Annotated in this window: 60 protein-coding genes (2 of these 60 cut by a window edge); 21 read left to right on the top strand and 39 right to left on the bottom strand. The window is 53.6% G+C overall.

Annotated features, from left to right (window positions below):
* The 19 genes from NTX59_08430 to NTX59_08340 all read right to left on the bottom strand — a co-directional run.
* Positions 1–8,108: the 5' portion of a right-handed parallel beta-helix repeat-containing protein gene (locus tag NTX59_08430; protein ID MCX5785703.1), read on the bottom strand. Its footprint begins 4,354 nt before the window's first position; only the first 8,108 of its 12,462 coding nucleotides appear in the window; its start codon is at positions 8,106–8,108; its stop codon lies off the left edge, out of view.
* A gap of 492 nt (positions 8,109–8,600) precedes the next feature.
* Entirely contained in the window at positions 8,601–8,780 is a 180-nt protein-coding gene (locus NTX59_08425; protein ID MCX5785702.1) for an SEC-C metal-binding domain-containing protein, read from the bottom strand.
* 69 nt (positions 8,781–8,849) lie between these two features.
* Entirely contained in the window at positions 8,850–9,047 is a 198-nt protein-coding gene (locus NTX59_08420) for a hypothetical protein (GenBank protein MCX5785701.1), read from the bottom strand.
* 9 nt (positions 9,048–9,056) lie between these two features.
* Positions 9,057–9,401 carry a hypothetical protein gene (locus NTX59_08415; GenBank protein MCX5785700.1) on the bottom strand — a complete coding sequence of 115 codons (345 nt, stop codon included), beginning with the start codon at positions 9,399–9,401 and terminating at the stop codon, positions 9,057–9,059.
* Positions 9,385–9,603, bottom strand: coding sequence for a hypothetical protein (locus NTX59_08410; GenBank protein MCX5785699.1), 219 nt, complete (start codon positions 9,601–9,603; stop codon positions 9,385–9,387). Before NTX59_08410 ends, NTX59_08415 begins: the two co-directional genes overlap by 17 nt.
* A gap of 3 nt (positions 9,604–9,606) precedes the next feature.
* Positions 9,607–10,125, bottom strand: a complete 519-nt coding sequence (locus tag NTX59_08405; GenBank protein ID MCX5785698.1) for a hypothetical protein — start codon at positions 10,123–10,125, stop codon at positions 9,607–9,609.
* Positions 10,122–10,295, bottom strand: a complete 174-nt coding sequence (locus NTX59_08400) for a hypothetical protein (protein ID MCX5785697.1) — start codon at positions 10,293–10,295, stop codon at positions 10,122–10,124. The genes NTX59_08405 and NTX59_08400 overlap by 4 nt, the downstream gene beginning before the upstream one ends.
* Positions 10,292–10,567, bottom strand: a complete 276-nt coding sequence (locus NTX59_08395; GenBank protein ID MCX5785696.1) for a hypothetical protein — start codon at positions 10,565–10,567, stop codon at positions 10,292–10,294. Before NTX59_08395 ends, NTX59_08400 begins: the two co-directional genes overlap by 4 nt.
* The gene (locus tag NTX59_08390; GenBank protein ID MCX5785695.1) at positions 10,564–11,121 is read right to left on the bottom strand and encodes a hypothetical protein; all 558 of its coding nucleotides are present in this window, start codon (positions 11,119–11,121) and stop codon (positions 10,564–10,566) included. The genes NTX59_08395 and NTX59_08390 overlap by 4 nt, the downstream gene beginning before the upstream one ends.
* Positions 11,122–11,148: 27 nt before the next feature.
* Positions 11,149–11,544 carry a hypothetical protein gene (locus tag NTX59_08385; protein ID MCX5785694.1) on the bottom strand — a complete coding sequence of 132 codons (396 nt, stop codon included), beginning with the start codon at positions 11,542–11,544 and terminating at the stop codon, positions 11,149–11,151.
* A gap of 22 nt (positions 11,545–11,566) precedes the next feature.
* A complete protein-coding gene (locus NTX59_08380; protein MCX5785693.1) occupies positions 11,567–11,914 on the bottom strand; it encodes a hypothetical protein in 348 nt (115 codons plus the stop codon).
* 222 nt (positions 11,915–12,136) lie between these two features.
* On the bottom strand, positions 12,137–12,310 hold the full coding sequence (locus NTX59_08375; GenBank protein MCX5785692.1) for a hypothetical protein: 174 nt from the start codon (positions 12,308–12,310) through the stop codon (positions 12,137–12,139).
* A gap of 1 nt (position 12,311) precedes the next feature.
* Positions 12,312–12,752, bottom strand: a complete 441-nt coding sequence (locus NTX59_08370; protein MCX5785691.1) for a regulatory protein GemA — start codon at positions 12,750–12,752, stop codon at positions 12,312–12,314.
* A 229-nt stretch (positions 12,753–12,981) separates the two neighbouring features.
* Positions 12,982–13,248 carry a hypothetical protein gene (locus NTX59_08365; protein ID MCX5785690.1) on the bottom strand — a complete coding sequence of 89 codons (267 nt, stop codon included), beginning with the start codon at positions 13,246–13,248 and terminating at the stop codon, positions 12,982–12,984.
* Positions 13,245–13,928: an AAA family ATPase gene (locus tag NTX59_08360; GenBank protein ID MCX5785689.1), complete on the bottom strand. Its 684-nt coding sequence runs from the start codon at positions 13,926–13,928 to the stop codon at positions 13,245–13,247. The genes NTX59_08365 and NTX59_08360 overlap by 4 nt, the downstream gene beginning before the upstream one ends.
* Before the next feature lie 26 nt (positions 13,929–13,954).
* Positions 13,955–15,901: a transposase gene (locus NTX59_08355; GenBank protein ID MCX5785688.1), complete on the bottom strand. Its 1,947-nt coding sequence runs from the start codon at positions 15,899–15,901 to the stop codon at positions 13,955–13,957.
* Positions 15,902–15,947: 46 nt separating this feature from the next.
* Complete coding sequence (locus tag NTX59_08350) at positions 15,948–16,142, bottom strand: hypothetical protein (protein MCX5785687.1); 195 nt, start codon at positions 16,140–16,142, stop codon at positions 15,948–15,950.
* A 2-nt stretch (positions 16,143–16,144) separates the two neighbouring features.
* On the bottom strand, positions 16,145–16,336 hold the full coding sequence (locus NTX59_08345; protein ID MCX5785686.1) for a hypothetical protein: 192 nt from the start codon (positions 16,334–16,336) through the stop codon (positions 16,145–16,147).
* Positions 16,337–16,343: 7 nt separating this feature from the next.
* The gene (locus tag NTX59_08340; protein MCX5785685.1) at positions 16,344–16,505 is read right to left on the bottom strand and encodes a hypothetical protein; all 162 of its coding nucleotides are present in this window, start codon (positions 16,503–16,505) and stop codon (positions 16,344–16,346) included.
* A gap of 579 nt (positions 16,506–17,084) precedes the next feature.
* On the opposite strand from NTX59_08340, the gene NTX59_08335 reads away from it, so the two are divergent.
* Both NTX59_08335 and NTX59_08330 read left to right on the top strand, forming a co-directional pair.
* Positions 17,085–17,480: a helix-turn-helix transcriptional regulator gene (locus NTX59_08335; protein ID MCX5785684.1), complete on the top strand. Its 396-nt coding sequence runs from the start codon at positions 17,085–17,087 to the stop codon at positions 17,478–17,480.
* A gap of 44 nt (positions 17,481–17,524) precedes the next feature.
* The gene (locus NTX59_08330) at positions 17,525–18,259 is read left to right on the top strand and encodes a hypothetical protein (GenBank protein MCX5785683.1); all 735 of its coding nucleotides are present in this window, start codon (positions 17,525–17,527) and stop codon (positions 18,257–18,259) included.
* Positions 18,260–18,316: 57 nt separating this feature from the next.
* On the opposite strand, the gene NTX59_08325 is transcribed toward NTX59_08330, so the two are convergent.
* From NTX59_08325 to NTX59_08285, 9 genes are all read right to left on the bottom strand, one after another.
* Positions 18,317–18,484: a hypothetical protein gene (locus tag NTX59_08325; GenBank protein MCX5785682.1), complete on the bottom strand. Its 168-nt coding sequence runs from the start codon at positions 18,482–18,484 to the stop codon at positions 18,317–18,319.
* 305 nt (positions 18,485–18,789) lie between these two features.
* A complete protein-coding gene (locus NTX59_08320; GenBank protein ID MCX5785681.1) occupies positions 18,790–19,059 on the bottom strand; it encodes a hypothetical protein in 270 nt (89 codons plus the stop codon).
* A complete protein-coding gene (locus tag NTX59_08315; protein MCX5785680.1) occupies positions 19,056–19,538 on the bottom strand; it encodes a phage virion morphogenesis protein in 483 nt (160 codons plus the stop codon). The genes NTX59_08320 and NTX59_08315 overlap by 4 nt, the downstream gene beginning before the upstream one ends.
* 178 nt (positions 19,539–19,716) lie before the next feature.
* A complete protein-coding gene (locus NTX59_08310) occupies positions 19,717–21,027 on the bottom strand; it encodes a phage minor head protein (protein ID MCX5785679.1) in 1,311 nt (436 codons plus the stop codon).
* Between the two features lies 1 nt (position 21,028).
* Positions 21,029–22,576 (bottom strand): DUF935 family protein, encoded by a 1,548-nt coding sequence (locus NTX59_08305; GenBank protein MCX5785678.1) that lies wholly within the window; start codon positions 22,574–22,576, stop codon positions 21,029–21,031.
* A 223-nt stretch (positions 22,577–22,799) separates the two neighbouring features.
* On the bottom strand, positions 22,800–24,227 hold the full coding sequence (locus tag NTX59_08300) for a terminase family protein (GenBank protein ID MCX5785677.1): 1,428 nt from the start codon (positions 24,225–24,227) through the stop codon (positions 22,800–22,802).
* Positions 24,224–24,712: a hypothetical protein gene (locus NTX59_08295; GenBank protein ID MCX5785676.1), complete on the bottom strand. Its 489-nt coding sequence runs from the start codon at positions 24,710–24,712 to the stop codon at positions 24,224–24,226. The genes NTX59_08300 and NTX59_08295 overlap by 4 nt, the downstream gene beginning before the upstream one ends.
* The gene (locus tag NTX59_08290) at positions 24,705–24,962 is read right to left on the bottom strand and encodes a hypothetical protein (protein ID MCX5785675.1); all 258 of its coding nucleotides are present in this window, start codon (positions 24,960–24,962) and stop codon (positions 24,705–24,707) included. The genes NTX59_08295 and NTX59_08290 overlap by 8 nt, the downstream gene beginning before the upstream one ends.
* Positions 24,959–25,321 (bottom strand): hypothetical protein, encoded by a 363-nt coding sequence (locus NTX59_08285; GenBank protein MCX5785674.1) that lies wholly within the window; start codon positions 25,319–25,321, stop codon positions 24,959–24,961. Before NTX59_08285 ends, NTX59_08290 begins: the two co-directional genes overlap by 4 nt.
* Positions 25,322–25,471: 150 nt before the next feature.
* Here NTX59_08285 and NTX59_08280 point away from each other — a divergent pair, with 150 nt between their 5' ends.
* From NTX59_08280 to NTX59_08190, 19 genes are all read left to right on the top strand, one after another.
* Positions 25,472–26,509, top strand: a complete 1,038-nt coding sequence (locus NTX59_08280; protein ID MCX5785673.1) for a phage protease — start codon at positions 25,472–25,474, stop codon at positions 26,507–26,509.
* A 63-nt stretch (positions 26,510–26,572) separates the two neighbouring features.
* Positions 26,573–27,286: a collagen-like protein gene (locus NTX59_08275; GenBank protein MCX5785672.1), complete on the top strand. Its 714-nt coding sequence runs from the start codon at positions 26,573–26,575 to the stop codon at positions 27,284–27,286.
* A 30-nt stretch (positions 27,287–27,316) separates the two neighbouring features.
* Positions 27,317–28,201, top strand: a complete 885-nt coding sequence (locus tag NTX59_08270) for a Mu-like prophage major head subunit gpT family protein (GenBank protein MCX5785671.1) — start codon at positions 27,317–27,319, stop codon at positions 28,199–28,201.
* 11 nt (positions 28,202–28,212) lie between these two features.
* Entirely contained in the window at positions 28,213–28,647 is a 435-nt protein-coding gene (locus tag NTX59_08265; GenBank protein MCX5785670.1) for a DUF1320 domain-containing protein, read from the top strand.
* A 2-nt stretch (positions 28,648–28,649) separates the two neighbouring features.
* On the top strand, positions 28,650–29,114 hold the full coding sequence (locus tag NTX59_08260; protein ID MCX5785669.1) for a DUF5675 family protein: 465 nt from the start codon (positions 28,650–28,652) through the stop codon (positions 29,112–29,114).
* Positions 29,115–29,118: 4 nt separating this feature from the next.
* Positions 29,119–29,640, top strand: coding sequence for a DUF1834 family protein (locus tag NTX59_08255; GenBank protein ID MCX5785668.1), 522 nt, complete (start codon positions 29,119–29,121; stop codon positions 29,638–29,640).
* A 5-nt stretch (positions 29,641–29,645) separates the two neighbouring features.
* Positions 29,646–31,064: a phage tail protein gene (locus NTX59_08250; GenBank protein ID MCX5785667.1), complete on the top strand. Its 1,419-nt coding sequence runs from the start codon at positions 29,646–29,648 to the stop codon at positions 31,062–31,064.
* A 61-nt stretch (positions 31,065–31,125) separates the two neighbouring features.
* Positions 31,126–31,485 carry a hypothetical protein gene (locus NTX59_08245; GenBank protein MCX5785666.1) on the top strand — a complete coding sequence of 120 codons (360 nt, stop codon included), beginning with the start codon at positions 31,126–31,128 and terminating at the stop codon, positions 31,483–31,485.
* Positions 31,482–31,775, top strand: a complete 294-nt coding sequence (locus tag NTX59_08240) for a hypothetical protein (GenBank protein ID MCX5785665.1) — start codon at positions 31,482–31,484, stop codon at positions 31,773–31,775. Before NTX59_08245 ends, NTX59_08240 begins: the two co-directional genes overlap by 4 nt.
* 176 nt (positions 31,776–31,951) lie before the next feature.
* Entirely contained in the window at positions 31,952–33,625 is a 1,674-nt protein-coding gene (locus NTX59_08235; GenBank protein MCX5785664.1) for a phage tail tape measure protein, read from the top strand.
* Positions 33,622–34,809 carry a DNA circularization N-terminal domain-containing protein gene (locus NTX59_08230; protein ID MCX5785663.1) on the top strand — a complete coding sequence of 396 codons (1,188 nt, stop codon included), beginning with the start codon at positions 33,622–33,624 and terminating at the stop codon, positions 34,807–34,809. The genes NTX59_08235 and NTX59_08230 overlap by 4 nt, the downstream gene beginning before the upstream one ends.
* A complete protein-coding gene (locus NTX59_08225; protein ID MCX5785662.1) occupies positions 34,802–35,812 on the top strand; it encodes a hypothetical protein in 1,011 nt (336 codons plus the stop codon). The genes NTX59_08230 and NTX59_08225 overlap by 8 nt, the downstream gene beginning before the upstream one ends.
* Positions 35,809–36,273, top strand: coding sequence for a phage baseplate assembly protein (locus NTX59_08220; protein ID MCX5785661.1), 465 nt, complete (start codon positions 35,809–35,811; stop codon positions 36,271–36,273). Before NTX59_08225 ends, NTX59_08220 begins: the two co-directional genes overlap by 4 nt.
* On the top strand, positions 36,273–36,629 hold the full coding sequence (locus tag NTX59_08215) for a phage GP46 family protein (GenBank protein ID MCX5785660.1): 357 nt from the start codon (positions 36,273–36,275) through the stop codon (positions 36,627–36,629). The genes NTX59_08220 and NTX59_08215 overlap by 1 nt, the downstream gene beginning before the upstream one ends.
* Before the next feature lie 3 nt (positions 36,630–36,632).
* Positions 36,633–37,412: a baseplate J/gp47 family protein gene (locus tag NTX59_08210; protein ID MCX5785659.1), complete on the top strand. Its 780-nt coding sequence runs from the start codon at positions 36,633–36,635 to the stop codon at positions 37,410–37,412.
* Complete coding sequence (locus tag NTX59_08205) at positions 37,409–37,903, top strand: DUF2313 domain-containing protein (protein MCX5785658.1); 495 nt, start codon at positions 37,409–37,411, stop codon at positions 37,901–37,903. Before NTX59_08210 ends, NTX59_08205 begins: the two co-directional genes overlap by 4 nt.
* A 50-nt stretch (positions 37,904–37,953) precedes the next feature.
* Positions 37,954–38,439, top strand: a complete 486-nt coding sequence (locus tag NTX59_08200) for a hypothetical protein (GenBank protein MCX5785657.1) — start codon at positions 37,954–37,956, stop codon at positions 38,437–38,439.
* Positions 38,440–38,449: 10 nt separating this feature from the next.
* A complete protein-coding gene (locus NTX59_08195) occupies positions 38,450–38,944 on the top strand; it encodes a hypothetical protein (GenBank protein ID MCX5785656.1) in 495 nt (164 codons plus the stop codon).
* A gap of 25 nt (positions 38,945–38,969) precedes the next feature.
* Positions 38,970–40,541 carry a hypothetical protein gene (locus NTX59_08190; protein MCX5785655.1) on the top strand — a complete coding sequence of 524 codons (1,572 nt, stop codon included), beginning with the start codon at positions 38,970–38,972 and terminating at the stop codon, positions 40,539–40,541.
* Positions 40,542–40,624: 83 nt separating this feature from the next.
* Here NTX59_08190 and NTX59_08185 read toward each other — a convergent pair whose 3' ends face one another.
* From NTX59_08185 to NTX59_08135, 11 genes are all read right to left on the bottom strand, one after another.
* Positions 40,625–42,889 (bottom strand): right-handed parallel beta-helix repeat-containing protein, encoded by a 2,265-nt coding sequence (locus NTX59_08185; protein MCX5785654.1) that lies wholly within the window; start codon positions 42,887–42,889, stop codon positions 40,625–40,627.
* 185 nt (positions 42,890–43,074) lie between these two features.
* Entirely contained in the window at positions 43,075–43,470 is a 396-nt protein-coding gene (locus NTX59_08180) for a hypothetical protein (GenBank protein MCX5785653.1), read from the bottom strand.
* A gap of 269 nt (positions 43,471–43,739) precedes the next feature.
* Entirely contained in the window at positions 43,740–44,750 is a 1,011-nt protein-coding gene (locus tag NTX59_08175; protein MCX5785652.1) for a hypothetical protein, read from the bottom strand.
* Between the two features lie 271 nt (positions 44,751–45,021).
* Complete coding sequence (locus tag NTX59_08170; GenBank protein ID MCX5785651.1) at positions 45,022–46,260, bottom strand: threonine synthase; 1,239 nt, start codon at positions 46,258–46,260, stop codon at positions 45,022–45,024.
* Between the two features lie 120 nt (positions 46,261–46,380).
* A complete protein-coding gene (locus NTX59_08165; protein ID MCX5785650.1) occupies positions 46,381–47,487 on the bottom strand; it encodes a carbamate kinase in 1,107 nt (368 codons plus the stop codon).
* Entirely contained in the window at positions 47,484–48,158 is a 675-nt protein-coding gene (locus NTX59_08160; protein MCX5785649.1) for a poly-gamma-glutamate hydrolase family protein, read from the bottom strand. The genes NTX59_08165 and NTX59_08160 overlap by 4 nt, the downstream gene beginning before the upstream one ends.
* A 29-nt stretch (positions 48,159–48,187) precedes the next feature.
* Entirely contained in the window at positions 48,188–50,446 is a 2,259-nt protein-coding gene (locus tag NTX59_08155; GenBank protein ID MCX5785648.1) for a hypothetical protein, read from the bottom strand.
* Between the two features lie 264 nt (positions 50,447–50,710).
* A complete protein-coding gene (locus NTX59_08150; protein MCX5785647.1) occupies positions 50,711–52,882 on the bottom strand; it encodes a tetratricopeptide repeat protein in 2,172 nt (723 codons plus the stop codon).
* A 140-nt stretch (positions 52,883–53,022) separates the two neighbouring features.
* Positions 53,023–54,213 (bottom strand): knotted carbamoyltransferase YgeW, encoded by a 1,191-nt coding sequence (gene ygeW / locus NTX59_08145; protein MCX5785646.1) that lies wholly within the window; start codon positions 54,211–54,213, stop codon positions 53,023–53,025.
* 388 nt (positions 54,214–54,601) lie between these two features.
* Entirely contained in the window at positions 54,602–55,795 is a 1,194-nt protein-coding gene (locus NTX59_08140; GenBank protein MCX5785645.1) for a YgeY family selenium metabolism-linked hydrolase, read from the bottom strand.
* Positions 55,796–56,092: 297 nt separating this feature from the next.
* Positions 56,093–56,996, bottom strand: partial view of a hypothetical protein gene (locus tag NTX59_08135; protein ID MCX5785644.1) — the 3' portion only. Its footprint extends 116 nt past the window's final position; 904 of the gene's 1,020 nt are visible here — the last part of the coding sequence; its start codon lies off the right edge, out of view; it ends in the stop codon at positions 56,093–56,095.

The raw sequence follows: 56,996 nt of genomic DNA, 5'->3' as shown, positions 1-56,996 counted from the left end.
GCGTTGGTAATGGTAACAGAGGAAAGAGTGATGGTTACCGGGGTTTCCTGTACATACTGCGGATTATAGTCTTTATTGTCGAGCCATATGCCCATGCCGGCGCCGCCGCCGGCTACCGAGCTCAAGGACACGGTCAGAGCATGGTTGCCGTTGGCGTCAAGGCCGATGCCGGCCTCATAATCGGACGCGGTCAGGACGCAGCGGGTGACCGCGGCGGCACGCGCGCCTTCAATGGAGACGGCATCCGAACCCCTGATATAGCTGTCGGTGATGAAGGTATCGCCTCCGCCATAGGAGATCAGGCCGGCGTCTCCCTCGGACAGGTTCACGAGGGGTTGGCTGTAGGACCAGACTCCCATGCTGTAATCCCCGTTCCCGGCGATCACAGTGCTGCCGGCCACGCTGTTGTTGCCAAAAGAGTAAACAAATCCTATCCCCGCATTTAAGATCATGCCGCCGTTATCAATGATGGTAACGCTGGAAACGATAATGTTGCCGACATCACCCCATATGCCGGCCGCCAAGATTCCATATCCAACCGGGCCGCTGGGGATGATGTTGATGTGTTGAATAGTGACGCTGCTGTCAAAAATAGCAAAAGCGGCCCATTTCGAATTAATACCGTTGATGTCGCTGTCCTTGAGATCATCCCCGCTGTCGTGGGCGGGATCTATCACTGGCGCGGAACTCACAAAGGTCGGGTCGGCCATTATCGTAAGGCGGGAGCCGGCATTGTAACCTTCGATCCAAACCGATTCGTGATAGGTCTGGGTATCGCGTATGACGATGCAGGTGTTGCCGGGCCGCATGCCGTTATAGTCATCGTAGAAAGTGTAGAGCGCGTCGTTGATGCCGGAGTAATAGCCCGTCTCGCCGGAGTCCGGAGAAACGACGCCTTGTTTTCCGGGGCTCGGCGCCGGGGGAGGCAGGTCTTCGGGAGCCCATTTGACATTGTAAACCAGGTCGCAGCCGGCAGGGTCAGGCGGCATGGGCGGTATATTGACAGTGTTCCATTGAATATAGCCGGGGGCCGGGTCCGGCACAATGTCATTTTCAAAGGCCGGTCCGCTGGAGAGGCCCACGGAATTGACCATGTAGACGGTGGAGCCGTCCAAAAGCCCGGCGCCGTTCACATTGACCGCGATATTGCCGTTGAAAATGACATCGGTGAATGTGGAAATAAAGATCTCGCCGCCCTCAAAATTTATTGCGGTAGCGCCCGGCAGCAGGTCCGTGAAAGTGAGGCCCAGTATGGGGAGCCCGGGGTTAGAATAGCCATCGTCTGCATTGGCGTTCCGGGCGATGTGGAGCCCCACGGCCGCGCCTGAAATAGTGCTGTCGTACACGACATCCGGGTAATCCACCCGGCTGGCGCCGAAGTAAGCCGCCGTTCCCGGCGCCGTGATGTAATTCCTGCCGAAGCTGTTGGCGCCTTCACCGTCATCGTTGATGCCGATATTAAGCGAATTGATTATGTTTTGCTCAATGAAATTGAACCCGCCGTCAAGGGTCACGCCCTCGCCGGTGGCGGAAATGCGGCTCGTATTTACATCCGTATATTCAGCGTCGGAATAGACTCCATATCCGTATCCGCCCATGGCGGAAATGACGCTTGCGCTGACGGTGTTATCGCCATAGCTTTCATCATAGATCCCGTATCCGTCGTACACGCCCGTGGCGGCAATGGTGCTTCCGCTTATGGTATTGCCGCCGTCACTTTCATCGTAGATCCCGTATCCTTCGTCCCCGCCCGTGGCGGTAATGGAGCTTCCGCTTATGCTGTTCTCTCCGTAGCCGTCATCATAGACCCCAAATGCCACGTATTCGCCGCCCGCGGCGGTAATGGAGCTTTCGCTGATGGTATCGCCGCCGTAGCTGTAATCCAGGACTCCGAATCCAACCATGCCAGAGGCGGAGATGACGCTTGCGCTTATGGTGTTTTGGCCGGCATCTTCGTCGGAGACGACTCCGTATCCTTCATAATGACCCGTGGCGGTAATGGTGCTTCCGCTGATGCTGTTCTCGCCGCCGCTGTACCCATAATGTAATCCGATCCCGGACCCGTATTCATATTCGTCCCCGCTCGCGGCGGAGATGACACTTGCGCTTATGGTGTTTTGGCCGGCGTCTTCTTCGTAATAAACTCCATATCCTTCTTCGTACCCCGCGGCGGCAATGGTGCTTCCGCTGATGCTGTTGCCGCCGCCGGTGGCATAATAATAGACTCCGTATCCCTCAGAACCGCTCGCGGCGGAGATAACGCTCCCGCTGATGGTATTGCCGCCGTAGTTATAATAATTGCAGCCTTTCACGTTCTTAGCGGCAAGAGCTTGCGCGCAGAGGTTGGCATTATCGTTGCCGCCCTCAAAGTAAACTCCGTAATCCCGGGCGGAGATTATACTGCCGGTGATGATATTGGAGCCCGAACTTGCATCGTGGATTCCGGACCAGCCCCGGGTGGCGATGGTACTGCCGGTAATTATATTAGAGCCCTCGCCATATAAACTTACCCCGTCGCTGTCCCCCCAAACCGAGATAGAGGCCCCGCTGACAAGGTTTCCGGCCCCTTCAAAAATCGCTCCGCCGCCTGCGACACTGATGGCGCCGCCGATTATGCTGTTGGCCGCGCCGTAGGAATAAACTCCCTGAACATAGGAGTCGGGTATCCCTTCAATAAGGCAGGAGTTCACACTGTTGCTGCTGCTGTTGTAGTCTAAATATACACCGCTTCCTTGGCCGTCGGGTATGATGACGCTCCGGCTGATATTATTGTTGGCCCCGTCGGAGTAGAAGCCGTAGCCGCCGGCCTCAATAGTGCTGTCAATAACGCTGTTGTTGGCGCTGGCGGCCTGTTCGGGCCCTGGTTGTGAAACCGTCTCGCCGCCGCCGGGGGCCGTGAAGTAAACAGCGTGGCCATAGTTCGAGTTGATGCGGCTGCGGCTGACGCGGTTGCCGCCCAGGCTGTCATCATAGACACCGTCAGAATATAGTGAGAGTTGACTGTCCTCCACAACGGTGTTTGCTGCCTCTCCGGTTAAATAGAGGGCAGCGTAGTCAATGTCCTGATAGGCGTCGCGGATGGTAACGCTGGAAAGTTTCATGTCAGGCGAGGAAATTTCCACGCCATAAAGGGTCTCCACTTCGGGGATGACGGCGAGGTTATTAAGCGTCACTGAAGCGGCCGTGATCTGGAAAACAGCGTCCAGATTCTCCGCATATCCCTCCTCACGGGCGTGAGATAAGAATTCCTCTCCGTAATGCCCGGAGACCACGGGTATAGCCGGACCCAAAGCCGGGTCGCCCATGACGGTAAGCCGGTAGCCGTTGGTGGCGACACTGTCAATTAATACGGATTCCCGGTAAACTTTGCTGTCTCTGATAACGATGCAGGTGTTCGCGCTCAGGCTGGTTAAAGACGCTACCGCGCCGCCAATTGAGGTAAAGGCGCCGCTGGCCCCGTTCTGCGCCACATTGACGCTGGCGTCGCCGCAGCCGGCCGGAATGGGCCCGCCGGACCACGGCGTGAGCGTTTCAGGCCCCCATTTAACCTGGCCCAGCAGATCAAAAGCGTAGGCCGGGCCGGTCTTCGGCCCCGAATGGTTTACCATGTAAATAGTGGACCCGTCGCTGAGGGTCGGGTAGGCGTTTACATTTACATCTATATTCGGGCTGTTGAAAGAAACGCCTGTGAAAGTAGATACGATGAACTGATACCCTATAAAATCTATAGCCGTGCTCATGAGACCGGCCGGCATGTCCCTGAATACTATGTCGGACACGGCAAACGCCCCGGGGTTAGAGGAGTAACCCTGCAAAACAAGCCCTTCCATAGAGCCGGCAATGGTGACGCTTGAAAGAACAACCGCGCTCGGGTTATCGTAGTAGAGCCAGACTCCGGCCCCGTTGGCGCCGCCGGTCACCGTGCTGGAAACCAGGCTGAAGTCTCCGGAAACATAGGCATCCAGTCCATAGCCCGCGTCAAAATTGGAAACAAGAACGCTCGTGCTTATAGATATTTTACCGCCGTAATCAATGGAGACGGCATTAGCGCCCTGTATATAACTGTCGGTTATGCTGTCTCTCCCTTCAGCGCCATAGAACCCGACGCCCTCCCCATTGGCCCCGCCCGTCACCGTGCTGGAAACCAGGCTGAAGTCTCCGGAAACATAGGCATTGAAGCCGTTGCCCGTGTCAGACTTGGAAATAAGGACGCTCCCACTTATGGCGGTGTTGGCTGTTTGACTAAAATAAACGGCGTCACCGCCCTGAATATGACTGTCGGCTATGCTGACAGCTCCCGCGGAGCCATCGACCCGAACGCCGGCCCCGCTGGCCCCTCCCGTCACTGTGCTGGAAACCAGGCTGAAGCCGCCGGGAATGCCGTAAGAATAGAAGCCGTAGCCCGCGGCGGAATTGGAAACAAGGACGCTCCCGCTTATGGCGGCTTTCTCGGCATTATAGACATAAACTGCGCCGGAGCCATGAATATAGCTGTCAGTAATGCTGAGTCTCCCTGTTCCATTATCATTGGTACGGACGCCCCAAATCGAGTCGCCGTTCCCGACCGCAACTGTGCTGCCGGTGATCGTGAGGTCGCCGTCACTCTTGTAGATTCCATACGAGCTGAACATCCCGCCGGTATCCCTTATGGAAACGCCGGAAACTATCAGGGAATCGGCTTGGCCGGCATAAATACCGTAGTCCACCTGGGCAGTGGGAATTATGTTAATGTGCGAAATAGTGACGCTGCCGGCTTCAATGTCAAAAGCGGTCCAGTTCCCACCCAGGGCGGGGTCCACTACGGGCGCGGAACTGACAAAAGTCGGGTCCGCCATGATAGTCAGGCGATAGAAGCTGCTGCGGGGGCCCAGTACGCTTGCGCCGGCGTAGGTTTCGGTATCGCGCACGATAACGCATACATTGCCGGGACGCATGCCGAAATAAGCGGCATGGAACGCATCCAGCGCCTCCTGGATGCCCGGATAATAGCCGGGGGAAGGCGCAGCCGTATCTTTCAGGACATTGTAGAGCAGGTCGCAGCCGGGCGAGGAAGGCGGCGGAACAACGGTATTCCATTGCACATAGCCGGGTTCCGGGTCCAGTACAATGTCATTTTCATGGGCCGGACCGCTTGAAATGCCCACGGAATTGACCATGCTGACGGCCGAGCCGTCCAAAAGGTTGACGGCATTGACATTGAATTGGGTATTGGCGCTGTTGAAGACAACACTGGTGAAGGTGGAAACGAAAACTTCACTCCCCTCAAAGTTAATGGCGGTTGAGTTTGCCGGCAAGGGGTCCTGGAAGGTGAGGCCAAGTATGCCGACGCCGGGGTCTGGGTTGACGGCGGGGTTCCGGGCGATGTCCAGGCCCACCAGTGCGCCCGATATTGTGTTCCAGTACATGAGGTCGGGAGAGCTCCTGTGGCTGCCCATTCTTACAGCGGTTGCGGCGGTTATACCGCTCCAGCCTATGCTGTTGTAGCCATAGCTTTCATCGTCTATGCCCACATCAGCGGCGCTCACGGTGTTGCCGATCATGGTGCTGTAACGTTCACTGCCGTTGCTTAGATAAATACCGATTGAGGCGGCGGATATATAGTTCTCATAAATAAAATCGTTCAGCCCCGTGTCTTTAACCCCTGCAAAAAGCTCGTCAACAGCCGTGATAGTGCTGCCCGAAACGATATTGCCGCCGCTGCCAAGGTAAAGGACGCCGTTGCCATTTTGCGGATAGAGAAAGCTTTCGTCAATAATATTGCCGCCATAATAATCCTGGGTAATTACTGCGTCCGCCGCCGCGCTTATTGTGCTAAGGCTCACGCTGCAGTTTTGCGCGAACCCGTCCATCAGCACGCCGAAGCCTCTGGCGTAGCGCCCGTCATATAAACTCTTTCCGCTCACATCGATGTAATTGGGCCAGCCGGTGTTTTGCGGGTATAATAAGCCCAGGCCGTCGGCTGAGATATAGCTGTCGCTGATATCGGTATCGCGCCCATTTAGCTTGACTCCGAACCAGCCCCCGGAAATATAGGATTGTGAGATGATATTTCCGGCTTGACTATAGTCCTGGATACCATAGCTGTTCGGCGCTGTAATAGTGCTCTCGCTGATATCGTCGGCAACCGCGCTGTTCCCCAGATACAAAGCGGGATAATTCCAGGATTTCGTGGTGAAGGTGCTTTGGGTAATGTTATTGCCGCCGTTGCTTTGGTCGTAAAGAGCGCTGCCCGAATAGTAATTATAGCCATCATAATTCGCTCTAACGATACTTCCGCTGATGGCATTGCCGCCCTGCCCCTCCAGATACACCCCATGGAAATAATCGGAGGTAATTGAGCAATCGGTTATGGTATTATTTCCTTCGCCTCCAACACGCAGTCCGGCAGTATTTCCCCCCCAATAACTCGCGGAAATAGTGCTTAAACTTATCTGATCGCGGCCACTGCCTTCTAAATCTATGCCGGAATAACCGCCGGAAACGAGGCATTGGCTGACCTTATTACTGCCGGCGCCTTCGTCAATAAGTCCATCCCTGTAATAAGCGGAAGTTATAGTGCTGAAAGTAATGGTGTCCCCGCCGCCGCTTACACTTTCAAAATACACGCCGTTATGGTAATAACTGTTAATAGCGCATTGAGTAATAGTATTGCCGCCGGGGCTTGCCTCGCTCAACCCGGCATCATAGTAGGAAGTGACTACACAGATATTGTCCGCGCTCGGGCCCAATGCGTTATAGCCGCCCTCCTCAAATACGACCCCTGAGCCGGAGTAGCCTGTAATATTGTTGCCTGCGAACAGGCTTGCGGAAGAGTAAACGACCAGCGCATCATCCTGCTCGGATTGTATTTGGGGGTTGTCTGTTACTAGTTGATAGATGCCGGAAACCGCCAGCGCCGTTCCATATGAGTAGATATTATTTAAACGGACGGTGACGCTGCTGCCGTCTATCTCCACGCCCTTATTATCGCCGTCGTAACTTGTGTTGTTAACGGTGCAGCCGCTTATCGTGCCGCTGGAACTGGCCGGGCCGTATTCAATGGCAAGGCGGCCGGTATTGGAGAAGTCGCTGGTCACGCTGTTGTTCAGGCCGTTGGAGTAGAGGCCGACGCCGTCAAAGGTGTAATAGTCCTTTCCGTCAAAAGTGCAGCCAGTGACGCTGTTGTTGCTTGAGCCCGCGTCAAAATACACGCCGTATGCGGAGTTGATAAGGACGCGGGTCCCGGAGATAGTGTTCCAGTCGCCGTTGGAGTATACGCCGCGCCCCGTTCCGCCGCCAGGCCCGCCCGAACCGATGGTACTGTTGGTGACCGAGTTATTGTCGCCGGCAAATGAGACTGCGTCGGAGTCAAGTGAATAGACGATGCTGTTGTTGACATTGTTCCCGCCCGCGCTCTCATCAAGTATGCCATAGCCGCCCGCTGAAATATAGGTTTGCTCCACCGTGCCATGGGCCGCGGCGCCTTTAAAATAAATTCCGGCTGATTCAATAAATCCCAGGTCCGGAAATCCCATATTCTGGTCCACATCGTGGATGGTCAAACCGGAGATATTAACATCGGGGGAGGAAACTACAATACCGTAAGGCAGCGACGAGGCGGCGATCACTCCAATATGGGTAAGCGTCACTGAGGCGACCTTGATTTCCAGCGCTGAATTTGAAAGGGCCGGAGGTTCTATCACCGGGTTGGCCCCCCCGGCAAATGCCGGGTCGGCCATGATGATAAGGCGGTGGTCATTGGCCTCGATACCGTCGATCAATACGGATTCCGCGTAAACTTTATTATCCCTGATAACAATGCAGGTGTCCTCGCTCAGGCCTGTTCCGGCCAAAGACGCTTTCAAAGACGCTACCGCGCCGCTGATAGTGGTGAAGGTGCTTACGTCAGGCACCACGCCCTGCATCACATTAAGGCTGTTTGCTGTGCCGCAGCCGGCCGGCCAGTCGGCAGACGGCGCCGCGCTGGGCGAAGGCCATTTAACATAGCCGGACGGGTCTAAAGAGTAATCCGGCCCCGAAGCGGTCCCGCTCGGACTGTCCATGGTAATAAGGGACCCGGCCTGAAGGGCGGGATAGGTAGATATTATCTGGTAATTTGAGAATAGCATTTTGGGGCGATTTTGGATAGGTTTTCATTGGGGAAATGGGGTCTAGAAGGGGGCGGCGAGAGGTTTGAGAAATTTACCGGATTCTTACCGGAAAGTATCAGGTGGTTTGAGAAATCGGGGCGGCGGGGAGGATGGTTTTAGGGGCGGTTCTCATTGGGGAAAGTGGGGGTTTGTAAGAAAGTGGTAATTTTGGGTTTGTCCTAGGGGTGTGTCCTAGGGGTCGGGCATAGGTCCTTATAGGTCCTTTTTTGAGGGTTATTAACAGGTTTTAGCATAGTTATCCACAGGTTTTTTTGGGGTCAAAAAAGGAGCCCGCCGGGTGAGGGTTCTAGGTCGCTTTGTGCGGCCTTTTTTTTGAGCCAGGAAGCGGCCTCCTGGCGCGTTATGGGGCGGGTCAGGCAACGCTTGGGGCAAAGGTATTTTCGGCCTTCAACATGAACCATGGCGCGGCCGCAGTAGGGGCATTCAACCCGTTCGTTTTTGATGGCCATATTACTCCAATTTTTTATTACCGCAGCATCTTTTAAATTTAAGATTTGAGCCACATGGACAGAGTTGATTTCTGCCGACTTTTGGAGAGGTTTTTTTATATTGAATAACCGGACTCCATAAAGGAGGAATATCTATTCCCGAGTTTTTAAATTTTGAGATTGAGTTAGCCGCAATCACCATAAGCGTAGCTAAAAAGGCTTTTTTTAAATGGGCGTCGTTATCTACTACTAATATTTTACTGAGCGCATATCAGTCCCCCAGGTCGTGCTGGTCCCGGCATTCGGCTCGGTGGTAGGTGTCGCAGTCTGGGCAGGCCGGGTTATCGCAGAAGCGGCTGGTGCAGTGCGAACAGAACTTAGTGGGTTTGCCGCATTTGGGGCAGGTTTCCGGGGCGAAAACTCTTTCCGGTTCGGGTAGCGGTATTTTTGTCTTTAAAGTTTGTGACATAGCCTTTCCTTATATGTTGGGGAATAATTTGGGATCGTCAGGGAGTGATCCGCTATTATCTTTGAGCGCGATATAGACATATTGTTCCGAAACATGCAAAAGCACTGCCAGTTCTTTTGCATTGTTGCCAGTGTTGGTTTTTACGTAGTTCTTATGGATATATTCCCGGCGCATAGCCATTAGCGGTTTCTCAGATAAATAGAGATTTATAGAGGCGAGTTTTTCCCAAAGTTTTATCAAAACCTCCAGCCCGCAATGCTCGTAAATCAAAGTTATATCGTTAGTGAAATGCTTGGCTATATCTTTTTCGTCGAGTTTTTTAATCCAACTTAAATCCTCATTTGGTTCCTGCATAATCCCCCTTCCCAGGAATAACCACAAGGTTGCGTAAAGCTACGCCACCAATTTTTCCTGTTATTAATACTACAGGTGTACCGCATAAATCCCAAGCCCAGGAACGGGTGATGCCATCCATAAATTCTTTACAACCCAGTGTCGGGAAATATCGGACTGGCGTTCCTTCTTTATATCGTTTATTCCATAGTGAGGAGGTCATAGTTTAATCCTTGTTTTCGTCTTTTAGCAGGGCTTCCACCAGTTTGTCTACGTTGGCGTCCACAGGCTTTATGAGCAGCTTATCGTCCGTGCCTTCAAGGCGGCAGGAGATGGATTTAAGCTCGGCCGCACTGAGCTGCGCCAGGGAGGCTTTTACCGGGGTAGTCTCGGTCTTAAGCAGGGTGTCAGCACTTTCAGGGAAGTTCTTCTTTATCAGCTCCACAGTTTTATCAATGTCGGTCCATTCTATGGTGCCGGTCTGCTTCTGGAAGCCGACTTTGATGCCGCTGAAGACCTGGGTGCGGGGTTTATCAAAAAGTTCTTTATTGGACTCCAGGATATTACTGAGCGCGTGTTTTTTTTCGGCGGCTGAGGCTACGCGGATTTTAAGTTCAGTGATGTATTTACGCTTCACGTCTTCCATCTCACGGCGCATGGTTTCGGCCAGCTCTACAACAGCCTGGCGTTTCTTCGCATAGTCGCTGGCGAAGACTTCGATGTCTGCAAGTTTCAGTCCGGTCATTTATTTTCTCCTTGTGCGGTCCGTTTTATTTTCCTTACAAGCTTTAAATTTTGCGGGCTGACGCTCCATTTAAGGCGGCGGAGAACCGCGTCTTTATTGGGAGCGTGGTGGAGTTCTCCGAGGAACAGGTATGTCTTTCCTTTTTTGTGGGTTATTTTCTGGAACGTCATTTATGCGCCTCGTAACATTGAATAAAATCTTCCGTTGTCATAGCGTAAAGCCCTAAAATGGGGGAGTCTATCAGGAAGTCGCCGGGCATCACGCGCTGGAGCCGGCCTCCGGGTATATCCACCATGATGCACCCGGTGAAGATACCACGGAATTCCAGGTGGACCTTTCCTTTATATAAGCTCTCCAGGTCGCCGGCATCGTTCAAGGTGCCGGTATAGTGGAGAGCTTTAACTTGGATGGGAAGATGCTGATAGGGTTTGAACGTGATCATGTTTTCTCCTTTTCGGACCAGCCTGAACCTTCGCAAAACAAACAGGGATCATCAGGAGTAAATTTTCCAATAATCAATTGCCAGGCACGGCCAGTCCCATGGCAGTTAGTGCAGAGGGAATAATCACGCTCTACCAGGTCGAGCGGGGAGAGATGTATAGCGAGCATAAACACCGGGGTGTCATGGGAGCCGCGGTAAATGGATATCTCTTCCTTCGGCTTTTTAAGCAGCTTTTTGACATATGCGTCCAGGTCACAATAATTGGGGTAGAGCGGGCTATATTCGCCGTTGAGTTGGTAGAAGAAAAATTCGGGTTTGTCATGGCCGAGCCATGACCATTCCTTATAATTCCTGCCGGAGCGGAAACGGTTTATCAGCTCGCCAGCAAGAACGGCTTCGTCGCCTCGAGTGCATAAAGCGCGGATGCCGTGGGTGGTGTCCACGGCGGATTTTATTTCTTCCATGGTGAACCATTGGCCGGCGCGGGCGGAGAATGCACGGCGCAGATATTCGCGCGCGGTTTCTTTTTGTTCTGCGGGGATGGTGTTTTGCATAATCACTCCAATGTATTACAATGTGTTTTAATGTTTATGAAAACGGCTCCCGGCGTCCATTTTAGGGGGTGAGGAGAGAGGACGCCGGGAGTTTTTAAACTGCTCTAAGCCGGCTTTTATGCCGTGCTTAGATAATAAACGGATCAGCTTGGCCGCGCCGACAAGGAACTTACCGCAGGCCGGGATGAAGGTCAGCAGGAACTTTTTGCGGTAGTGGATTCTGATCTGGCCGTTAATGTCGGTATAGAGCTGATGCAGGCAGCAACGGTGGACCAGCGCGTCCAGATTGTTTAATTCAATATTCACCATGGGCGACGTGTGAAGCTTGCCGTCTTTAAACCAGTTTGGCGGCTGATTGCAGACCGGGCAGATGGTGAGGCCGGTGCTGCTGAGTTCGTTGGTTATCTTTTTAAGAGTCTTCATCACGTCGCTCCTTGGCGCCCGGTCAGCCCTTTATCAGCTTTGCCAGGGCGGCTTCTATAAGCGCGGGCAACTCTTCGCGGAAGGCGGCGAATTTAGCGTCCACAATGCCACAGACAGCGCTCTGGAACATCCCGGCGCCGGGAGCCGCGGGGATGTTCTTTGTTTTTTTTGTATAGGCTCTTTTAGCGCCGGGGGTTTTGCGTTTGCCGCCGGTATCACTTTTCACCTTGCGGATGATGGTGTTCTTGCTGACGCCGAATCTTTCCGCCAGAGAAGCAATTTGCGCGGTGTTTTTTTCTTCTTCGGGCAGCGCGTTCCAGTGATCGCGCAGTTCCCGAAGTTCGTCTTCTGATAATTTCTTGTATGCCATGGTTTTAGTCTCCTTTATTGTTTTGGTTGTGCGGTAATATTGCTGGCCGCCGCCAAAATACGCTTTTCGAACTTCATCTTTAGGCCTGGCGAGCGTATAGCCTTTTTTCCAGTGCGTCTCAAGGCCACAGATTGCGCATATATGAATCCGGGTCTCCCTGATATCAGTGTGATCAGTGTTACGCTTGCATTCCGAGCACCAAAAATTAGAGTCCGCCATAGATCACCTTTTTACCAGGATAAGCGCGAGCTGGTGCGCGGCGGCGTCCAGGGCGTAGATGTCCACAAAAATCATCACCGTAAAGAAAATGTCATATAGGGTTATGCGGTCTTCGACGTTATCTTCCATCCGGCGGCCTAACCAGAAACAAACATTGTCCTGAATATCTTTATGCATATTAAATTTCACCTTTAACCCCCGCCTGCATGGCTTTAAGGGCGGCTACTATTTTGCGCACGTCATACCAGCGGATGTCCTCCATGGTGGAGATATCAAACCGTTGCAGGAACTTTTTAAGCGCGGCGGCGCGGTCCGCGTTGGTGCCGGCGCGTGAGACGTCCCCCCACATAGCCTCTATCATGCGGAGCTGCTTCGGGGTGGCCATGTCGCGGCGGCCGCCCAGGTGCTGGTATTTGCGGTAGGGGCGCACCCATTTGCCTTTGCTGACGGCCACGTTCTCCAGCTCGCTTGCAAACTGGCCAGCCTGCGCCTCTGTGAGCTGCTTGCTGCTGAAGACGTGGAACTGCTCCAGGGCGGCGCGGTATTGCGTGTCGGTCATTTCCAGGGCATTTTTGAGCGTGTGGATACGCTTTATCTGCGCGGGGGTTATTTCTGGCATGGCGTTATATCCTTGGCTCTTGCACAGGTAGAACATAAAGGAGTCCAGCCAGAGCATATTGTCAACATAACCCTTGCTACTTTTTTAAAAATCCTTTTACCACTTATACGACTATTTCCCCTTGCAATATAAGAGACGGTCCCAGGAGTAACCCCAAAAATTTTAGCCGTCTTCCTAATGCCATGCCGGAGAGCGATATCCTTTACAATAGAAAGAGCTTCTTGCACGGTCATTTATCCTCCCTGATAAGTTCAACCGGCAGATTGGGGCCGGGGTCTTTGACCAGGCGATAATGCGGCAGGCGGCCGCGCACCTGGGTGCGGGTGACGGACTCGCGCACGGCGTAACCGGCGCGGACCAGCGCGCGGCAGAAGTTTATAGTCTGCTGGCGCTCGGTGCCAGCCATCAGCATAAGGTCCATAGTGATAAAGCTACGCAGGGCGCGCGTGGAACGCCACAGGCGCTCTATCGGTGGAAGGGTGGGATTATTCTTCATTTCCGGCCTTCCAGATGCGCGGCGGTTATCTCTTTAAGGCTGTTGGTGCGGGCAAGGTGCTCGGCTTTATGCAGCCAGGCTATTACCTGGCGGAAGCGGGGTGTATTGCGGTGGATGAAGGCGGCGGCATCGTCGCTTATTCGCACTTCGCAGTTTTGGGCGGCTATAGTTTTAACGTCGTTTAGCGTCAAATCGGAGAATTTGATTACTTCGGCGAAACGATCAAACAGATGGCGGAAGCGGGCGAGTTTGCGATCCATCAGGGCCATGCCGATTATGCAGATAGAGGCGGGCGTCAAATCGTGCAGGTCGCGCAGGGTTTCCATAGCGCGGGGATCATGCAGCAGATAATCGGCTTCGTCCACTATCACCAGGCGCGGGTTTTTATCGAGCTGCTCCTTTGCCTGGCCGAATAGCGCTGAGGCGCGATATAGCGGCTGCTCGCCGAGTTCTTTCACCAGGTCTTCCAGGAACCAGCGCGGGCTGATAAGCGCCTTGGCGCGGAGGTAGATTGAGGCCGAGTTGTTCGCCTGGAACTGAACTGCGGCCTCGGTCTTGCCCAGGCCTGGATCGCCGAATACCAGCGCCATGCGATTGCTTTTGCGTTCCAATGTGTGGATGCGATTGAGGGCGGCAGTTAAGGCTTTGACGTTTGCGGTTGGTACATAGTTGGTTTTCATCTTTTTTGTTTCTCCTGTGCGGTTTTTTACGAATTATATGACCGGTAGAGCAGTGTGAATTCTTTGCTCTTTTCGTAGTCGGCCATAAAAGTTTTATCCTCATCGGTATTTGCGCCATGCTTAAGCAGCCAATCGTAGCGTTCAAACATTTCCATAAACAAAGGGCGCTCGCCTTCTTTGGGATGCGCCGAGGTTACGGCTACGGCGGAGGCTGGAATAGCGGAGACCCGGACCGCATTCACAGGCGCGGGGTTTGCCGGGATTCCGCACCAGGCTATTTCGGGCACCGGGGCAAAGCGTTCTATGGAACGCTCTTTGGTATCGGCGGTCAGCTTGCGCTGCATATGCTGCGCCATAGCCAGCGCAGTTTTATCTTTGGCGTCGCCGAAGAGCGTGGCCATGGGGTGAATTCTTTCCACGCGGGGCGCTTCGCAGATGAACTTGCCTTTAAGGTCGTATATCTTCACTTTGGTCAGATCGGACAGGCTATATTTCACCACCACTTCGGAGATCATGCCGTAGAGCGCCTCATTAAAATATTCCTGGCCGAACAAACGGACGCCGTTGCGGCCCAACCGGGTGATGTTCACGGAGAGCATCAGATCGTCCAGGTCGGAGATGTTAACGCCGGGGCCGCTGCCTTCGTCGAAAACTTGTTTACAGGTCTTGTTTTTAACGTAAGGATTCGGGCAACTGCCGGCATAGTCCAGCCAGATATTTATATATTCCTTAATCTCGTCAATATTGAAGACGTAGTTGTTATGGATGGCGCGGTGAAATTTTTCATTCCGCGCCATCCAGGCCGGTTTATCGGCGATGCTCGCGCCGGTGTAGCTTGGGATAAGGCGTTCGAACGTTTCGGCGAAATGCCGCCACCAGCCTTCTATCACTTTCGCCCGCGCGTTGTAAGGCTGCGCAAAGACCGGCGCGATACCGAGCCGGCCGAAGAGGCCGTAGAAACCGCAGTCTTCAAGATTTTCATCAGCGGTAAAGAAACGACTGCGGAATGAGCTGCCGTTGTCCTGGTAGCAGACCTGGGGTATCTTGCCGAGGTTGATGATGGCGTTGCGGAGCGCGGAGGCTATGGCCTGGGTGTTTTCTTCGGGCATGATCTCGTAGCCGGCCAGGTAATAACTTTTCCAGTCGAGGTAGCCTATCATGGTGCAGCGGCAGGGTTTGCCGGTGTAGGGATTTATCATAAGGAAGTTCAGGCGATGGCCGTCGGCCACCAGCACCTGGCCGACTTCGAGCATGGCGGAATCGCGGCGAATGAACGGGGCCACTTTATCCACCAGGGCTTTGTGACCCTCACGGCAGAATACCCATAAATCATTATTGCGGGAGCGCAGCCATTGCGCGTACCGGCGGAAGGTTATTGGCGAGTGCGGCTGAATGCCCTGGAGGGTGAGCGCATAGCGCACCAGGTGAGCGGCTGATCCAACTGATGGCTTTTTGGGATTAAGCAGCAGCTTTTCAAACATGGATTTTTCTGCGGGGTTAAGCTCCGGGGCTTCGTTCGAGCCGCAGTTATAGAGAGGCACCAGGCGGGTCCAATCCAGGGTGTTTTCCATCGCGGCCTGCCAGCGGTACAGGGTTTTTATGGAGACTTCGCCGAGCAGGTCATGCACCGGGTGGAACGCGGCACCGGTGTTGTACGCGGAGATAAAACCGAAGTCCACCTGAGTGAGCGGCTGGTTTTTATGATGCGCGCGCCAGTTTTGCCAATGGCGCAAGAGGTCCAGGCGGGCAAGGGCTATGCGCTTGGTCTTTTCGGAGATGGAGGCGGCGCAAATGGGAACCGGGATGGTGTTGCCGGAAGGTGTGACAACCGACAGCCTGGTGCGGATGTCCTGCGGCAGCTGCTCCAGCACGTATAGCTTGGCACTGGCGTGGTTTACTGTGGTGGTCTCGGCCGGGAGCCAGTTTTCGCGCTGGGCGCGTTTGCGTAAGACAGGAACCGACAGTTGTGACATGCAACTTATTTGTTTCAGTGAATACATGCTTCTTTTCCCCCGTAAATTAATCCGGCGAAACTTCGTACATGGAACAGGCAGCGGCAAACAACGCGGCGCAATCGGCTTCCTTGGCGGCTTCGATGATTTCGTATAAAGCGTCTTTGTGGTCTTTGCCTTCGGCCTTAAGACGACGTAAAGCGGATTCTATTCCGGTGCGGTGGATATGTGCGACTAGTATCTGTGGAGGGATAGGGTCCATTATTATTTATCTCCTTTAAGGAGCCCGGCGGCGCGGTAGGCATCGGCCAGGCTGCCGAATTTTGAATAAAACAGATTGATGGAAGGCGCGTTTTTTGCGATCAGAATGTCGTGCCGGCCGGGCAGGCGGTGCAGGCGGTGCGCCTGGCGGCGGAGCCAGATGATAAGTTCGGGTTTGGTCCAGGGGGTGGGCATATTCTCCTTAAGACTTTTTGGCTTTCATTATGCGGGCGAGTCTGCCGGAGCAGAGGTCGCAGTTTTTGTTAAGGCGTCTTTCGTGGTGCGCTTTTTGCTGGTCACTTGTCCAGGCGAATGCGGTATGGCCGCAGCGATATTTCAGAGTGACGCAGTAAAGAGTTGCCATAATCCCTTTCCTTATATTATGCGCCGGGAGGGCCGAGTCGGATGAATCTCCTGTAGTATTGGGTATTTTTTATAAAGAGTTTCAAAAATCATCGAGTCCCCATAATTATTCGCATAAAATCCGAAAACTAAAGCTGCGGTTGAGCGAGATTCCCTGCGTCCATTTTTATTTAAATAGCTTTGAAAACAGATAAGCGCAGCTTCCAATCCATGTCTTATTGCGATTTTTTTAAACCGAAGATATATCTTGTCGTTTTGTGCGGACATTATTCTCTCCTCATATTAGGCGCGGGCGGCACGGCGGCGCTTGTGCGGCCAGAGTTGGGAGACCGACATTCCTAAGCGGATGGCGATCTCGGCCTTGATTCTGTTGCTGCAAGGAACCCCGGATATTACTTTCCTGACAGCGGTAGAACTGCATTTTAATTTTCTTGCGACATCAATCTGGCGTACTCCACAAAGAATCATCTGCGATTTTATTCTGCGCTCGTTTATTGGTAGGATATGTCTTGTTGCCATAGTTTGTTTTAAACCTCTATTGTAGTATACGAACTACACTACAATCTGTCAAGGGCCTTTTATGCAGACATTTATTCCACACGGGAAAAAGATACAGGAATTACGGAAAGCGTTGCCTGACGCGCCCTCTCAGGAAACATTCTCCTCTAAGGTTGGAATACATCGAATAACACTTGCGAATATCGAGACCAGCAAATACCATATGTCCTTCGAGCTTGCGAAAAAGATTGCATCGTTGTTGGGGGTTGCCATAACAGTTATCGCCGAAGAGAAATTTGCCGAAGTTAAAAAAAAGCTTCCTCCTGACGAGGATATACAGGAAATCGCCAGTTACTTTTTAGAGCATCAGAAGGAGAGAAACCTTATCCTTGGATATATTCGAGGAGCTAAGGGGAGTCAGGAAGCTTTTAAAAGATTTAAACAGCTTCATCAGCAGCCTAAACGAAAACCTGCTTAATAGATAAAAGAAAGCGATAGAAATAAACCTTGGGGGAGAATTGCATGTTAAATTTAAATAAAAAATTGAGTTTTAAAGATATCGTGATCATTTGTGCTATTGCAGGAGCAATGCTCGCTGTTTTCTTTGCTGAGAAACCGTCCCCAATAAAGAAATTTGTTGATCTACAAAATATCTCCGCTGCAATGGAGGTAACTGATATCAATATCACAAATCTTTCTCCTGGAAAAAGAATAGAGGGGGTTGTGGCTTTTGACATAACTCCAATTCAAGCACGTGCGACTCTTTTTTCAGTGATTAAAGATCAGTGGGGCAAAATTTCAAATGAAAATAATTTTCAAGTTTGTCTTAGCCCAGGATCTTTGGAGTTTCAGGAATTGGGGATATATGCGGCGGTAGCGACATATGAAAAAGGGCACTTGGAAATAACTTCTATTCCGAATGATCAACAACTGGCCGAATATAATAAAACACGAAACGATGTCGAGTTAAATTTAAAAGGAAAGCCTTTTATCTATCAAGGTAAAATCCAGCATTATGACTATCCAGAAATGATCCGACCAGATCAACAGACATTCGATCGCTGGCTTTCAATTAAAGAGGAATATAAAGAAGTTAATGAAATACACAAATACCAGACATCGGAGAAAGAAATCTTGCCTATAATAGCCAGGCATTTGAATATATCAGTGAAAGAGGTAAAACAAAATTTAACCAAACTTGCTGATTATTATAGACCACCATTCGGATATCAGCAGGATTTTGTTTTGATTAATTAGTCCCCCCGACGGCCCATAAATAACATGAACTTAAACTTCGGGAAAATCCAGATTTGGTTAGGAGTTTTGGTCCTCTTTCTTACGGCGGTCGAGCTCGTCAAGAAAATCTTTGAGTTCCATTTTAAGCGAAACTCTGATAAGAAGACACCACATCCACCCGACCAGGATAAGACAGCCGGAATATACGATTACGTCAAAGAACTTGGCGAAGACTTCATGATACATAGAAACCTCCTATGGAAACGCGGAATATCCGACCCTTACTGTTTAAATTGTTTTCAGAAAGAAAAGAAGCTTGTCCAAATTCAAACCGGATATTCAGATTACCGTATTAGTAAAGATGAATCTAAAAGTTATCCGTATTGGTTCTGTCCGGCATGTGGTAGCAGGCCTAATATTATTATGCGGCCGCGCTGGAAAAAGAAGAAAGAATAGTTCCCCCCGACGGCCCATAACCGACGGGGAACTGTGTTTTTGAATTGTCAAGGATCAATAAAAAACCACGGCGGCTTTCCGCTGGGGGTTTTAATTTAATCGAAAAGACTGCGGCTTGAAATAAGAGATGGTCCGTCTACAGTTTCATGTGTAACCTCCTTTCGTATAACTTCCGACTCTTTCAGCTTTGCCCAGGTCTTCATCTCGCCTTCAGGGCAGCCTGGGGTCCAGCAGGTGAAGCTGAAGGTCTTGCGCTGGCCGGGGATATGGCTGGTCTCGGCCAGCTTCGGGCGGCTGCAGGCTTTGCAGATGGGGGTTTTAAGACGGCGAGCAAGAGCGCGCGGGGTGCGGGAAAGGGGTTTCATTTTTTATCTCCGAGGTATTTGGCTGCGGTATTTTCGATGTCTTTGAGTTCGTCGGGCTGAAGTTTAAAATATGGCCGGGCTACTATTTCGCCTACGGCATAACTGTTTAATTTTGTGGGACGACCGTCGAATTTGCGGAAGTCGGAAGTGGCGGCAACCTGGCGGCGCCGGATGAAGCCGCCGAACTGGTGGATGGCGGCGTAAACTTCATTAGTGCCGGCCATAGCATAGTTGTTGCCATAGGCTTTATGGACGGAACGCATAAGCCGGCCTTTAGCTATAAGCGTCTGGCCTTTTCTTTTTAACGCGGCGGCGGACGGCACCCATTTGGGGCGGCCACCCTGCTGGAAGTTCTCCATGGTGGAATCCCACAGGATATCAGCTATCTCGCGCATGAGCGGGCGGGTGTTCTTCAACTTTTTATGGATTTCGGCCAGACGTTTTTGAACAGGGCCGAGGTCAACGGAAATCTTGATCATAAAAATAGGCCTTGAAATCCTGCCGGCCGGGGGCTATAATATACCCAGGAGACGACAGTAGGAAAATCGGCGTTGCCTACGGCGTGGTTAGCGGACTTGTCCGAGATCCATGGTATGAGGGGAAGAGCCGTCCCTCCGTCTTCTAAACTAAATGAGCGTGGCTTCGTAAGGAGCGCGCTCATTTTAATTTACCATCCAGCAAAACATAGCGGTCCTCAGCCAGGTTATAGGCGTTTACATCGGATACCGTCTTAAATAAATTGGCCGGGGTTTGCATTTCGCGCAGATTATAATTTACCTCAATCACGATCTTGGTCGCTTTAACCTCGGCCGACTTTACGACGTAAAGGATGTTCTTATTTATTTTGTCGTAGAGGACCGCTTCATAATCAGAAATATAACCCGGCAATTTTTTTAATTCCTCAATAGATATCGCCTGGCCGGATTTTTGTTTCGCGGGGCGCTGAGCGTGAAGTATTCCTTTATCGTTGGCGATTATCAGCGGGCTTTCGGGTTTCAGGTTTAATGCTGTTAGTTTGTCAAAGACAACAGGTTTCATCCAGCCGATAGTGGCGGCAAAACCGTTTGTGCTATTGCGCGCCAGGATGCCATCCACCCAGGTTGGCCACATCTCGGCCGCCAGATTATTCTTTGCCATATCCGCGAGGAAGGTGCGACGCAAGGGGTCGGGAAGATCTTCCGCTTTCTGCCAGGTCTGCGCATCCAGATACCAGGCTTGGCCGGGGTTATAATCCCATCCGGCGCCGGTGGAGACTTTTTCTCCGGTGACGGGGTCGGTATAGGTGGAACGCTGCGCGCCTATCTTTTGCAGTTCAGCGCCGGGCTGGTTGTAGGCAATTTTCCCCACGGAGGATTCCACTTTAAGGCCCAGCTTGCGCACCTGCTCGGCGGTGAGCTTGCGCACGGTGCAGCGGCAGCCCCAGTCCAGGGGCGGCCAGAAGGTATTCCAGAACGGATCATCCCAGCGGAATACTTTACCGTTCAGGGCGCGGTGCGAGGGGCGGGTGTGCGCATCCAGCACGCAGACGAACTGCCAGTAGGGACGCTCAGGGGCGGATTCAACAAAGTCCTGGTAACGGGCGGCAGACTCGGCTACAGACATATTGGCCCGGTAGATTAATTCCAGGCGGCGCGGGCTGCCGAGCTGGACCACTTGTTCCTTGCCGGTGTCTGGGTTGGTCATTATCTTCTTGCCCCACCAGCCTTTAGCCTGGAGAGTGGGTTCTATGGTTTTACGGAATTGCGAGACGGTGAGGCCATTCTTCATACCATTCTGCACGGCGGAGTGAATATCTTTCAGCAGGTCCACCTGCATGGCTTTGGCGACGGTGAAGGCTTTGGCGTGGGCGTCCTGCCATACGTCATACCAGTTGAAGGCAGGGTGATAGTCCGTCTGGCCGGCCAGATAGCGGAGCGCTTCTTTGGGCTCTAGGCCGATGGCGTAGTGCAGGTCCGGGACTTTGGGCATATTAAGCTTTGTTGGCGGTGAGACGGCCCCAAATCTCTGAGACGTAAATTGCGCGGGCAAGCGTTTCCTGGAATTTTTTGGTGTCCATCTCGGGATAGGCGGCGATGAGGCCGGATTCCATTGCCTGGTAGTCGCCGGCTTTTATGGCTTCCAGGACCGGGGCGAGAACACCTTCTATCTGTGCCTGGAGAGCTGCCGGGTCAAGTTTATCGGCCGCGGCGGTGATGGGATCCTCTACTTCGGCCTGCTGCGCGGCCGGGGCTGGGGCTTTGCCGGCGAAGGGGGTTGCGTTGGATGGTTGCGCGGCGCCGGAGTATCCTGGCGGGTCTATCAGGGTGAAATCTTCCGGCTTCAGGTTATACTCGCGCTGGAAGTAGACCGGGGTAAATTTCACGCCGCAGTCGGTTAGGACTTTGTCGCGGGTGGCCTGGTCCATGTCAACGTCTTCGGGGGCGAACATGGAATAGACGGGAACGGGTTCGCCGGGGAAGTTTAACTCGCAGGTCCAGTTGATTAGCTGCTGGATGGTCTGCTCCACAACCTTTTTATCGCTGGTCACAATATCGCCGCGTACCTCCATGTGGGTTTTGGCGGCGGCGTAGCTGCCTTTATCTCCCACGTCGGTAGTGAGGGTTTGGCCGAGCAGGCCTTTTGAGATGGACTTTTCGCAATAGACCAGGTAACGCTCATAGGCGTCTATGGAGCCGCCGGAGGCTGCGAAGTCTTTTATCTCAACGGAGGAATCATCGGGTATTACGGCAACGGCGTCCTGCACCATATTCTCCAGCTTGTAGAGCAGGTCGTTGGTGTCAGCATCACCGGTGCCGCGCGGGTTTTTACCTATCACGTGCGGCATGCCGTATTTTTCTATGAAGATGGTCCAAAACTTCAGGCCGCCTTTTTTAAAGGTGGCGGGCCAGAAGATGCGGCTTAAGACAGGCTCGCCGTAGGGGTTTTCATAACTGGCTTTATGCGAAGCGAGCAGGAATTTGCGAGGCGGCAAAATCTCACCCAGGGGATTTTCTTTACTGCGGAACATGAGTTTATCGTAACCATCGAAGCTGAACCAGGCGCAGGGCTTTTTCTGCACGGAGACGGGGCGCACCAGGTTATCCGCGCCGATGTTCCAGACTATTTCGAGCACGGAGTAGCCGAAGAGCGGCGCCTTTAAGATCTCGGCGACCAGGCGCGGCATATCGAGAGCGTCGAGCATATCCTTGACGAACGCGGCGGAGCGGCTCTGCGCTTTGCCGTTGTCCACGGCCCAGTCGAGCGATAGGACGCCGGCGGCGCGGGAGTCGGCGCAGCCGCCGACATGGTCGTCGGCGAGGAGGTCGGTATAGACGCTGATGTCTTTACCCATGCGTTTTAGCACGGGGTCGGGGTTGGGGAGCGGCATACCAGCCGACAGATAGAAATCGAGGCTGCGCTCGCGGGAGGCTATTTCGCCGGGTCGGAAAGAGGGGACGAAAGCCGGAAGGGATTTGCAGACTATGCGCTGAAACCGGCGCGGGTTGGGGGCGCGGTGGTTGGTCTTTTTTGGGGACATGGTTTTCTCCGTTTTTACCGGGTTTTTGGGAGCCGGTCAGTCAAAGTTAATTAAAAATAAAAATATTGCCGAGTTTCGGAACCTCTAAAACCGGGGCATTGCCATATGCCTAATATTCATTTGGCTCGCATAAAATAGCGTTCAATCCGCATTTTTAGACTGCCGCGCCTGTAGAGGGACGGCTAAAACGCTCCTGGGGCATTTGTGAGCGTTTTAGGATGTTTCAAAAACCGCTCAAAATTGACCTTTTTCGCCGTTTATGGTCCGGGCGCATTAAAAACAGGCCGTTTTCCTGCTTTTCGTAGCCTTGCAAAATCTTTGAGTCCTGGTTGCCTGAACCTGAGGCTAAGTGTATGGGGCCTACGCACTTGCTGATGGCATGGGCGGCCAAAGACATAGCCCAGAAACGGTCCCCATGGCCGTTTTCACTAGCCTCAGCGTCAAAACGGATATGATTTGCCTTGGTGACTATCTTTTTGACCGAATGGAGATCCTCGCGCAGCTCAAACTGGTCCGGGATATGGATGGCGACGTCTTCAAAGTAGGGATGCAGGCCATAGGCGAGTTCTTCTTTTACGCCTTCGTTAAACGTGATAGGCTCAACCTTGAACTTGCCGAAATCGTCCTGTGCTTCTTCGCCGAGCTGCATCCCCAACCCGGTGGCGTCTATGCAGCCCCGGCGCAACTGCGGCAGTTTCAGGAGCCAGTAGAGCTCCTCCTTCATAAACTTAAACTTCTGGTTCTGCATAACGCTCAGCCAGCGCAGCCAGAGCATACCGCCGTATTTTTGCAGGATAGCGATAACGGCCAGGTGTTTTTTGCGTGCTACGTCGAAGCCCGCATAGAGATCTCCCGGCAGAGTCAGCAGATCGCGCTTGTCCGAGACCAGGCAATCTTTGAATTCGCAGGGGCGGATAAGATTATATGGCAGAAAGGAGGAAGCGCTGTCGGTGGCAACTACGCAATATTCCTGCTGCCAGGTGTCTTCATCATCACAGTCCTGATGCTCGGCTTCTATCCAGGCGTCGCGCTCCGCTTTGGTTAGAACATGGCCGACGATTTTGTCGGCCAGGCCGTCTTCCACCGCTTTGAAGATGGAGACTGTATGCAGACTCCAGTTAAGCCGGCCTTTGCGGATGCTCTCGATGAAGCGGTTGAAGCGGGTGCTGGTGCCGTTATGAGTAGAAAGGATCCTGAGCGGGAAGCCCCAGGTGATACAGGGCTTGGCGGCTTTCCACATTTCGTCGGCATCGTCATGGTGGGCATATTCGTCCAGGATAACTTTGCCGCCTTTGGAGCGGAATGCCTTTGGGTTGGAGGTTAAAGCCGTGATGCGGCGGCCGTCTTTAAATTCCAGGACCCGGCCTTTGATGCCTTTCTTTTCGTCCAGGATAATCTCGCCGAGCATTTGCGCGCCGGCATTGAAAATTTTTGCCCACTTTTCGCAATAGAGGATATATTCGCGGCCGGCGGATTCGTCGGCGGAGGAGAACCAGACGCAGGGGACAGCGCCTTCAACGCAGTCGCGCACATCTTCATAACTCTGGACGTAGGTAGCGCCTATGCGGCGTGATTTTTCCCAAATCTTAATCCTGGACTTATCCTTTAGCCAGGCTATTTGATAGGGGAGGAAATACGCCGCTGGTTTCATTTGACGGTACCGCCGGGTTGCGGGGCTTCCTGTGGTTTAGTGGGGTCGGCCGCGGCTGGTTCATCGGAGGTCTCTCCCGTGAGCTGCTCGTTAATAATCCGGGCCATATCTTTGACCAGGTCTTTGCTTTTGCCGGAGTCGGCGCCGGAGAGTTTTTTTACAGCATCCTCGTAATCTTTAACCTTGTAGATATTGGGGATTATGCGGGCTATGGTTCCCAGGCGCTTTGGATCTATTGGATTGCTAGCTTTTAGATCCTCGCTGACAGATTTCATGAGGGCGCGGCAAAACTCGTACATTTCCTCATGGAATTGCTGGCGGCTGGACAGGTAAGCTTTGCGTTTGGCGTCCCAGCTGCCTTCTTCTTTCCAGAGACGTACGGTTTTCTCGCATATCTTGAGACGCACGGCAATACCATCAACGCTTGTTTGCTCTATGGTAAATAAACGCTCAGCCTCGGCAAAAAGAAGGTGTTTTTTACTCATTTTCGCCCAGCGCCTCCTCAAGAGCCTTAATCCCGGCTAGGCTTTTAACCAGGTCGGTCTTCAACTCGTGCAGGCGCTTGGTGAATTGGAGCACTTTGGCGGTATCGGTGCGTAAGATGGGGTCTTCACCATAGACTGGCAGTTCAAGCCGGATAAGCAGTGTAATGCCGGCGGCCTCTTCGCGTTGCCTTAAAGCTTTGCGGCGCAGCAGGGCAAGATCGTTGCGCATCTGGATTATTTCGGGGTTCATTTGTCGCTCCTGATCATCGGGCAAGACTGGTTGGTGTCTATTTTCTGCTCTATGCGCGCCAGTTGCGCGCCATGGTACTGGTCATTTTCCAGCAGGCCTTTCAAAACTTCGTTCTGCTGGCACCATTGCTGGCGCACCATATCCAGCACATTACTCCAAATCTTATTGGTATTCTCAAGCGTCTGGGCGGCCTGTGTGCTGTTGGTTTTAATCATCTCGGCGGTATAGGTTTTGTTGTTTTCCAGCATCTGCGCCCAAAGCTTGTTCTGGCCGCGGTTATGGTAAAACCAGGCGGCCAGGACCGCTACGGGGAGTCCCCAGTTCTTTATGCCTTCCAGCCAAAAATTAAAATCGCTCATTATGCCTCCAGGAAAATTTTGTCATACCGGAAATATCATACTCGGTAAAGAGTCTTTCCTCTACTAAACCGTTTAGTAGAGATGGGATTCACACTTCTGCTATAAAATCCTTGGCTGCAACAAAAAAACGCGGAAATTGACGGAGAAACGATGGCAAGGCAGGCTGATGACGGGCAGGCGGTACGGACGATGGTGGTGGCAATGTCTATGGGAGGACAGGGCCAAGCGCCGGAAATTATCCAGCTTCTCCCATTCGGGGAGCATAAAACCGACAAAGGCATGGTTATCCTGGACAAGGCCGGCGCCGACATGGTGATGGATTTTTACAAGGCCAGCCAGACCGACCCGGTTATTGACTATGAGCACCAGACACTGAGCGGCAATGAGGCGCCGGCTGCCGGTTGGGTGACTGAGTTGGAAAATAAGGGTGCGGACGGCATTTGGGGAAAGGTCTCCTGGTGCAAACGCGCCGCCGAGATGCTTAATAACCGGGAATACCGCTATTTATCACCGGTGTTTTTGCGCGATAAAAAGAACCGCGTTGTGAAGTTTTTGCACGCGGCGCTCACCAACACCCCCGCCATTGACGGAATGGAGCCTGTGGTAGCCAAGCAGGAAGTAAACGGCGGCAACGCCGCAACCAAGAAGGAGGAAACCATAAAGATGGATAACATACTTAAAGCGCTGGGGCTTGCCGCCACGGCGACTGTGGATGAAGCGATAGCCGCAATAACCAGCCTGAAGGAAACCGCCGGGAAAATTCCGGTGGCCTGCAAAGGCGTGCTGACCGCTCTGGGACTGACGGACGGCGCGAGCGAGTCGGAAACCGTGGGGACCATAGTGGCCATGAAAAGCGGATCCGACAAGACATCCGAACTGGCCGCCCGGGTAAAAACCCTTAGCGATAAACTGGCCGCGCGCGATGCGGATGAGTTGGTGCAGGTGGCTTTGAAGGCCGGGAAGATTTCACCCGCGCAGAACGACTGGGCGAAGAAATACGCCGCCGAAGACCCCGAGGGGTTTAAGGTATTCGTGGCTAAAGCGCCGGTGGTGGTGCCTATGGGGAACGAGCATAAAGAACCCGCCCCTGAGCCGACAAGCCAGGAGCTGACCGCGGCTGAAGTAGTGGCCTGCAAGCAGCTCGGCATAAGCGTTGAGGACTTCAAGAAGCACAACAAAAAGGCCTAAAGCCTGAAACGGTCTCCGAGGCTGAAGCCGGGGAGATTTTCGGAATATTAAGGAGGAAGAAATATGAGCGAATTAGATCAAGAAAGGGATACCGCTAAACGCGCGGGCAAGATAATTGTACGCGGCGCGGCGGCTGAAGTGAGGATATTTGCGGGTTCCATGGTAGCCAGGAACGCTTCCGGCTATGCGGTGCCTGCCGCCGATACCGCCGGGCTGGTGGTTGAAGGCCGCGCAGCCAAGACAGTGGATAACTCAGGCGGCGAGAACGGGGATTTGCAGGTGGAGATAGAACAGGGCGTCTTTCTCTACGACTCAGCCGGATTGACCGAGGGCGACGCCGGCAAGGAGTGCTACGCGGCTGATGACCAGACCGTGAACCTGGACGGCGGGACCAACCACGTGTTTGCGGGCGTCATAATGGAAGTGGTTTCCGCCGATGAGGCGTGGGTGAAGATGGGCATGGCGATACGCGGCGATAAAGGCGACCAGGGAGATCCCGGTTCAGCGGGAGCCAAGGGTGACAAGGGCGACGCTGGCGACCCCGGTTCAGCGGGCGCCAAGGGCGACAAGGGTGACAAGGGCGACCAGGGAGATCCCGGCGAGTTCACGGAAGCGGCTTATGTTGGCGCCGTTGCTTCGGACAATGCCGGCACCCAGGGCATAAGCTACGTCCAGATGGATGTGCAGCGCATCGCTACGCTGGCCGATGAGAACAAGACCCAGCTCAACGCAGTCATAGCCGCGCTTAAGACCGCCGGCCTGATGGCTTCGGTGTAAACCAACATCCCAACAAGGAGGGATATAGTAATGATAATCAATAAAGACACATTGTCCGCGATATTCGCGGCGTTCAACACGCTGTTCCAGGAGGCGTTCACCGCCTACACCCCGCAGTTCCAGCAGGTGGCCATGGAGGTGCCTTCCACCGTTACCGAAGAGAACTACGCCTGGCTGGGAGCGTTCCCGTCAATGCGCGAGTGGATAGGCGAGCGCGCGTTTAAGAACCTGAAAGCCGGGAAATACTCGATAGTCAATAAAGACTTCGAGTCAACGGTTGAGGTGGACCGGAACGACATCAACGACGATAAGATAGGCATCTTCAAGCCGGTCTTCTCTGAGATGGGCCGCGCCGCGGCCGCGCATCCGGACGAATTGGTATTCGGCCTGCTGCCGCTCGGGTTCAGCGCTCTGTGCTATGACGGACTGCCGTTCTTCGGCGCGCATAAAGTGGGCAAGACCACCGTATCCAACATGGCTGTGCCGGAAACTAATCCGGGTAATCCCTGGTTCCTGCTGGACACCAGCCGCGCTGTGAAACCGCTGATATTCCAGAAGCGGCAGGCGGCGCAGTTTGTTGCGCTGACTAATCCGGAAGCCGAGCATGTCTTCAAAACCAAGAAGTTCCTGTACGGTGTGGATTCGCGCGATAATGTCGGGTTTGGCCTGTGGCAGATGGCGTTCGGTTCCAAGAAGGCGCTTGACGTTACCAACTATGGCGCCGCACGGGCGGCCATAGGCGGCGTTAAGAACGACGCCGGCGTGCCGCTGGGGCTGAAAGGCAACCTGCTGGTGGTGGGGCCGTCCAATGAAGCGGCCGCCCGCAAGATCTGCTATGGCGAGAATCTTGTCAACGCGGAGAGCAACCCCTGGAAGGGTTCCGCCGAAGTGCTGGTTTCACCCTGGCTGGACTGAGGATCTGAAAGATGGATTACTGTGCCGCGGAAGATTTAACCGAGCGATTGTCAAATGATGAGCTCATCCAGCTCACTGATGACGCCAATACCGGCGTCGCTAATCAGGACATAATCGCCAAAGCTATCTCCGCGGCGCAGGACACCATTAACGGATACCTGCGGGGGCGCTATACGGTGCCCCTGGTATCCGTACCAGGCATAATCAAAAATCTCGCGCTCGATTTAACGGCCTATAAATTGTTCAAGCGGCGTAATCAGCAGTTTGATATCGGGGCCCGCGAGCTGATGTATAAGCAGGCTATCAGCCAGCTTAAAGACATTCAGGTGGGCATTATACAGCTGGAGACCAGCGACCGGGCGGCGCTGCCGCCGGCTTCGCTGATGAAGACCAACAAGCGTCCTTCGGACAGGATATTCAGCAAGAGGAAGCTGGAGGAATTTTAGGAATGTATAAAGGGGCAATACTAACCCGCATCCTTAAAATATCCGGTCCGGATGGAACTTTCGGCGGATGGGAGAGCTGGTCCGGTTTCAAGTGTGTAACCATAGAACCCCCCTGGGAAATGAACGCTGTAGGTTATTCTTGCATTTTCCCAGGCATATATATCTGTAAAAACCTGTGGTCTAATGCACACCAGGCGTTTCTATATCACGTTCTTGGTACATGCCGCCGGGAGAATGTGGAAATACATTCGGCTAATTGGGCGGGGGATAGGCTTAAAGGAAAAGTCAGCCAGTTGTTAGGTTGCATAGCCCCAGGGAGCAGCATTGCAGATATAGCGCTCCCCGCAAGTTTCGGAAAGCCCGCCGGTGCAAAGCAGCTTGGCGTTACCGATAGTAAAAATACACTGGCTGCTCTTATGGCCGATATGAACGGAGAAGATTTCCAGCTGACAATAAAGGAAGCCTGAATATATGCTTGCCGAGATAGAGAACGCCGTAATAACCAGGCTGGCCGAGAAAGCGCCTACGCTTAAACAACTTGATACGGCCAAGAGCGAAGTGGTACTGATAAACACACCGGCCTATACCCTGGCGATTTTAAAGGGCACGGCGGAACCTATTACACAGTCGGAGAATACGAAACAGCATATTAATCTGTCTATCTGGCTGGCGTTCAAGAACATCAAATCCGATAAGGATCGCCGGCATGGCGCTTTCCCGGTGGTGGAAGCGATAGCGCAGATATTGCTGGATCAAAAGCTCGGGCTGGAAATAAAGGGACTCAAATATACCGGATTTACCGATGTGACCGACGAGGCGGAACGCGCCGGCGGCATGGCGGTTTACCAATTGGATTTTAAAACCTGGTATGTGGTTTCCAAAATGGACGAAGAGGGAACACAGGCGTTGTTATCGGTGGGGCTGAATTACCTGCTGAACGGGAGCACAACCGCTGCCGCACAGGACGTAGTAACACTTCAAACAGGAGGATAGTAAAAATGACCATAGCATTTGACGGAATACCCAGTAACATTCGCAAACCAGGCAGATACATAGAATTCAACACGCGGCTAGCCGGCGCGGGGCTGCCTTCCGGCGACCGCAAGTTGCTGCTGATAGGGCAGAAGACTTCTGCCGGTTCAAAGGCGGTGGAAGTGCCGGTGCGCGTGTATTCAGAGACCGAGGCAATAACCTACTTCGGCGCAGGGTCAGTGGCGCATCTGATGGTAAAAGCCGCGTTTAAGGCTAATCCTTACGCCAATATAACGGTGATAGCGCCTGCCGATGGTTCGCAGGCTGTCGCCGCCACCTCAGGAAGTCCATGCGTCGGTACCGCCACCGGTCCCGGTCTGCTGACGTTTAAGATAGGCAATGTGACCACCGAAGTCCCCATAGCCTCCGGAGATACCGCCACTGTAATAATGACCGCGTTAAAAGCTGCATTGGATAAATATGTGGATCTGCCAGTGATAGTCACCATGGATATCCAACATAATCTTGTACTGACGGCACGAAATACCGGCCTTCTGAGCAACACCATCGGGTTATCCGCAGAAAGCACCGCGCCCGGAGCCACTGTTACGGTGCAGGCCATGAGCGGCGGCCTGGTGGATCCGGACATCGCCAACTGCCTGACCGCGGTGCATGCCACGCGCTATCACAGAATAGTATGCGCCTATAATTCCTCAACGGCGCTGGGTAAGCTGAAGACGCATATGGAGCTGGTCTCCGGACCGCTGGAACAGCACCCCGGAATCGGCGTATATGCCTACATAGGCGCGGTGGCGGATGCTTTGACGCTGGCCCTCAATTACAACACTTCAGGCCGGATGCAATGCGCGCTTTTGAAAGGCGGAATAAGCCTCTCCTGGGAACAGGCGGCGGCCATGGGTGCGGTGGAGATATCAGTTTCGGATCCGGCGCTGCCCTTGAACGGCTTACCGCTTACCGGCATAGCCGCGCCGGCGACTGCCGACCGGCTTACCAGGGCGGAGCAGGAAAGCTGCCTGGCGGCCGGTGTGACGCCCCTGGAAGTGAATGCGAGCGAAGAGGTGACGATAGTGCGCTCCATTACCACCTATACCACAAACAGCGCCGGGGTGGCCAGCAGCGCGCTGCTGGATACCACCACGGTAGACTCGCTGGATTATATCCGCGAAGCCGCTGCGACCAGGATAGGGCTGCGGTTCCCGCAGTCGAAGTTGAATGCCCGCGTGGCTAAATCGGTGCGCACGGAACTGTATTCGATGCTGAAGGACGCGGAAGAGTTGGAAATAGTGCAGAACGTGGACGCCAACGCCGATGCGCTGATAGTGGAGCCTGACGCCAATATTGCCGGACGCCTCAACTGCGTTATCCCGGCCGCTGTGGTGCCCGGCCTGCACGTGTTTGCCGCCCGCATAGACCTGATACTTTAATACGGCGCCGGGGCGGCCGGTGTGCGGCCGGCCGCTCCGGACATAATAATGGGAGGAACAAATGAAAGAATACGCGAGTGCGATAGTTTTGGAAATCAACGGCAAGAAGATAGACGATTTTAAATCCGTAACCGAGAAGAAACGGACCATCCGGAAAGTGGTGAAGCTGATGGGCGGCATCGGAACAGCGAATGTCACACCCGAGCTGGGGGCGACGGTGGAATACGTCGTTCCGGACAGCAAAACGCAGTTTGACTTTGACTCCGTTAAAAACGGCACGCTGACTATCACCTACGAAAGTGGCGCCCGCGTTATTTATACCGGCATCACCACGCTTGAAATAGGCGAAGCTAAAGCCGACGGCGAGAATGAAATAAACAGGACCATTGACTTCGCGGCCACAGGCCGGAGGCCGGAATGACCGGTAAACTGCCCATAGGGCTAGAGTTCGCCGGCAAGCGGCACCAGGAGTTCGAGTTGCGGCCGCAGCTGGTGGAGGATGCCGTGCTGATCTATGAAGATCCTGACCACGGTGCGCGCGCGGAGAAAAACAGCTATTTCGCCGGGGTCTGCATTCTTGCCCGCCGGCTGAATAAACTCGGCGACATCCCCAAAGAGTCTATCACCCCGGACTTAATAATGAAGATGGACGCCGCCGATATGGCGGCTATCCAGAAGACCGACAGGGGGCAGCTTCAGCCGAAGCCATAGCCGGAAAGCGCAGGTACGCCGTAAATTGATCCTGGCCTTGATGAAGCTGAGGTTCAGCTATACCGAGGCCCTCGGCCTTCGGGAGGATGAGGCGTACCTTTACCTGGACGCCTGGCAAGAGTTAAACAATCCGGAACCTAAAACCATAGTGCGGAAGAAAAAAAAGGCATAAAACCATGGGCGAAACGATGAAGGTGGCGCTGACTTTCACCGCTATAGACGCGGCCAGCGGCTATTTAGCCGACATGGAGCGCCGTATTGATTCGCTTGGAGAATCCGGCAAGAAACTGCGCGGCGATTACGACGCCATGAAAAGCCATTTTGCCGAGGGGCTGAAGGGGTTTGGAGTGGCGTTTTCCACTATGCAGTTTATGAAGCCGGGCATCGAGGCCGCGGCTATGTTGGAAGCCTCGGGATTATCTGTGAAAAATTCGCTCTGGGAAAGCGGTAAGACAGCCGCTGCCATGGGCGCGGAGTTCACTAAAATGCGGTCCACCGCGCTTTATCTTAGCGCGCATTCACCATTCGGAGCGCCGGATATAATGCGCGCGGAACAATTACTGCTGGAAAGTGGGTTTAAGCCGGGCGAGATAGCGGGGCAAAATGGCCTAGCTGCATCAGTATCCGGCATGAGCCAGTTGAGCGGCCAGAGCATGGAAGAAGTGCGGGACTTGGTTGATATTTTTCATCAACAGTTTGGCGCCAACTTAAAAGAAATTAATTCCGCATTTGACGCTATAGCTCAGAATGGATTGGAGGATAAACTACCTTATCTAACCTCTGGTTTATTAAGTGTCGGCACCCGTGCATCGGATATGGTAATACCGTTGAAAGACGTTGTGTCAACATTAGGCATGATGCATACGGTAGCGCGAAGAGCCGCACCCGCTTTGGGTGAGTTTTTAAAATCCATGCGGCCTGATGCTACCAGTCACGAGGCTGTTATGATGCGCGACATTGGGTTTAATGGATACAACGCGAAGGGAAAATTTATCGGATTTGAAGCTATACAGAAGGAGCTGAAAGAAAAATTCGGCGGATTTAAAACTGATCTTTTACCCCTGCTTGAAAGGGTATTTGGCGCCGGAGCTCCGGTAGCTAAAGCTTTAATAGACGCCAAACCATTAGCCGAGATTAACGCGCAGAATGAACGCCGCCTGAAATTTGAGGCGAAGTTGAAAGAAGTTAACGATGGGTTGACCACTTCTTACGAGGAGATGATACGGGCCATGAAGAACGCCGAAGGCTCGGTGTTCGCGCCGATAACCGAAATGCTGGCGGCCGGCGCACGCGGCGGCCGCGATACTTTTGTGTGGCTTGGAAAGCTTGCGGAGAATCATCCCGGAGTGTCAGCAGGAGTGGCGGGACTTGGCGGCCTGGTGGCCGCCGGCGGTGCGGCATATGGATTGTGGGGAATGGGTAAGGCTCTTATGGGTTTGAAATCCATAGCAACCGGGTTAGCTGGTGCCGGAGCCGCGGTAACTGCCGGGAAAGCTTTAGCGGGAACCGGGATGATGGGTGAGGAAATGGTGCTTGGCGGAACAGCAGCTGCTGGAGCCGGAATGGCGATAACTCTTGGAGATCTTCTAGCCATCCCATTGGCCACTTATGGGGTTTATAAAGGTGAGGAATGGCTTAACGAGCGGTTGCGCCGAATCAATTTTGGCGCGGCCGGAATACCTGGCGCCGACAATATTCATCTCTCCGATAAAAATATTCCTGAGATAAATATCAATTTCAACACAGACATAAAAGGAAGGGTTACGGCATCTACCGGACAGGGCGTTGACCTGAAAGTAAATACCAATAATAGAGGCAATTTCCATTATTACGATGAGAAACATCCATGAATGAAACCGACCCCCTCTATAAAGCCACCCTGGGCGGCATTCCCCTGCAATGCCAAACCACCGAAGACGGTTTTGAGAAAGCTATCTCCGAGTCGGAGATTCCTTATACCAACGGCGCACAAACCGAAGACCTCGGATTGAAAGCCCGGACAATAGGACTGCGCTGTTATTTTTATGACGAAAATTACAGCAACCACCAATCATTAATAGAACTTGCCAAAGAGTTCGACTTGCTTGCTTTTGTCCACCCGGTTTATGGCCTGACCAATGTACGCATTAAAAAACTGGTCGTTCACCATGATGACCAATCACGCGCGGCCGAGATTGACTTAAACCTGATTGAGGATGGCCAGGTGCAGGCGAATATAAAGCCCTGGCAGGACCCAAAAGCCGAAGCGGAAAAAGAATTTAACAACTCCGTGGCAGAGCAGAAAGCGTCCGTCCTGCAGAAGATCCTTACCCTGGGCGCAAAGCGCGAAGCGATGGCTGAAGCCGCTATAGAAAAATTCGGATCGTTTATGACCAGCGTGGCTAACCCGGCCAATACCCTGGCATCCCTGGTTGACTATGGCACGGATTTACCCGGCCGGTTTGTTGAGGCGGCCGCGCTGGCTGTTGAGCGTTACGCCATAGCCTACGAGACGCTGCGCGATGCGCCGGCGGCGTTCCAGGCGCAGCTTGCGGCCGCCCTGAAAGACCTGAACGCGCAGTTTGATAAATTCGGTGGGCAGGTGGACGCCGCCTCGGCCGCCAGGATGGGGCTTGAAGCCGCCGGTTTTTTCTCCGCCGACGAACAGTTGAGCCAAACAAACAACATCATGGACCAGGCCGCCGGGTTTGACGTGAACGGGAACCGGGTTTCCGTAAGCACGGACGACACATTGAATTCTAACGAGATAGAGACTATCCTGGCTTTAACCAACACCGCTATTCAGACCGCGGTTGAAGGCGATAGAGGCAATGATTCGCTTAAGCGCATGGCGGCTGTTCTATATAGCGCGGCCGCGCAACTGAAGAAGTCGGCCGAGAATGTGAAGGTGGTGCGTATTAATAACCCTACGCCGATACACCTGATTTGTCTGCGCTATGGGCTGCCATATAGCGCCGCGCCGCGCTTGCTGGCGCTGAACCCGCAGATAATGGACCCCAATAGGGTTTCTGGGGAGATATCAATCTATGCCTGACCAGATATCCCTGCTGATAAATAATGTCGAGTTATCCCGGTTCGCATCTTATTCTGTGGATGCTGACTTCTACCTGGCGGCCGACGCTTTCCAGGTTGAGACCGCCGGCGGTATAAGTGGAATAAAAGCCGGGCAGCGGGTGCAGTTGAAACTGAATGGGGTTGTGGAGCTGGATGGAATAATAGACGCCCCGAGGCGCACCGGTGGAAAAGGAAAGATTTCAATGAAGCTCTCCGGCCGGGACCTGGCCGGGCTATTGGTAGATACGCACTGCGACGGCTATGGCGATATTAAGAACGTGACGCTTAAAGCATTAACAGAAACGCTGATAAACAAAGTGCCGTTCATCCAGCGGAATAATGTGTTTTATCAGATCCCCAAAGATACTCCATCACTTACCTGGGAAACGGCATATGTGGAACCATGCAGATCTATTTTCGACGTACTCTCCGAGAAAGCCAAGGCCTGCGGTTTAGTGTTTTATGCCATGCCCGACGGGAAGTTTTATTATGGCAAACCGAAAAGCACAGGCGAGCCAGTATTCTCTATAGTCAATCGCAAAGATGGGAAAGGGAATAATTGTTTTTATTACGATTACGCTGAAGATCTCTCTAAACGGTTTTCCAAGGTGAGCGTGATTTCAAACGGCCAGGGGACAGATGCCAAAACCACCAGCCAGTTATATACCGCCGCCACGGTGACAGACAGCAGCTTTCCCTTTTATAAACCGTTCTATGCCATTGAAACCACCGGCGCAATGACGCCGCAGCGCCAGGCGCAGATGATAATGGATATGCAGCGGCGCCAGGGATTCCAACTGACTTATAAAGTGAAAGGACATACACAGAACGGGCGGAACTGGGCGATAAATGAACTCTGCTCTGTGGACGACCAGGTTAACGAATTGCATGGCATATATTTCGTCTATGGCCGGCGCTTTGCGCTGAGCAAGGAGGAGGGAGCATATACCGAAGTACGGCTCGGGCTCCCTGGGCTATTATGATCCGCGCGCTTATAGTTTCTGTGGCCGAGGGTGTTATTAAACGCTTCAGCGGAAGCTCCGCGCATGGCGCGCTGGAAAGCCGGGAGCTGTTCCAGCACTACGGTTTCACCAGCCGGGCGAAGGCGGGAGCCGAGGCAATAGTGCTGCGCGACGGAAATATCTTTATCAGCATAGCAGAGGATGATCGGCGTTACCGCCTGGCGATCGCGGAAGGCGAAGTGGCGTTATATAGCGACGAAGGGGATAGTGTGCATTTTAAGCGCGGCCGCGAGATTGAGATTACCGCCGGGACGAAGGTTAAAATTACCGCGCCGACTATGGAACTATCCGGGAATTTGCAGGTGACCGGCAGCGTATCCGACTCCGCCGGCAGCATGGCTGCCATGCGGCTGGCTTACAATCCGCATACACACATAGATCCCCAGGGAGGCGTGACCGGCGGCCCGGCACCGACCATGTGATGGATTTAAAAATAGATATTCAAGACGGACGCGGCACATTAACACTGGAGACAACCGACACGCTGTTGAACAATATTTTTATGTCATTGAGTATACCGCGCGGCAGCTGGTGGTTCAATCCGGAATTCGGCAGCCGGTTGCACGAGCTGAACAGGGAAAAGGATGTGGCGCGCGTGGCAATGCTGGCCGTGACGTATGCGAAAGAGGCGTTGCAATGGCTGGTGGACGCTAATAAGGCATCGGCGGTGGATGCGGCTACTTCGCATGTGAAGGGCGGTCTGGTGCTTACTGTGACAGTGACCACGGCCGCCGGCGAACCGGTGACGTTTGAAAAATTTATACCAGTCGGAGCATAACTTATGAGCAGCTCGGATTTTGAAAAAGATTTTGAAACTATCCTGGAAGAGATACTGACCGATACGCGGAACCAGTATCCGGGAGCGGATACAAGCCAGGGCAGCCCGCTGTTTATGATGGCTGTTCGTCTGGCATCGGCCACATGGGGACTGCATAAAAAACAAAGCAAGATAGCCGAGCAAATATTCCCCGACACCGCTATTGACCTGCTGGTGGACCGGCATGCCTATTGCGCAGGGTTAAGCCGCGCCGCCGGTGAGAGCACTGAAAGCCTGGCCGCCCGCGTGCTGGAGAAGAAGCGTAAGCCGGGCGCCGGCGGCAATAAGGATGATTACGAGACCTGGGCTACCGAGGTGGACGGAGTAGCCGGGGCGCATTGCATTCCTACGCCGCGGGGCGCCGGTACCGTGGACGTGGTAGTGCTTGCCTCAGCTGGGGATAACCCACCTGTGCCGGCTCAGCCACTGCTGGATGCAGTTTATGCGCATATAGATGAGTTGCGGCCAGTAACCGCCGGAGATTTTACTGTTTTGGCGGTGGCGGTATTGTCGCCGGCGATAACCATGACAATATCCGGCAGCATTAACGCCGACACCCTGGCCGCGAATATCAAAAGCTATTGCGACACACTGAAATGTAAGGATACTTTGTTTCTTTCCCAGTTGGTTAATTTAGCGCTTGAACTCGGTGCCAATGACGCCGTGGTGACAGCGCCTATAGCGAATGTGACTGCGACGGATTACCAGGTGATCCGCTCCGGAGTGATAACGATAAACGTATGAATCAAGCGGATATCCTGAAATCCTTAACCGCGCCGGTGCCTCTGGAAGGTATTGTGGATGATATCAACATTATAGAAGGCGCGGCGCTTGATAGTGCGGAGGCCTCGGCGGAACAGTTACTGCAGGAAGTGTTGCCGGACCTGGCATTGATAACGATGTCCGACTGGGAACGGATACTGGGGATACCCACCAACCCGGAACTGACGCTGGTTGAACGGCGACGGGGTATACTGGTTAAGTTTTTTAGCCGGGGATTGAGTAAAACATTTTTTATTCAGTTGGCTGCGCTATTGGGGCAGACTATCACGATAGATGATGTTTCGACGCAATGGGAATGGATTGTCAGCGGGCTGGTTTCTTCCGATGATTTTGCGCGAGCCGGAGAAATATGCGCCGGCGAGAGATTAGGCGGTTCCTCAATGGATATTGAAACCATCTTCAACACCTTAAAACCGGCACATACACTGGTATCGTTTGAATATGTCAGCTAGGAGAATTTACAGGTACACAAGATGTACCGCTAAAGCATAAAGGAGAAAATATGATAAAAAAACTGTTGATAGCGGCGGTGTTCTGTTTTGTGGTAAGCATGGCGCAGGCCGCGCCGTACTTCAGGCTTATAGATATGGGCCATCCGCAGATTAATGCCGGTACGTCCATAGGGGCAAACTTCGTAAGGCAGACCACTATGGTAGCGCTTATTACGCATAGCCCTGCCGACGGTTACTTTCTTATTCCCGGTCTGGATTGGACTCCGCTTGCAGCGGGTGGAGGCTTTAAAGCCAAGGCTTTTCATCTTTCTGCAGGACCTTCCATGAATATGCTTCCGGCTATTAAATCAACGCTGGCCGCATTTGTGGATGCGGTTACTGCGCCGGATAAATATTCAAACCTAAAATCTTTACTCACCCCCGCTTCTTCTGCCAATGGTGATATCGTAGGGGCGCTGGGCATAAACCTGGAATATGATTTCACGGCTAAAGTTTGGAGCACTCCGCTCTTTGCGGGTATTCGGTGGAAATTCTAAGGAGGAAATCATGCAAAGCATAATCAATTTGGCGGTCGCACATATTGGGCTTTCAATTCTTGGAGGATCAACTATCGGCGCGGTGGTGCTTCACCTCGCTGCTCCTAAAATAACCGCCATAATCAGCACAGCGTTTGGAAAAATGTTGGGTAAGGAAATAGCTGCGGCCGAGACCATTAAGACCGGCGACCCGGAGATAGACGCCCGGCTCAACCTGATCGTGTTAATACTTATGGATGTGGCCAATCGTGCGTTGCCGGCCGCTCCCGGAGAGGATAAAAAGAAGTATGTAATGTCCTTCTTTGCAAATACCGGGTCGGCCATTCAGGCCATGATCAGCACAGCCATAGACCAGCTCTGGGCCACTATGAAGGAATCTATAGATAAAGGTCTTACGGCGCCTCAGGAAGTTTTAATAGAGGAAGCGGTAGCCAAATTAAAGACCCTGGCTCCTGTAGCAGCCGCAGCGGCCTCTGTAATCCCGCCAGCGCCGCCCACGGCGTAGGAAGCATAAAGTAAAGGAAAATTATATGAGTAAAACAGTTTTTGTTAATGCGGATAAAAGCCAGGGTAGACCGGGAACAATTATCACCGCGGAGTTCCTGAACGCGCTGAATAACCAGCGCCATAACGGTTTAAACCAGGACGGCGCCGGAGTCTTAGACTATGCGGAGGATACTGGGGCCGCCAACAGTTATATAATTTCGCTTACCCCCGCCCTGGCCGCTTATATCACCGGTATGCCTATATGGTTCAAAGCCTCCAACGCCAACACCGGCGCCGCCACACTTAACATTAACAACCTGGGTGAAAAATCAATAAAAAAATTAGACACCCAGCCATTAGCGGCTGGGGAAATTCTAGCAGGGCAAATTCTCTGCGTTGCCTACGACGGTACCAATTTTCAATTACTCTCCCGCGGGCCGTCGCAACATTCAGACGTTATTGTAAACGACGTGGAAAACGCTATAACCGGAACAGGCCAAACTTTATCCGATGCAGATCCCCAGCAACTTTCAAAAGCCATAGCGATTTATGCCGCCGGCGGCGATTTTTACACCGATAGCGGCGCGGCGGACGCTTATGTCCTTGCCCCTATTGGAAGCAAACAGACCCCTATTGCGCTGTTTATAGGCATGCGCGTCCGCTTTATAGCGGCCCATTCTAATACCAGCGCATCCACTGTGGCAGTAAACGGTTTAACGGCAACGGCCATAAAACGAGCGGATGGCAACACAGCGCTTTTTGCCGGTGACATAACCGCCGCCTATGAGCATACCTTGGTTTATGACGGCACGAATTTCAGGCTTTGCCTGTCCGAAGCTCCACAGTCCCGTGTCCATGTCTTTACCGAGTCGGGAACATGGGTTGTTCCCCTAGGGATAACTGTCGTGCATGTTCAGTTGGTGGGTGGTGGTGGTGGTGGTGGCAACGTATCAAACGTCGGAGGCGGAGGAGGCGGCGGAGGCGGAGGGATTGTTGTGCAGCATGATGTGGTTGTGTCACCAGGGTCAGTGACAGTAACGATAGGAGAGGGAGGAGATTCGGGGATTAACGGAGGCGATTCGATATTCGGCGCTGTAACAGCGCAAGGCGGGCAGAGCGGTGGAGCCGGTGTTCAAAACTGGGAGGTCGGTGGTGCGGGCGGGGCAGGTGGCAATGGTGGTTCAGGTGGCGGAGGAGGAGGAGGGGGAACGATTTATGCGAATTATCCAGCGGGAGCAGGTGGCTCAGGCGGTGTTGGATGTTCGGGAATCTCAGGCGGCGCCGGTAGTGGAGGTTCTGCGGGAGCAGGTGGCTCAGGCGGAAATGGAATTTTCACCACAATTTCTCAAGGAGAATTTATAGGCTTCGTGAACAGCGGCAATGGTGGTGCGGCGCAAACCAGTGGTGGTTCGCCTTGGGCCGGCTATGCCGGTGGTGGCGGTGGCGGCGGTGGGTATAATATTATTGGATTAATGGGAGTTGGCGGCAACGGCGGTTCTGGCGCTACAGCCGCTGGGGATGGCCAAACACCGGGTGGTGGAGGCGGAGGATGTTCGGGTAAGATTCAAGGAAACGGCGGTAAAGGTGGAGATGGTATCTGTGTAATCATGTGGTGAAAATATCCCAGTTTTTTAGCCCCAAAATTTAGGCCGAAAGAGAAAAGTTATCCACAGGCCACCAATTTTGCTTAAATATAGGTCTAAAGGCCTATGTTTTTCTCAAACCACCTGATACTTTTTCTCAAACTGCCTGATACGTTATAATAGGCAATGACGTTATAGAGGATATTAGCGCTGTTGAACTCTACATCCTCAAAGGCAGCCGTCAACACCTGGCTGCCCCAGAAATCAATTGCGGTAGCCATGGCGGGCATGGAATCATTAAAGCGCAGATCGGAAATGTTAAAGACCGAAGCATAGGGCTGGGAGGAATAGATAACCATGCCCGTGTCAGAGCCGCTGACACTGTTATTAGTCATGGTAATCGCGAGCGCCTTGCGGTACTCAAGCCACACGCCCAAACCGTCCACGCCGCCTGTTACGCTATTGCCCGAGAAGGTCAGGCTGTCGCTGTTTACGGCATAAAGCCCGAACCCAGCTTCATAATCCGTAGATAAATTGCTGTTTGTAATGGTGGTGCTGCTTGCGCCGGCTATCTCAACAGCGCGCAGGCCGGAGAAGGAAACGCCGTCGGCCGAACTGCCCGTGTCACCATAGAAAAGCGCCCCGCTGCCATAGTCGGAATAAGCGCTGCCCCCCCCGCTCAGGCTGTTTCCCACGCCATGCCGGTCAAAGAAGACACCGGCTGTCTGATAACCTCTGATATTACCACCACTACGTAACGTGGCGCTGTTATAGTGGCCGTCGGAGTAAAAACCGCGGCCGTAGCCAAAGATGCTAGTGTTTAAGATCAAGCTGTCGCTGCTTGAGTATTCGTCAAAATGCACGCCGTCGGAGTCGCCGGCAATATCACTAAGGGTAATAGTGTCCCCCCGGCCGGAATCCCATATCCCGTTGGAGTTGCCGAAAACAGACATGCTGCTGATGTAATTATTCGCGCTGGAACTGCTTATCACTATGCCGTTACCGTACCTGGTGGAGATGTTGCGGTAATAAGAATAGGGGGTGTTGCCATTGATGTGGTTGCCGCCGTAGCCCGAATCACGGATTCCGTCGGCATGCGCCTCAATAGTGATATTGTTAATGGTATTGTTGTGGCTGGCGCCGCTGATAACAACGCCATCGCCGTTGGAAAAAATATCGTAAACATCGTAGTTGGGGCGGCTGCCATTACCGGTGATAACATTGCTGCCGCCGCCAGAATCACGAATTCCGGCGCCGGCCGCCGAAATAATGACGCTGCTGATGGTGTTGTTGTAGCTGCCCCCGCTGATAGATATACCGTCGCCGCCGTACGAGTAGATGTCGTAGGTATGATAATAGTAATTATTGCCGGAAGAATCGTTGCCGAGGATGTGATTGCCGCCGCCGCCGAAGTCCCGGATTCCGGCTCCGTACGCTCGGATAGTAATATAATTAATAGTATTGCCCTGGCTGGCGCCGCTGAGAACGATGCCGTCGCTGCTGGAGAGTATGTCGTAAACCCCGTTATCAGTTCCATACCCGTAATTGTACGGGTTTCCGTTGCCGGTAATGGTATTGCCGCCGGCGCCAGAATCCCGTATTCCGACTCCGTCTCCTGACGACTGGATTGACATGGCGGTGATGGTATTACCGGAACTGGCGGCGCCAATGACGATGCCGTCGTTGCCGGCATAGATATCATAGATATGATTCCAAGGATAGGTGTAGTTATTGCCGTGGCCGGTGATGGCATTATAGCCAAAGCCCTGGTCCGAGATAGCGTCGGCGCCGCCTGTCCGTATAGTACAATTGGTAAGCGTGTTTGAGCCGCTCTGTGCGCCAAAATAGACGCCCGCCCCGCCGTCTTCTTCATTTATATAGTAACCGTTGGGGTCGTTAATGGTCACATATGAGAGGGTCACAAAGGGCGATGAGACCATCACTCCGTAAGTAATGGCATCGGTGGGGGAGATCCGGATATGGGAAAGGGTGACGGCTGGAGTCTTAATAAGAAACCCGCCGGTGACCGTGGGATAGGCGAGATTGGAGGCCCTGGCCGGGTTGGCCGCGATGGTGATGCTGCCGGCGCCTGTTATCTCTTTGCCGGCGACCGTGACTGTCTCATTATAGACCGGGTCGCCTGTCTCGTCGCCTAAATAGATATGAGCCGAGTAATCAATGGAGGCGGGCAGAGCGTCAACCGCCGACTGGATGGTGGAATATCCGCCGGAATTGACATAGCAAGGAACGGGCCCGCCGCATAGGGGCCACGTTGGCAGTGGCGTGGCAGCGGAAACTCCCGCCAGAAGCTGTGCGGCAATGCACAGCCCCGCCGCGGCAAAACTGCGTCCGATATGAGTATATGTCTTCAGTGATAGCATGCGCAGTTGGATCGAACCTGTCATCCTGTCAGAGAATGCCGGCGGCTAAGCCGCCGGCGCGAGTTGTTTGTTGCCTGCCTGCCGAACAGGCAGGCAACCGTTCCTAAAGACACTTGATCTGCCGCGGAGCATATAAACGCTTTACGGCACAGGCCGTCCGCGGAAAAGATTGCTGGCAGCGCTGCTTACTTTTTTGCCGGGGCCTGCTGAGCGGCAGGCGCGGCTGCAGGAGCTGGCTTGGCTTGCGCCGGGCGTGCTGCCTGCTGGGCGGCACGGAGCGCCTCAAACGACTGCCTGAGACTGTCCTGGTCGGCCTTCATGGTTTTCTTGTCGGTCTCAAGCTTCGCCTTGGCCGCGTCGCAGGCCGCGCCCGCAGTCTGACAGGCCGCTTTGGCGGCTTTCCTGTCCGCTATAAAGGTGGTACGATGCAGCCGCATCTGTTCCCTCGCGGTCTTGATCGCCGCGTGCTGAGCGGTCATCTCTTTAGTGGGCGCCGCTGCCGCCGGTTTGGCCGGCGCAGTCTGCGCCATAGCCGCGACCGACATCAACAGTACGGCCGCTACAATAAGGTTGGTTTTCATATTATTAATTTTTCCTCCATCATAATCTGTGCGAAAAAAATAATAGCAGTTTGGTTTTTTTAAAGTCAAGCGTTTTTTTCCAAAAGAGTTTGTCCTTCACATCATTGTCGGATTTTTTTTTGACTCTTTCAAGGGTTAGAATGGGCACTGGCCGGCCATGGGCAAGCCCTGAACAAAAAACTCTCCGCGCCAGCCTTAAGCGGACGCGGAGAATTTATTTACCCCGCACTTTTTCCAAAATGGGCCAAAGTGCGGGGTTTACAAAACCTTCAATTCACTTGTATTTTATCAGTGGCGCCCTTACTTATGAATTCACCGGTGGAGATGGTTCCCACACGACTGAAGCTCCACTTAATGAAATACTTCGAGCCTCCGCGGGAGTCCGGAGTCATCACGGCTTTGGAGGTGTCCAGCTCGCTCTCGGCGAATACCATCTCATAGCCGGCCGCGGCGTCAAAGGTGAACCCTTTCTTTCCTTTGAAGGCGTCAAAGAACCAGAAGCCGTCTTTGTAAAGCTCCACGTTTACGGCTACTTTTTCTCCGGCATATTGCGCGGCCCAGATATCGTTCACCCTGAAGGTGAATTTGCCGTCGGCATATGAAAGTCCGCCCGCGGAAAGGCCGTTTTTGTCGGGGCTGGTGGCCACTTTATTGATAGGCGTCAGCTCGTAGCGCACGTCATATTCGCCGGTGCGGTTTATGTTGTAGTTATAAGCCGCCGACAGCGTCCGTATGTCCACCGAAGGTCCCTCGATACAAACCTCAAAGGAATCGGTTTCCCACGGAAACAGCTGGCGCGGCGCCATGGAAAGCTGCGCTGTGCGCTGTATAGAACCGCCGGGCCGCTCATGGCATTCCATACCCTTGGTAACAGCCTGATCCCTGCCATGATGGCCAGGACCGCCAGGGCCGCCGGGACCACCGGGACCGCCGGGATGATTGCCGGGGCCGTTGGGATTGACCGGAGGAGGGTCCGGCACATAATAACATTCCTCCACATATTCAATGCTTTCCATACGGACCAGTTCCGACAGCATGCCGGAATTGTTGGGCCCAAAGGAAAAGGTATGACAATCGCGCGAGTAGCTTACATGATGCGGCGAGGGGCCGGGATAAGGATAATTGCCATGATAAAAATCATTCCCCCACTTGCCGGGAACATCAATATTGACGGCCTGCTGTATGGCAGCCTTGACATCCACTCCCTGGTCAAAATTTACTTCAGCGCCTGCATTGGCCGCAAAACCCAGGCAGACGAGTGCGCTAATGAGCTTGCTCATTTTTTATGCCTCCATTCGTTTTTGGTTTAAGTAGATACGCCCCACATTATACTTTAGCAGGCCGCGACAGCTATTTTAAGGGGCAAAAGGGAAGGTTTTTGAAGTCTTTGGGCCCGGATAAAATACCCGAAAGGCCTATAAACGGCAGGGGCTAGGGATTAGAGGCCAGGGGGTATACAGCAGGGGATGGGGGTTAGCGTTTAGGATAAAAGAAAGTGTAGTTAAGGAATACCTTCCCTAACCCCTATACCCTCGCCCCTATCCGCTATTCCTACGCCAGCTTATTGTCCGCCACAAGTTTTTTAAGCTCGCCTATATCCGGCTTGATAACAAAGGGCTTGCCCACTGATTTCATGGCGCTCTGTATGTCTTTCAGGCCGTTGCCGCTTATCAGGACCACCGCGGATTCGCTGTCTTTCACCAGGCCGGCGGCGGCCGCTTTTTTAAGACCGGCGAAAGAGGCGGCGGCGGCCGGTTCCGCGAACACATTTGAACCCCTGGCTATCTGCGGGATGGCTTCAAGTATTTCCGCGTCGGTAACTGAAACCGCAAAGCCTCCGGAGTCTTTTATGGCCATAATGGCGGCCAGCCCGTCGCGCGGCATGCTTACCGAAATGCTGTCGGCTATGGTAGCCCCGGACACGGCCTGAATTTCGCCGCCGGACTCAAAAGCGCGTTTTATGGCGTCGGATTTTTCCGCCTGCACGGCTATCATCTGCGGGAGCCTGTCTATTATGCCCAGCCGGTGGAATTCCACAAAACCTTTCCACATGCCGCTTATAATATTGCCGTCCCCCGCTGAAACAAAAACCTTGTCGGGGGTTTCCCATTTAAGCTGTTCGCAGATCTCAAAGGCGCAGGTCTTTTTCCCTTCGCGGGTGTATGGGTTTACGCCGGTGCTGCGGTTATACCAGCCGTATTCCAGCGAGGCCTTGAGGCACAGCTCAAAAGCATCGTCGTAGGTGCCTTTCACCATAATGACCACCGCGCCGAACACAAGCAGCTGCGCCACTTTGGCCACGGGGGCGGTTTCAGGCACAAAGATGATCGTTTTCAGGTCCAGGCTGCCGGTCAGGCAGGCAAGGGAGGATGCCGCATTGCCGGTGGAAGCGGTGATTATGACTTTTTCTTTCAGCTCTCGCGCCTTGGCCACTACCACGGCGCTGGCCCGGTCCTTGAAAGAGGCGCTTGGGTTGCGCCCGTCATCCTTAATATACAGGTTCGACACCCCGACCTCGGCGCCCAGGCGCTCGGCTTTATAGAGCGGCGTCCAGCCCACCTGCACGGGCGGGATATTTTTAAAGCCGGCCAGCGGCAGCAGGTCCATATACCGCCACATGGTCCTGTCGTGATTTTCTTTGAGCACGTCGCAATTAAGCCGCTTTTTTATGAGGTTGTAGTCGTAAAGCACCTGCAGGTTCCCGCCGCATGCCGAGCATGTATATTTCACCTCGTCCTGCGCGTGGTCCTTACCGCAGTTGATGCATTGTAAAGTCTTTATCTTCTTCATAACATCCTTGGTATATTAAAACATATGCCATAAGCCATATGCCAGAGGCCATAAGCTATAAGGAACTTCCTAAAAAAGCATATGGCATACGGCCTATGGCTTATGGCGGGCGCGGCGCCCTTAGGGCAGTACCGTTGTGCCTGCCCTGCCTTTAAGCGTTTCCTCAAAGAGATCGGTCCTTGAAATATACGCCACGCTGCCGCCGTGTTTAACGAACTCTATGACGGCCTTGATCTTCGGGCCCATGGAGCCGGCGGGAAAGGGCGGAGGATCCTGGTTGTAAATGGCTGCCAGTTCCGACACCTTTATCACGCGCAGGTCCCGCTGATCGGGCTTCTGGTAATTGAGCTTCGCGCCGTCCTCCCCCGTGAAAATAGTGAGGCTTACTTCCACCTCTTCGCCGCGGGCCCTGGCGCGTTTCATAAGCATCACGCCCAAAAGCGCTGAGGCCAGATCTTTGTCTATCACTGCTTCCACGCCGGTATACATTTTAAGCGGCTTTGAGCCCGCCCTGGCGGCCTTGGAGAATTTAACGCCGTAATTGCAGGTATAAACTTCTTTTCCGGCCTCTTCTTCCGGCAGAACCTCCCGCACGGGGATGCCGCCGCCCCCAACCGTAACGGGCACTATGCCCTTGGCAAGCAGCGCCTCTATGGCGTCTATTTCAACAATATCAGTGGGCACCGGCGAGGGCACCACGCGCCGCCATATTTCCGCGCCCTGGGCGTCTTTCTTATAGAGCTTCATGACCCAGCCGTTCTCTTTTACGCGCTGGTCCGCCTCTTCGCGGGAGTAGGAGGGGCCTATATATTTGGAGGGGCTCTTAAAGTCGGGATCGTCTTTATCCACCACCACCTGGGTAACGATACCGGCGAGAATATTGTCTATGCCGCGTATGTTCAGCTCATTGTTGAGCTGGCCCAGCATGTAGGCCATGGCGCCCTGGGTGTCGGCAACGCAGACATCCAGCGGCAGGGGCGGCAGGGTGTCGCGGCACAGCTCCGCGCGCATCAGCACATTGCCCACCTGGGGGCCGTTGCCGTGCGTCATCACATAAAGATCTTCCGGGTGCTGCTGGAAGATATCGGCTACCAGTTTGCAGGTGTCGGCCGTGCGCTGCCACTGCATGGCTATATCAGGATTTATGGCCTTCCCGCTTTTGGGATCTTTCAGGCCCACGGGGGCTACCTCGTTGCCGCCGAAAGCGAAAATTCTTATTTTCTTCATTGCTTTTCTCCTTGCGTTAAATAGTCCGAAACCGCATTTCTTACGGCCTCAGTAAATTTTGATAAATCAAGGGGCGAACTTTCAAGCCTTTTCAGGAGCGGCATGGTTATTTCAAGCTGCACCCCTCCTTTGGAGGCGCGGTTCACAATATTTTGCGGCGAAACTCCGGGGCTGCGCGCGCAGGGGAACTCGGCTGAAAAACCGGCGGCGCGAAGCCTTGAAACGGTAATTTCAGCCGCCTCCCTGTTCGAGCCGCCCACGCAAACCCGGCGGCCCGGCTCAGCCTGGGCGTGAACAGAGATCCCCAGGGCGCTCGCGGCGGCCAGTCGTACAGCTTCGGGATCGTCAAAATGCGCGGCGGTTATATGCAGGCGGCCGCTTTCCTCCCCGAGCCAGCCGTTAAAGATATACAGGTTCAGGTCCCTGTCCGCGATCCGTCTGGCCAGGCGCGAGGTGAAAAGTTCTATGTCGCCGCCATGTATAGCGAACACCGCCACGGAAGAGCCGCGGTTATAGAACTCGCGGGAATAATCCCGGCCCTCAATATTGCCGGCTTTCAGGGCCGCCAGGTCCGGGTAAAGATCTTTCCCGCGGCGCAACCCGGCGTAATCGGTTGAACAGCCGGCTAAAACCGCCAGAAACGCGCCGAGTATAATATTCCGTGACAGCATAAATGAGCGAGAACATATGATATAAAAAATCAGCGGCCCAGTTCTTTTGCGGCCGCGGAAAACCCCGGCCAGGAAGGGGAAGCTCTTTTAACACAATCCCTCAAAACCAGCGCGGCTTCCGGCTTACGTCCGAGCGAATTAAGCAGTTTGTAACTTTCAAAGTCCGCTTCGCTTGCCAGCATTTCAAAACCGGGCAGCCTGTTTTCCGGAACCGAGTAAACCGCGTAAGAAGCGCTTCTGCAGGCGTCAAGCGCCTTTGTTTTTTTGTTCTTCCTTATCGCGAGCGCGCATAGATCCATCAGCGCCTCCGGGTTGGAGACATGTATATCAAGAGCTTCGCGCAGCAGTTTTTCCGCCCCGGGCAGATCGCCCGCGCTCATTTTGTCCGCCGCCAGGTTGGAGAGCGCTCTGGACCTTTTTGCGTCTTCCTCCATTATAAGACGCAGAAGGCGGTCAGGAAGGCCTAAAACATTCAAAACCATGTCCGAAAAGATTTTCTCACGCGCCAGCCGGGCTCCAAACTCGCCGTGCTCCGGCATAAGGGCAAGTTCGCGGTCGAGCGAACTCAGGGGGGGCGTAAGCGCTGCGCGCTTTTTGATCCCGGCAAGTATCCGCGCCTCGCCCTCAGGCGGCCAGAGCAGAAGGGCGGGATAAACATATTTGGTCCAGAAACCGTCTGAATTCAGCTTTATCAGGCCGGCTATCTCCCTGTCGGCCCCGTAGGGCTCGCCCCTCAGAAGATTTTGCCCGGCTTCGTACAGGTAATAAGCCTGCTCAAAAGAAGCCCCGGCCTCGGCCTGGTCTCCGAGTTCCAGCTCCCTCAGCATGCGTATTATCAGACAGTCCATCTTCTCTTCAGCCGGAAGCGGTATGTCCGCGGGCTTGCCGGATTTGACCGCCAGAAGAAAATATTCCTTTGCCTTATCTTTAAACTCGCGGCCGCAGCCCGAGAGACATTCGTAAAAGCCGTTATCGTTCCCCAGTTCCCTGAAGCGGGCGCACCTTATCTCCCGGAACGCTCTGTCGCGCGGAAACCGTTCCAGCGCGCGCGAAAAGGATCCGTAGTCCGCGCTGTTGCGCGCGGCCCGCGCCGGATAAGCCGATATAATCGCCTCCGCGGCAAAAACCGCGCAAAAAGCCAGCCCGGACAGAAAAAATACGCTTTTTGCGGCAAAGCGGCTTTTCTCAGGGGATTTGCCGTAAAACCGCGGCAAAAGGCTGCCGATTATCAGCGGGGGAAACAGATACAGCAGCGGATAAAAATAGCGTTTCTCAACGGAAAGAGCCGAATGAATGAGAACAAAATAAACGGGGAGGCTGAAAATAAGCGTTTTGTCCTTTTCACGGCTTGCCGCCATGGCCAGCAGCAAAAATCCCGACAAAAACGGGTAAAAGAGAAAAATATGCCACAGTCTTCTCAGCGCCGCCCAGGCGTGGAACACGGGAGTTTTCGCCGTCTCGCTGATGTAATATTTAAAAGCGCTGTCCTCCTCTCCAAGGCCGGCAAGCCTCCGGGAATCCCCCTCCATGGTGTAAACGCTGCCTTTGGCGGCGGTAATAATATTGCTGGCGGCCCTGCGCCCGTCAAAAAGGGAAAATTCCCCGGAAACAGAGCGGTTCAGCATGCCCCACGGGATAAGCAGAACATAGGAAGCCGCAAGAAAGACAAGCGAACGCCTGACAAAAGCCCCTGACCGGTCCCGGCCGGAAAGCCAGCCGCAGAATACGAAAACAGGCGGGAACAAAAACAGCGGCGTGCGCACCAGCAGGGAGGCACCGGCCGCCAGGCCGCACAGCAGGGCTGTTTTCAGCGTGCTTTCCCGGCGCTCCAGAAGTATAAGCGACAGCAGCAGCAAAAGGAAAAAACTGTAAAGCGACTGTTCGGCGTTATAGAAAGACCCTCCGCCCGCCTCCAGCAAGCCGGAGGCCGCAAGCGAGAGCAGTCCGGCATAATACCCGCCAAGAAGGCCGCCCGCGCAAAGAACAAGCGCATAGACGCACAGATGCAGGATGACAAAAACCAAAGCGGGCTCAACGCACAGGTTCTGCGCGGCCGCGCCAAGGATCTGATATATGGGCATCGCCCAGGCCGCCGTATTCAGGGGCAGGCCCGCCAAAAGAAAAGAGCCGGCGTAAATGCCTTTGACTTCAAGACTTTGCCGCCCGGCGGTCAGGAACAGATTCAACAGAGTAAAGCCCGCGATTAGGAACAGCGCGAGGATCATCCTCAGCCGGTTTGAGTTAAAATGCTGTTTAAGCTGAATCCTGCAGTTCGCTTTGGTTTCCATAGGAAAATCAGGTGAACAATAGAATGCAGGATTCCCCGCTGCAGCGGGTCGAAAACCAAGCGCACTGCGCGCCAGGTTTTCGAAGGTGGCCGTCTGAAGGCCATAGGCCCTGATACGGCACGCACATGGTGCAGTATGCCGCGCGAAGCGCACCTGAGCTCAGTCGCGGACAGCGCCAGAGGCCCGCGACAGGCCAGAGTCACCGCGAAGGGAAAGTTTCAACTGAAACTTTCAGGCTCAGGGACATATGAGCGGGACATAAGATCAACGCTTCAGCTGTTGCAGGGCGGCCTTTGCCTCTGCCAGCCCGGTCCAGGAAGCCGGCGCGTTTTTAACCGCGCGGCTGAGAGCTTCTTCCGCCTCGGCCCTGCGCCCGAGAGCGGCGAGGATCTTATAACTTTCAAACTCCGCTTCGCAGGCCAATATTTCAAACCCCGGCAGACTATTCTCCTTGTTCGCGTAAACGGCCTCCGAAGCTCCCTGACAGGCTTTAAGCGCCTGCTCTTTTTTCCCCTCCCGGAGCCGGAGCGAGCAAAGGCTTATCAAAGCCTCGGGGTTGGACGGATTTATGCCGAGCGCTTCAACCAAAAGCTTTTCGGCCGTCTTAAAATCGCCCGCGCGTATTTTCTCCACCGCCGAATCGGAGAGTTTTTTGGATTTTTCCATATCTTTCTTAAACGGGTGTTCTTCGGGGCTTTTTTTAAAAGCGCCCGTTTCCGGCGCGGCCGGCATATTAAAACCGTAGGCAAGCCCGAGCGACCGGGCTTTGGCGCGCAGTTGCAGATCCGCGGCGCGCTTCTGTTCCGCCCCGCTCTTTTGGAGCAACCTACTGGAGGGAAAAACAGAGGTGAGGGCTTTAGGCCGGGTTTCCCGGGCCAAAAGGGCGGGGTCCGCGGCCAGGGCTGAAAATTCGCTTTCCGCCTCCTTTTTCTTACCCAGGCCGGCCAGGATCTGGGCACGCTCAAGCCTGAAATAGGCATTGCCGGGCTCCAAAGCCAGCGCCCTTTCGCAAAGATTGCCGGCCGCGGAGTAATTCCCAGAACGCCTTTCAGTTTCGGCCAGGTGCGCGAGAAAAAGCGGAAAAAAAGCTTTTACCCGCAGTTCCGCTCCTAACGACCAGAAGTTATGTATAAGCAGTTTTTCAAACCTCTCAGGGGAAATGGCGGCTTCACTGAGCAGATTCGGAATTTTTTCCCGGATATATGAAAGTTCGGCCAAAGCCCCCTCGTTAAGCTCATGTCCGTCCATCCAGAAAAAAGCGTAGCTGAGGCGTTTGAGCGCGTCCGCGCGCGGCGTTTCGGCCAGCTGCGCGGGATTTATGACTTTGATCTTTTCAAAACCTTTTATCTCGCAGGCGCCGGCCGAGCGGAAAATTTCTTCCCAGACGGCTTTGTTATATGACGGACGCCAATGCATGCTGTCCGTGAATTCAGCCCAGCCGGGCAGGCCCCCGGGTGAAATATTGGCAAAAAACTTCTCAAGGTCGGCCACGCAGGCGCCCTCGGAACCGGCCGCTTTCCGTACAAGGCCGTTTCGTTCCCGGACCGAACCCAGAAAGACTTCGTTAAAATCCGCCGCTTTTAACAGATAGGGTCCGGCTTCTCCGCTCCGGCCAAGTTTTTCAAGCGTTTTTGCCATGTAAAAATTTAAAAAATAGTCATGCGGTTTAGAAATAAGCCCAAGCCTGAATTTTTCAAAAGCCCCGGAGTATTTTTTGTCATAAAAAAGCCTGTAACCGGAAGCAAACAGCCCGTCTTCAAGCGGCAGCGGAATGCGCGGCGGCATATCCCTGACATTGGCGGGCAGGGCGCAGAAAACAATGGGAACGCCGGCCTTTTTGGCAGCCCTTGCCATTTTTACAAGCATGTTTTCATGCATTTTAAGGGACGCTTTTTTTCTGGCCTCCTGCGGGCCGTATTTAAGTGTGTAATATCTCTCAAGCAGCCGGAATTCCCGCCTCCGCAATTCGAATTCAAGGCCGGGGCACGACTCGGATCCGCTCTCATTATTTCCGCTGAGCACCACCAGCAGGTCCGGGCTGTAATTTATAACCTCTTTTATAACGCCGTAAATTCTGTAACTCTCATAGCCTCCCATGCCGCAGTTTATTATTTCAAAACCGGCATTGCCGCCGCCGGAAATATTGCCGCCCAGAACCTCGTTCCCCGGCCCAAGTATATTGGCTACGGATTCGCCGGCGACAAAAACTCTTTTCACCCCTTCGGGCTTGGGCATTGAAAACTTATCGACGGTGGACATGCGCCTTTGGGCGCAGAACTCCCCTTTCCCATCGGAAGCAAAGAAAGGTTTTTGAATATCGTCGCAAAAATAATCTTTTTGGACGCTGTCCTGCGCGGCACAGAAACCGCAAAATAAAAACGCATACGCAACGACGGCGCATAAACTTCCAAATATAACCCGTAATGCCTTCTTCATAAGGAATAGCAAACCCCGTTAGAAACCGCCGGTTTGAAATATCTGACAACAACCCTCAGTCCCGGCAAATTCTAACGGGGTACCGCTATTACAGTCCCTCTACCCTCTTCTCTAACCCCTATCCCCCGCTGTTATAGAACCTACAGAACCCGTTTCTGCCCGGCCTTGTACAGCTCCCCGATCACTTTCGCGGGACCCTTTTTAGTGCAGGCGGCTATCATGGCCGCGATGACGAAAGGCTTGTACCCGGCTTCTTTGTAGGTCCCTATCCTGTATTTCTCGAATACCCCGGCGGTGACTTCGCCGTTCTTGCAGGAAACGTCCTTGATGTCCGCGGGGAGGCAGTGCAGGTAAAGCCCCCCGCCTTTTTTCGTGAGCTTCATCTTTTTCTCGTCGCAGATCCAGTCCATATGTTTCGCGTTCTGCGCAAGACATTCTTTCTCGAGTTCCTTCAGGCCCGCCGTGTCGGACTTCTCCAATAGCTGGGTGCGGCGCTCCATAACCTTGTATGGCGCCCAGCTCTTCGGGTATACGATGTCGGCGTCCCTGAAAGCGGTTTCCATGCTGTTGGAAACCTTGAAAGACCCGCCGGACTTATCCGCATTGTCGCCGGCTACCTTTATCGTCTCGGGAAGCAGGTCGTAGCCTTCGGGGTAGGCGAGCTCGACGTTCATCCCGTACCTGGTCATGAGGGCTATGACGCCCTGGGGGACGGAAAGGGGTTTGCCGTAGCTCGGAGAGTACGCCCAGGTCATCGCTATCTTCTTGCCTTTCAGCTTGTCGAAGCCGCCGAAATGGTTCTTTATGAAAAGCATGTCGGCCATCGTCTGGGTGGGATGGTCCAGGTCGCACTGGAGGTTAACCACGGCAGGGCGCTGGTTCAGCACCCCGTTCTTGAACCCGTCGTCCAGCGCTTCGGCCACTTCCTTCATATAGGTATGGCCTTTGCCGATGAACATGTCGTCCCTTATGCCGACGACTTCGGTCAGGAAGGAGATCATATTGGCAGTTTCGCGCACGGTTTCGCCGTGGGCTATCTGCGATTTGCCCTCGTCGAGGTCCTGAACGGCGAGCCCCAGGAGGTTGCAGGCGGAGGCGAATGAGAACCTGGTCCTGGTGGAATTATCCCGGAAGTTCGAGACGGCGAGACCGGTCCGGAACATGTCGAGCGGGATATTCTTCGCGTGAAGCTCCTTCAGCAGCTCGGCTATAATGAACACGGATCTGAGTTCCGTGTCGGATTTTTCCCAGGTCAGCAGGAAATCCTTGCCGTAAAGGTCGGCGCCAAGACCATCCAGTTCAGTTAAAGATTTTGCGATATCAATAGACATTTTTCATCTCCAGTTGCTTTCAGTGCTAAGCGGGACCGTTATTATTTTACAAAAAAGGCGGGGACACCATTAGATAAAAAAGACAAAAGAGTATCCGGTTGCCGGCGGATTCCCTTAGCGCTCCTTATAGGGTTTAATCCCGTGGTCTGGAGCGAATCCTTATCATTAAAGGACGGCGAGGATGTTTGAGCCGGACCGCTGTGCCGGTCCGGAGAGTTCCGGAGCCGGCGCAAGACCACGGGATTTTTCATCCAAAACCCGGTCTTGGAGCGCTAAGGGAATCTGCGGGCGACCGCTTTGGGATATTTTTTACCCATGAGACACCCAAAACACCAAAGCAATAAAAAAAGCCCTCCGCCTGAGACGGAGGGCTTTTTCGTCCGTTGTTTCACAGGTACTGCGGTATTGCCGCGTAGAACACCGCGGCTTTCAGCAGATCGCCGACCGGCATATTTTCGTTGACGGTGTGGGCGTATATCTCGTTCGAAGGGCCGAAGCCTATGGTGGGAATGCCAAGGCGTCCGGCCGTAGCCACGCCGTTGGTGGAAAACACCCATTTATCCACCACGGGCTTTTTGCCAAGCGCCGTTATCCCGGCCTTTACCCCCGCCTGCACCAGTTTATGCGCTTCGGGCAGAACCCAGGTGGGAAAATATTTTTCCTGCCCCACTTTAAGGCCGGTCCAGGCGACGGCGTCGTAATAAAGCACTTCCACTTTGGCCCCGTATTTTTTAACCGCGCCCAGGCGCTTTATTTCGGCCACGGAAGACTTTAAAGTTTCCCCCACGGTAAGGCGGCGGTCCAGGTAGATAGTGCATTCGTCCGGCACGGCGTTCAGGGACGGCGTCTTGCATTCTATGCAGGTGACGGCAACGGTGCCCTTGCCGAGGAACTTGTCTTTTTTAAGCTTCGGATTAAGGGCGGTTATCTCTTTTACTATTTCGGACATCTTAACCACGGCATTATCGCCGCGCTCCGGCGCCGAGGCGTGGCAGGAGCGGCCCTTGGTTACCACTTTTATCTCCATGCGGCCCCTGTGGCCGCGGTAAACAGCCAGGTTCGTGGGCTCGGTCAGCACCACAAAGTCGGGCCTTATTTTTTCTTTGTTTATCAGGTGCAGAAGCGGCAGCCCGTCGCAATCTTCCTCCATAACGGAGCCTACGGCCATGAAAGTGTACCCGCCCTCAAGCCCCAGCTCTTTTATGGCCTTGCCGGCGTAAACCATTGAGGCCATTGAAAGTTTCTGGTCGGTGGCGCCCCTGCCGTAGATTACGCCATTTTTAAGGATGCCGGCGAACGGGTCTATTTTCCAGGCGGAGCGGTCGCCCACTCCTACGGTATCAATATGGGCGTCTATCATTATTTTCTTTTTTCCGTTCCCTATGAAACCGATGATATTGCCCACCCTGTCCACTTTAACCCTGTCAAAACCTGCTTTCAGCATCTCTTTTTTTATCCTTTTCACCAGTGCGCCTTCTTTGGTGGAAAAGCTGGGGATCCGGATAATATCCCTGGCAAAAGCCATAATATCCTTTTTATAACTTAAGATCTTTTTGTTTATATCCCGTGAATGGTCTTCCATAGAACCTCCCGTTGAAAATTCTTCCCATATTTTACTCAATATACGCCCCGCTAACAAACCCGAGAATTATCCAATCAAGAGCGCGGCAGGCAAATTAATGGAGCGGGTGACGGGGGTTTGGGTGGAAAAAACCGTCCGGAGGCCGAGACTTGCGTAAGCGGCGAGACCGAGGAACGGAAGGGCGGGCACGGTGTGTCCCGACCCTGGTTTTTGAAACCCAAGCCCTCGGCAGGCCCCGCGAACTCGCCTGCCGTTACCTCATGTTATAACAAAAAGGGAGACCCGGTTAAGATCTAACTACGGAGTCACTACGGGCTTTTTCAGGCTCATCCTTGGATTGGAAAATGCTACCCGGCCGGCAGCGTTCCCGAAGTTAAGAATAACCGGCTTAAAGGTCCGGGACGAGAAAACCGTATCGTCCTTCCGGCAGAATTCCACCTTTGCCCGTCCGACCTTTATTGTGTCGCAGCAGGCGATAAGCCTATATATCTTTTCATTCAAAAGCGTCTTGGGCGGAACCGCCGCTTTGTAACCGATAACTCCGCCGGCCGCGCGGCCGTCCAGACAGGCATACTGGAACTTATCCCAGAACAGCACAGGACGGGCTAGCATGGCTTCAAGCATGGCGGCATGATCCGGGGCATGATGCTTCATGAAAGAGAATATGATCTCGGCTTTTTTCGCGCTTTCCGCGCAATTATAGGAGCAGGGATGCCAGCTGATAATGTGTTTGGAGGGAAGCTCCAGTTCCCGGTTAAAACCCATAAATCTTTCATAATCCGAGATGTCACGGGGGTTGGTAAAATCCATCCTGGAAAAATAGTTCCACAGATTGTTAAGCTTGAAGTTAAGTTGCCCGGGCTTGCCGGTATTGCCCAGAATACGCCTTATTATGTCGGGTCTCGGTCTTTTTTCATATTTCCCGCAAGCCCATTTCGCGTATTCTTTAACGCAGCAGCCGGGATAACCCAGCAGGCGGGCCCAGCGCTTCTTTGTGGCCAGCTCGGACCAGGCCAAAGCCGCCGCCTTCAGCGTTTTAAGGTCCTTGCCCAGCAGGATCATTTTTTTAGCTTTTTTAAAATGGTTCTCCTTTTTCCCCAGAAATTCCTCCGCAGGCAGGAGTTTAAGCGTCAGTTTTTCGCACAGGTCTTTCAGCGCCGGGATATTTTCAGGGAAACAATCGGTATAAGTCACCGGCTTA

The organism is Elusimicrobiota bacterium (assembly GCA_026388155.1).
Taxonomy (GTDB): Bacteria; Elusimicrobiota; Elusimicrobia; order Elusimicrobiales; family UBA9959; genus UBA9634.
This window is presented reverse-complemented; position numbering and strand designations above follow the sequence as displayed.

Coding starts and splice junctions, on each gene's coding strand:
- NTX59_08425 (MCX5785702.1), bottom strand. CDS start 8,780: ATGGTGATTGCGGCTAACTCAATCTCAAAATTTAAAAACTCGGGAATA.
- NTX59_08385 (MCX5785694.1), bottom strand. CDS start 11,544: ATGAAGACTCTTAAAAAGATAACCAACGAACTCAGCAGCACCGGCCTC.
- NTX59_08380 (MCX5785693.1), bottom strand. CDS start 11,914: ATGGCATACAAGAAATTATCAGAAGACGAACTTCGGGAACTGCGCGAT.
- NTX59_08205 (MCX5785658.1), top strand. CDS start 37,409: ATGAATCAAGCGGATATCCTGAAATCCTTAACCGCGCCGGTGCCTCTG.
- NTX59_08255 (MCX5785668.1), top strand. CDS start 29,119: ATGCTTGCCGAGATAGAGAACGCCGTAATAACCAGGCTGGCCGAGAAA.
- NTX59_08220 (MCX5785661.1), top strand. CDS start 35,809: ATGATCCGCGCGCTTATAGTTTCTGTGGCCGAGGGTGTTATTAAACGC.
- NTX59_08140 (MCX5785645.1), bottom strand. CDS start 55,795: ATGGAAGACCATTCACGGGATATAAACAAAAAGATCTTAAGTTATAAA.
- NTX59_08315 (MCX5785680.1), bottom strand. CDS start 19,538: ATGATCAAGATTTCCGTTGACCTCGGCCCTGTTCAAAAACGTCTGGCC.
- NTX59_08335 (MCX5785684.1), top strand. CDS start 17,085: ATGCAGACATTTATTCCACACGGGAAAAAGATACAGGAATTACGGAAA.
- NTX59_08305 (MCX5785678.1), bottom strand. CDS start 22,576: ATGTCCCCAAAAAAGACCAACCACCGCGCCCCCAACCCGCGCCGGTTT.
- NTX59_08265 (MCX5785670.1), top strand. CDS start 28,213: ATGGATTACTGTGCCGCGGAAGATTTAACCGAGCGATTGTCAAATGAT.
- NTX59_08210 (MCX5785659.1), top strand. CDS start 36,633: ATGAGCAGCTCGGATTTTGAAAAAGATTTTGAAACTATCCTGGAAGAG.
- NTX59_08280 (MCX5785673.1), top strand. CDS start 25,472: ATGGCAAGGCAGGCTGATGACGGGCAGGCGGTACGGACGATGGTGGTG.
- NTX59_08170 (MCX5785651.1), bottom strand. CDS start 46,260: ATGAAGAAGATAAAGACTTTACAATGCATCAACTGCGGTAAGGACCAC.
- NTX59_08260 (MCX5785669.1), top strand. CDS start 28,650: ATGTATAAAGGGGCAATACTAACCCGCATCCTTAAAATATCCGGTCCG.
- NTX59_08415 (MCX5785700.1), bottom strand. CDS start 9,401: ATGCAGGAACCAAATGAGGATTTAAGTTGGATTAAAAAACTCGACGAA.
- NTX59_08250 (MCX5785667.1), top strand. CDS start 29,646: ATGACCATAGCATTTGACGGAATACCCAGTAACATTCGCAAACCAGGC.
- NTX59_08340 (MCX5785685.1), bottom strand. CDS start 16,505: ATGGCAACTCTTTACTGCGTCACTCTGAAATATCGCTGCGGCCATACC.
- NTX59_08275 (MCX5785672.1), top strand. CDS start 26,573: ATGAGCGAATTAGATCAAGAAAGGGATACCGCTAAACGCGCGGGCAAG.
- NTX59_08180 (MCX5785653.1), bottom strand. CDS start 43,470: ATGAAAACCAACCTTATTGTAGCGGCCGTACTGTTGATGTCGGTCGCG.
- NTX59_08420 (MCX5785701.1), bottom strand. CDS start 9,047: ATGTCACAAACTTTAAAGACAAAAATACCGCTACCCGAACCGGAAAGA.
- NTX59_08320 (MCX5785681.1), bottom strand. CDS start 19,059: ATGAAACCCCTTTCCCGCACCCCGCGCGCTCTTGCTCGCCGTCTTAAA.
- NTX59_08165 (MCX5785650.1), bottom strand. CDS start 47,487: ATGAAGAAAATAAGAATTTTCGCTTTCGGCGGCAACGAGGTAGCCCCC.
- NTX59_08345 (MCX5785686.1), bottom strand. CDS start 16,336: ATGCCCACCCCCTGGACCAAACCCGAACTTATCATCTGGCTCCGCCGC.
- NTX59_08155 (MCX5785648.1), bottom strand. CDS start 50,446: ATGGAAACCAAAGCGAACTGCAGGATTCAGCTTAAACAGCATTTTAAC.
- NTX59_08405 (MCX5785698.1), bottom strand. CDS start 10,125: ATGACCGGACTGAAACTTGCAGACATCGAAGTCTTCGCCAGCGACTAT.
- NTX59_08195 (MCX5785656.1), top strand. CDS start 38,450: ATGCAAAGCATAATCAATTTGGCGGTCGCACATATTGGGCTTTCAATT.
- NTX59_08190 (MCX5785655.1), top strand. CDS start 38,970: ATGAGTAAAACAGTTTTTGTTAATGCGGATAAAAGCCAGGGTAGACCG.
- NTX59_08395 (MCX5785696.1), bottom strand. CDS start 10,567: ATGATCACGTTCAAACCCTATCAGCATCTTCCCATCCAAGTTAAAGCT.
- NTX59_08290 (MCX5785675.1), bottom strand. CDS start 24,962: ATGAACCCCGAAATAATCCAGATGCGCAACGATCTTGCCCTGCTGCGC.
- NTX59_08400 (MCX5785697.1), bottom strand. CDS start 10,295: ATGACGTTCCAGAAAATAACCCACAAAAAAGGAAAGACATACCTGTTC.
- NTX59_08370 (MCX5785691.1), bottom strand. CDS start 12,752: ATGCCAGAAATAACCCCCGCGCAGATAAAGCGTATCCACACGCTCAAA.
- NTX59_08300 (MCX5785677.1), bottom strand. CDS start 24,227: ATGAAACCAGCGGCGTATTTCCTCCCCTATCAAATAGCCTGGCTAAAG.
- NTX59_08240 (MCX5785665.1), top strand. CDS start 31,482: ATGACCGGTAAACTGCCCATAGGGCTAGAGTTCGCCGGCAAGCGGCAC.
- NTX59_08285 (MCX5785674.1), bottom strand. CDS start 25,321: ATGAGCGATTTTAATTTTTGGCTGGAAGGCATAAAGAACTGGGGACTC.
- NTX59_08360 (MCX5785689.1), bottom strand. CDS start 13,928: ATGAAAACCAACTATGTACCAACCGCAAACGTCAAAGCCTTAACTGCC.
- NTX59_08160 (MCX5785649.1), bottom strand. CDS start 48,158: ATGCTGTCACGGAATATTATACTCGGCGCGTTTCTGGCGGTTTTAGCC.
- NTX59_08270 (MCX5785671.1), top strand. CDS start 27,317: ATGATAATCAATAAAGACACATTGTCCGCGATATTCGCGGCGTTCAAC.
- NTX59_08235 (MCX5785664.1), top strand. CDS start 31,952: ATGGGCGAAACGATGAAGGTGGCGCTGACTTTCACCGCTATAGACGCG.
- NTX59_08355 (MCX5785688.1), bottom strand. CDS start 15,901: ATGTCACAACTGTCGGTTCCTGTCTTACGCAAACGCGCCCAGCGCGAA.
- NTX59_08375 (MCX5785692.1), bottom strand. CDS start 12,310: ATGCATAAAGATATTCAGGACAATGTTTGTTTCTGGTTAGGCCGCCGG.
- NTX59_08310 (MCX5785679.1), bottom strand. CDS start 21,027: ATGCCCAAAGTCCCGGACCTGCACTACGCCATCGGCCTAGAGCCCAAA.
- NTX59_08410 (MCX5785699.1), bottom strand. CDS start 9,603: ATGACCTCCTCACTATGGAATAAACGATATAAAGAAGGAACGCCAGTC.
- ygeW (MCX5785646.1), bottom strand. CDS start 54,213: ATGTCTATTGATATCGCAAAATCTTTAACTGAACTGGATGGTCTTGGC.
- NTX59_08230 (MCX5785663.1), top strand. CDS start 33,622: ATGAATGAAACCGACCCCCTCTATAAAGCCACCCTGGGCGGCATTCCC.
- NTX59_08350 (MCX5785687.1), bottom strand. CDS start 16,142: ATGGACCCTATCCCTCCACAGATACTAGTCGCACATATCCACCGCACC.
- NTX59_08215 (MCX5785660.1), top strand. CDS start 36,273: ATGGATTTAAAAATAGATATTCAAGACGGACGCGGCACATTAACACTG.
- NTX59_08245 (MCX5785666.1), top strand. CDS start 31,126: ATGAAAGAATACGCGAGTGCGATAGTTTTGGAAATCAACGGCAAGAAG.
- NTX59_08365 (MCX5785690.1), bottom strand. CDS start 13,248: ATGAAGAATAATCCCACCCTTCCACCGATAGAGCGCCTGTGGCGTTCC.
- NTX59_08185 (MCX5785654.1), bottom strand. CDS start 42,889: ATGCTATCACTGAAGACATATACTCATATCGGACGCAGTTTTGCCGCG.
- NTX59_08330 (MCX5785683.1), top strand. CDS start 17,525: ATGTTAAATTTAAATAAAAAATTGAGTTTTAAAGATATCGTGATCATT.
- NTX59_08325 (MCX5785682.1), bottom strand. CDS start 18,484: ATGTATCATGAAGTCTTCGCCAAGTTCTTTGACGTAATCGTATATTCC.
- NTX59_08390 (MCX5785695.1), bottom strand. CDS start 11,121: ATGCAAAACACCATCCCCGCAGAACAAAAAGAAACCGCGCGCGAATAT.
- NTX59_08175 (MCX5785652.1), bottom strand. CDS start 44,750: ATGAGCAAGCTCATTAGCGCACTCGTCTGCCTGGGTTTTGCGGCCAAT.
- NTX59_08225 (MCX5785662.1), top strand. CDS start 34,802: ATGCCTGACCAGATATCCCTGCTGATAAATAATGTCGAGTTATCCCGG.
- NTX59_08200 (MCX5785657.1), top strand. CDS start 37,954: ATGATAAAAAAACTGTTGATAGCGGCGGTGTTCTGTTTTGTGGTAAGC.
- NTX59_08295 (MCX5785676.1), bottom strand. CDS start 24,712: ATGAGTAAAAAACACCTTCTTTTTGCCGAGGCTGAGCGTTTATTTACC.
- NTX59_08150 (MCX5785647.1), bottom strand. CDS start 52,882: ATGAAGAAGGCATTACGGGTTATATTTGGAAGTTTATGCGCCGTCGTT.